Source organism: Sediminicola sp. 1XM1-17 (assembly GCF_037203765.1).
Taxonomy (GTDB): Bacteria; Bacteroidota; Bacteroidia; order Flavobacteriales; family Flavobacteriaceae; genus Sediminicola.
Map to the genome: position 1 here is coordinate 1 of NZ_JBBCAS010000006.1, position 57,671 is coordinate 57,671.

The following is a 57,671-nucleotide window of genomic DNA, read 5'->3' on the forward strand; positions in this document are numbered from 1 at the left end:
CGAATGAAAAGTAGGGAGTATTGCATAAATTTGACAAAATATCCAGAGATAAGTCAAAAACTTATCGAAAAGTATTCCTAAATTTGCAGCTCCAAAAACAGCCTCATAGTTCAACGGATAGAATAAGAGTTTCCTAAACTTTAGATCCAAGTTCGATTCTTGGTGAGGCTACAAAAAACGAAGAGGTCCTTAAAAATCATTAGATTTTAAGGGCCTTTGCTTTTTGGAATATCGTATTTTTAAAGAAGCATGTAACTTAAGCCCAAAGCATATGGCCGAATTATCAAGACTCTACAAGGCTTATGAGCTTTTTGACAAAGCGAACGGACAAGATCCAAATAAAGAAGTTTTCCAGGGAAATTTATATCCTAAAGAAGTGCTCTATGCCCATAGAATGACACAAAAGCTTCTTGAATTTGAGCCGGGTGCTTCGGAGGCCTTGAGGCTCGCGGCCCGTTGCCAACATATCTGTAGATGGGAAATACCAAGGGAAACCTACAGCATGGACAGGGTAGGATATTTGAAGTGGCGGCAAGATCTTAAAAAATTCCATGCCGATAAAGCCAGTAGCATTTTGAAAGCTGTTGGATATGATCAGGCAACTATAGAAAAAGTGGTCTTTCTTCTAGAGAAAAAACAACTAAAAAAAAATGAAGATACCCAGACCCTGGAGGACGTTATCTGTTTGGTGTTCCTAGAGTATTATTTCGAGCCATTTGTGGTAAAACATTCAGAAGAAAAACTAATAGATATTCTTCAAAAAACATGGCGTAAAATGTCCGGGAAAGGGCATGAGGCAGCATTGAAAATTGGTTTTTCTGAATCTTCCTTGAAATTGGTCCAAAAGGCTCTTAATAGTTAATTACATTATCTTTGTTTGAGCGTCATAATTGACCATGCTGATGGGCTTTATATATCGTGCCATTTGGCGGGCGTATGTATTGCCTTAATTTCAAGACAACCAAAGAAATGCCATATGGAGCGAAATGAGTTATACCCTGTATTTTTAAAAGTATCACAATTGAATGTGCTCATTGTGGGAGGGGGAAATGTAGGATTGGAGAAACTGACTTTTTTGTTGAAATCAAGTCCTAATGCACAGGTGGAAATGGTCTCAATTGCGTTTTTGGAGGATACTCTGGCCTTGGCAAAAAAACACCATGTCAAGATCACCTATGATGCCTACCATGAAAAATATTTGGAAGGCAGACATATGGTAGTGGCTACCACGGATAAAGTGGAGGTCAATGAACAGGTGTACCATGATTGTAGGGCGCGAACCATTCTAGTGAATGTTGCCGATAATCCGCCCTTCTGTGATTTTTATATGGGTGGTATCGTAACCAAAGGAAACGTTAAAGTGGCAATATCCACCAATGGAAAATCCCCTACAACGGCCAAAAGATTGCGTCAATTCTTTGAAGATGTTATCCCTGAAAATATAGACGATCTGGTTCAGAACCTGAATGAATATCGTAAGACCATCAAAGGGGATTTTGAGGAAAAAGTAGAAACCTTAAATGAATTTACCAAAGGGCTTGTAAGTAAAAAGGGCGATAACGAGCCCATTAAACATGAAACGATATGGTCTCGGTTGAAGAAGCGCTTCAGATAATTGCCAAAAACACGCCTATGCTGCAAAGTGTTACCCTTCCCTTGACTCAAACAAAGGGGATGGTCATGGAACAAGATGTTCATTCGCCTATAGATCTACCTCCTTTTGACCAATCGGCGATGGATGGTTATGCGATCAACATCCATCCCGAAAACAAATATGCCATCGTGGGAGAAATCGCAGCGGGGGACGGAAAGGAGGTTCTGCTAAAAGCTGGTGAAGCTGTACGAATCTTTACAGGGGCTATGGTTCCCAAGACGGCCACTGCAGTTGTTATGCAAGAAAAAGTGACAAGGCTTGGAGATAGTATAACGCTTATGGAGGAGGCTGTTGCAGGAGGCAATATAAGGCCATGTGGGGAGCAATTGACCAAAGGTTCAATGGCATTGCCAAAAGGAAGCAGGTTAGGTCCTTCCGCTATTGGTTTTTTGGCCGGAATGGGGATAAGGGAGGTTAATGTTTTTAATAAGCCTAGAGTTGGGATCGTAATTACCGGTAACGAATTGATTGAAGGCGGAACGGAATTGGGATCTGGTCAAATTTATGAGGGCAATTCCAAAATGCTTTTGGCAGCCGTAGAAGAAGTGGGTCTTGGTACTTGTACCATATACCAGGTTGCAGATAATTTTATGGCTACCTGTGAGATTCTTACCAAGGCATTTTTGGAAAATGATGTGGTTCTTGTGAACGGAGGGATCTCTGTGGGCGATCATGATTATGTATACAAGGCTCTCAAGGTATTGGACGTGGAACATTTGTTCTATAAAGTGCGGCAAAAACCTGGGAAACCGCTATTTTTTGGTAAACGGGGAAATAAGGTTGTCTTTGCCCTACCGGGTAATCCGGCATCTGCACTAACCTGTTTCTATCTTTATGTGTATCCTGCCCTTCAAAAAATTATGGGTCAATCGGGAAAAGGATTGGAGCGAAGAAAGCTGCCTATTGCCAAAAGTATTGAGAATACGCTGGGCCGGGCCTTGATTCTAAAAGCCACAGTGCTTAACAATGGGGAAGTGGAAGTTTTGGACGGACAGAGTTCAGCCATGTTATATTCATATTCTTTGGCCAATGCCCTGGTATTTATTCCAGAAATGGTGGCTGTAATTTCCAAGGGGGATACGGTGGAGGTTTTGATGCTTCCCAAATAAATCCACATTGCGGTTAAATTGTGTATTCTAGTTATCTTTAAGAACTTTTAGAATCAATAGAGCGAATGTCATGGAAGTTAAAAAAGTGAAAAATGTATTTGTAAAAGGAGCAATTTCGCCACATTTTATTGGTGAATCTATTGCCAAGCACCAAACTAAAACCAGTATCGGCGCCCATGATATTTTTTTGGGTCAGGTACGGGCCGATGTTATTGACGGAAAAACAGTGGCTGCCATAGAATATTCAGCCTATGAAGAAATGGCCAACAAGAAATTCCACGAGATACGGGAAGCTGCTTTTGAAAGGTTCAACCTTAACTGCATGCACATTTATCACAGTTTAGGGACTGTAAAGGCGGGTGAATTATGTCTTTTTGTATTTGTTTCCTCTCCCCACAGAAAGGAAGTTTTTGAAGCATTGCAACATATAGTGGAAGAAATAAAAGTACAGGTGCCTATTTTTGGGAAAGAACTTTTTGAAGATGAGAGTTACCAATGGAAAGTGAATAGTTAGATATGGTAGACATTACACACAAAAACCTTACTCTCCGAATAGCCACCGCCCAAGCGGTAGTCAAGGTGAGTTCGGAAGATACTATAAAGGCGATAAAAGAAAACAGAGTTCCTAAAGGCGATGTGTTCTCCGCTAGTAAGGCAGCAGGTCTTCTGGGAGTCAAAAAAACAGCGGACCTTTTGCCTGATTGTCATCCCATGCCCATCGAGTATACTGGGATCGACTATGAGATCAACGGCCTGGAAATTACGGTTTTGGTCACCGTGAAAACCATTTACAAAACAGGGGTGGAAGTCGAGGCCATGCACGGGGCCAGTATTGTAGCATTAAATATGTACGACATGCTAAAACCCATAGACAAGGGGGTAGAAATCCACCATATCAAATTACTTGAGAAAAAAGGAGGGAAGTCGGACTACAAGGACAATTTCAAAGAAGCATTGACCTTTGCAGTGGTGGTATGCTCGGATACCATAGCAAATGGGGAGAAGGAGGATAAGGCAGGGAAGGCCATTATTGAAAAACTACAAGCCCTGAACTATGCTGTTTCCAGTTATATGATCATTGCTGATGAAAAAGAGGAGATTCAGGAGAAGGCACGGGAATTTGTAGATGAGGGGGTGGATGTCATCATTTATTGTGGCGGTACCGGACTTTCAGAAAGGGATGTGACCCCAGAAGCCTTGGTTCCTTTACTGGACAGACGTATTCCGGGAATTGAGGAGGCTATCAGAAGTTATGGGCAGGACAGGATGCCCTACGCTATGTTGTCACGAAGCGTAGCTGGAACCATAGGAAGTACTTTAGTGCTTGCATTGCCAGGTTCTACCAATGGTGCCAAGGAATCCATGGATGCCATTTTTCCACATGTGCTGCACAGCTTTAGGGTACTAAAGGGCTGGAGGCACTAGACCCTAATTACGGGAAGACCATATTTCATGCAATGGATCTCCCTTGCTGCTTTTTCCCATATGGTACCAGTTTCCATTTTTTAAATTGTAGTTGAAATCCAATGATGCGCCAACACGGGAATTGTCCCTGGAAAAAAACTCGATATTCTCAATGTACTTGCCATCTGTGGAAGTGAAGGATCCGCCTCCCGTACCAAAGAATTCCATGGTTTCGGTATTAAAGGCAATCCACTGGAAATATCCGTTATGAAGGAATTTCATGGTCTTTCGGGGTCTTGTGGTGTCCCTTCTGTTTTCCCCTTCTTCCGTCACTCTTCCGGCCATAAGCCATTTACCATCGAGGTCTTGAGAGGTCAGCGGGCCTGTATTCATTTGATTCTTATTGCCTTCCAATTCAAGGAAAAGTTGGTTTCCCTTCAAGGTATAGGGAATGGAAATGGTAGTGATGCTGTCCATTGAAAAATTGGAGTTGAATTCCAAGTTTACAATGATGTGATCGTTTTTTAATTCGTAATAGCCGCCAACTGTTTTTTTGAAGTCGGCAGGTGACTTCGAGTACACGGTATGCACTAGGTAATTTTGGTCCACCAAAAGCAAATGGGAATTGGAATTACCTTCAAAATTGGACTCAAAGGTATAGGCATATGAAGGTAATTGCGCATGGGCAACCGAAACTGAACATAGCAGGACCAAAAACATGGGGTTTTTTATGAACTTTTCGAAAAGATTAGAGCAGATATACGTTTTCATACTTTTGTTTTAATTATTGAAAATCAAAATTTTATATAGAATTTACGACTTATAAATTATCTTTATGTAGTGTATTTTCAAAATTGAGGTAATTTTTTTTTATTCCCTTGTTTTTTCATTTTTTTTGTTTTCATTTGTCACAGCATTTTGCTGTATATTATGAGACGTTTTTATGTATTCGGACCGTTGGAAAAAAGGAATAACAATCCTGTGAATACTTATCATTTGGGCAGCCGAATTTTAAGTAAGGCTTCCGCAATTCCGTCGGTAGTTTTTGGTTGCTCCAACGGCCTCTATTCCATTAAGTTTTGATGGAAAACCTCCATTTGGAACTAAAATTAAAAAATAAGAATCTATCTTTTTTACCATAACACTTCATTTTTTTTTAAGTTTATAAAAAAACTATTTTAATGAACATTAAATACATTGATCTTATCCACCAAAGTTATTATTTCCCACAAGAGGAATTTAACCTAGATGGAGAGACACTTCAATTTCATGGAATTCCCTTATTGGAGCTGGTTGAGAAATACGGAAGCCCGTTAAAATTCACGTACCTTCCCAAAATTTCGGACAACATCAATAAGGCGAACAAATGGTTTGAAGCTGCTATAAAAAAGAACGATTATAAAGGTAACTACCATTATTGTTACTGCACCAAGAGTTCGCATTTTGAACCCGTTTTGAACGAGGCACTGAAGAATGATATCCATATTGAGACTTCTTCTGCCTTTGATATCAATATCGTTGAGAAATTAAAGAAGACGGGAAAAATCAAGGATGATACCTATGTAATCTGCAATGGTTTCAAAAGGGAACAATATATTACCAATATAGGTAGATTGATCAATGAGGGGCACCAGAACTGTATTCCCATTATTGACAACTATGAGGAAATAGAACTGTTGTCCGATGAAATTAAGGGAGATTTTAAGGTGGGTATCCGAATTGCTTCTGAAGAAGAGCCAAAGTTCGAGTTCTATACATCGCGACTTGGAATAGGATATAAGAATATAGTTCCTTTTTATGAGGACCAGATCAAGAACAATGACAAGGTAGAGCTGAAAATGCTTCATTTCTTTATCAATACCGGTATTCGTGACAATGCGTATTACTGGAACGAACTTGTCAAATGTTTGAAGGTCTACGTGCGACTGAAAAAAATCTGTCCCTCTTTGGACAGCTTGAATATTGGTGGTGGCTTCCCAATTAAGAACTCATTGGCTTTTGATTATGATTATGAATACATGATCGACGAGATCGTTAACCAGATCAACATTACTTGTCAGGAGGCTGAGGTTCCCGTACCGCATATTTTTACAGAATTTGGAAGTTTTACTGTTGGAGAAAGTGGTGGAGCCATTTATGAGGTATTGTACCAGAAGCAACAGAACGATCGTGAGAAATGGAACATGATCGATTCTTCATTTATCACCACATTGCCGGATACTTGGGCCATAAGTAAGCGTTTTATCATGTTGCCCATTAACCGATGGGAGGACGAATACGAGCGTGTGCTATTGGGCGGGCTAACCTGTGATAGTGATGATTATTACAATAGCGAACAGAACATGAACGCTATTTACCTGCCCAAATACAGAAGGGAAAAGCCCTTGTACATTGGCTTTTTCAATACTGGGGCCTATCAAGAGAGTATTGGCGGATACGGAGGCTTACAGCACTGTTTGATACCACACCCAAAACATGTATTAATAGACAGGGACGAAAAAGGTAACCTTGTCACAACTTTATTTAGTGAACAACAAAAAGCAGAGGACTTGCTTAAAATTTTAGGTTATGAGCACAACTAACAATTATGCTGGCATTCCAGATGAGTTTGCACAATTGGAAAAGGCAAAGGTAGTATTGATACCTGTGCCTTATGATGGAACAAGTACATGGGGCAAAGGAGCCGATAAGGGACCGGAAGCTTTTTTGGACGCATCCGAAAATATGGAACTGTACGACATAGAAACAGGAACCGAAGTCTATCAACAAGGAATTTATCTGGCCCCAACCATTACGGAGAATAGTTCTGCCGAGGCCGTGGTGAATGCAGTTCATAAAACAACCAAAGAGTATATAAAACGCAATAAGTTCGTAACACTTTTTGGAGGAGAGCATTCCATCTCCATAGGATCCATTCGTGCATTTAATGAATGTTTTGACAACCTTACCGTTTTGCAGATAGATGCACATGCCGATCTTAGGGAGTCTTACGGTGGCACCAAATACAATCACGCCTGTGCGGTACACGAAGCAAGTCAGACGACCAACCTTTTGCAAGTGGGGATACGCAGTATGGATATCATAGAAAAGACATTTATGGATGAAGAAAAGACCTTCTTCGCCCATGATATAGTGAACGATGAATATTGGATGGACAAGGTAATCGCGCAAATGACCGAGAACGTATTCATTACCTTCGATCTGGATGCCCTTGACCCTTCCATTATGCCCTCTACAGGTACCCCAGAGCCGGGAGGATTGTTTTGGTATGAGACCCTGGAGTTTTTAAAACAGGTTTTTGCCGAGAAAAATGTAGTAGGTTTTGATATCATGGAGCTTTGTCCAAATAAGGTGGATAAATCTTCTGATTTTGTGGCGGCAAAACTGTATTACAAAATGTTGAGCTATAAATTTTTGGAGGAAGCCATTGAGGATGTTTATGACAATACCTACGATGTGGATGCCAAAGCAGGAAATACTAATAATTCAAGATTCGAAGATGACGAAGACTAAGGGAGCGATCTCCAATTTTATCGAAAAATATTATTTACACTTTAACTCCGCCGCATTGGTAGATGCAGCCAAGGGGTATGAGGACCAATTGAACAATGGTGCCAAAATGTTGGTGTCATTGGCAGGGGCCATGAGTACCGCAGAACTTGGTAAGATCTTTGCCGAGATGATCCGTCAGGATAAGGTACAGATCATTTCTTGTACCGGGGCCAATCTGGAAGAGGATATCATGAACCTAGTGGCGCATTCCCACTACAAAAGGATTCCCAATTACCGCGACTTAACACCTCAGGAAGAATGGGATTTATTGGAAAAAGGCTTGAACAGGGTTACGGATACCTGTATCCCGGAGCACGAGGCTTTTAGACGTTTGCAAGAACATATTTATAAGATCTGGAAAGAAGCAGATGACGCCGGTGAGCGTTACCTGCCACATGAATTCATGTACAAGATGTTGCTTTCTGGAGTTTTGGAGGAGTATTATGAAATTGATTTGAAAGACTCATGGATGTATGCTGCCGCAGAGAAAAACCTTCCGATTGTTTGTCCAGGTTGGGAAGATAGTACCATGGGGAATATCTTTGCCTCTTATGTCCTGAAAGGAGATCTTAAATCTACGACCATGAAATCGGGGATTGAGTATATGACCTTCTTGGCAGATTGGTATACCGAAAATTCCAAAAACGGAATCGGATTTTTCCAAATTGGTGGTGGTATCGCAGGTGATTTCCCTATTTGTGTGGTGCCTATGCTATATCAGGATATGGAACGTACAGATACCCCATTTTGGAGTTACTTCTGTCAGATCAGTGATTCTACCACGAGTTACGGATCTTATTCAGGAGCAGTTCCCAATGAAAAGATCACTTGGGGGAAACTGGATATCAATACCCCTAAGTATATAATAGAGAGTGATGCAACCATTGTTGCCCCGTTAATTTTTGCTTACCTATTAGACATGTAATTATGGACAATTTGAAGAGAGTAATCGTAGATTTTAAAAAGCTTACCCCCGAAGTTTTGAAGTTGTTGGTTGACAAATATCCTGATGGATATGACGATCAGAATATCATCTCCTTTAAAAACGCCCAGGGCGAACGTATAGAGGCAGTTGAGGTTACCACGGAGGACACCAAGTATTTGGTGAAGATCAGTGCCAAACTGGAGAAGACCATGGCCAATTATGACGAAGATGATTATGAGGATTTCGACGACAACGATCCAGATGCTATCCCGGATATCGAAATAGCGGAAGAGGATGAAGATAACGATGACGATTAGACAATATGTTTGAAGTTGTTGCCTTTCAAATAGCAGCTTCCATTAATATCAGGCAGTGTAGAAATCTCCTGCCTTTGGAAACCCTATTCTCTGACAGTGCTGAACTATTCTTTAAAAATGGGGACAACCGGTTTGTCCACATTGTACAATATGGACTAGTGTCCTTTTTCAATCATACAGAAAAAGAAATTCAGGCCATATTAAAGCAATTGAGCTCATTGTCAAAGGATAGGGTTCCTTATCAATTATCTGAAAAAATTCAGGTAGAAGTAATTCCGGGCCAACAGAAAGTAACCTTTAACAAGGTTGTTCTGCCCAATTTTGATTCCGAATCCATCCGCCTGGTCATGATGAACACCTCCCAGTCCGTAGCCCTGGATCGGTATCTGGAGATCACCGAACAGTTGTTGGAGGAGACCAATGTGCATACCAAACTTTTGGAGAAGAAGGGCAAACTGGATATCTCTGGCAATAATCTCAAAAGGTTTATCGGAAAGGTACTCAACATCAAAAATGAAATTTCAGAAAATCTGTACATTTTTGATTCGCCGGACAGCACTTGGGAAAATGAAGACCTCAACCGGTTGGATATGGAACTCAAGCAGACCTTTGACCTCAAGGATAGGTACCGATACATCTCAGAGCGAATTGGCATCATTAAAGAGGATCTGGAGCTTTTCAAGGACATCATGGAACATAGGGAAAGTAGCAGGTTGGAATGGATCATTATTATCTTGATCCTGGTTGAAGTGCTCGATCTGTTTGTATTCAGAATTTTCGGATTGGCATAGGGCATGGTTGTATTCTCCTTATCCGAGACACTGTAAAGTACTTTGGAAAAATTACGATTGACTTGTAATTGGTATCGTTTAGAATTTGTAAATTAGAATGGATTTCAATTAAACTTCTAATTCATGGAACATGCACCTTTTCACATGTCGCTACCTTGTTATAGTATAACAAAGACCAAAGCTTTTTATGTAGACGTTATTGGCGCGAAGCTCGGTAGAAATTCTTCCCGTTGGATAGATATCAACTTATTCGGCAACCAGATCACATTTACAAAATCAGGTGAATTCAACTTTGTTTTTAGGGCCTATAAATTTGGGGATACTGTATTGCCATCCTTTCATTTTGGGGTCATCGTGGATCAAGAAACCTGGGATAACATGTATAAAAAGCTCAATAATTCCCAGTATGAACTGACCACAGAGGTTACTTTCTTAAAGGACAAAACCGGAGAGCACCGGTCGTTTTTTATTCAGGATCCCAATGGACATTCTTTGGAGTTCAAGACTTTTGCCAAGCCGAATGAAATGTTTGCCGAGTAACAATTTTTACCTTACTATTGCCCTTCCTTAAAAAACGGGGTCAACAATTATTATACTATGGAAGTGAAAGATTTGTCTATTATTGGAAGTGAGGAATGGTGTACGTTCAAAGAAATGGGTATTCCGGCCATTAAGGCAAGAGTAGACTCAGGAGCAAAGACCTCTTCCATCCAAGCGACAAACACCAAGGTCTTTACCAAAGGCGTACAGGAATGGGTGAAATTTGAGGTGAATCCGTTGCAGGACAACCGCAGTTTCAATATGCTCTGTGAAGCGCGACTCGTAGATAGAAGAACGGTAAAGAGCTCTTCTGGGATTGCCGAAGAGCGCTTGGTGATCAAAACCCCTGTGACCTTGGGATCAGACACATTTGATATAGAGCTTACCTTGGCAAATAGGGACACCATGGAGTTCCGTATGTTATTGGGTCGTGAGGCCCTTAACGATAGATATCTGGTAAACCCCGTAGAAAGCTACTGTAAGGGAGATATTACCGATGAGGAGATCACGGTAAAATATGCGCCTTATGTGAAGGAGAAATCCGGACTTAGAATTGCTCTTTTGGCGAGTAATCCCAATCTGTACAGTAACAAAAGAATTATGGAGGCCGCTGAGGCAAGGGGACATGAGATTGTTTTCTTGAATGTGGAGCACTCCTATATGAAATTGGATGCCAATTCCCCGGAGATCAGATATCGGGGAGGTAATATCCTAAAAGCCTATGATGCCATTATTCCGAGGATAAAACCAGCGGTTACCTTTTATGGTTGTGCCTTGATTCGTCAGTTCGATACCTTGGGTGTCTACTGCCAAAATTCAGCAGAGGCCATTACCCAATCCCGGGATAAATTGTTCGCATCCCAATTGTTTTCCAGGAACGATATCCACATCCCCATAACCGGATTTGCAAAATCACCCATGGATACCAAAGATTTGATCCGCATGGTCAATGGGGCGCCCCTGATCATAAAACTTTTGGAGAGCACCCAAGGAAAAGGGGTAGTATTGGCAGAAACCAACAAGGCTGCCGAAAGTGTGATCAACGCCTTTAAAAGTGTTCAGACCAATATCTTGGTGCAAGAATTTATCAAGGAAGCCAATGGACAGGATATCCGTTGTTTCGTAGTTGATGGTAAAGTGGTTGCCTCTATTCAAAGACAGGCAGAAAAAGGTGAGTTTAGGGCAAATATCCACCAAGGTGGGAAGGCCTCTGTCATCAAAATTACCCCTGAAGAGAAAAAATTGGCACTTAAAGCTGCAAAAGTACTCAACCTTGCCGTGGCAGGGGTAGATATTATTAGATCCAACAAAGGACCATTGCTATTGGAGGTAAACTCCTCTCCAGGCCTTGAAGGTATTGAAAATGCCACAGGAAAGGACATTGCCAATACCATGATCATGGCCATTGAAAAAAAGTTGAAGTTTAGAAATTGATTATTTGGAAAGGTTCTCCAGCATTTCCTGTGTGGTCCTTTCCAAATCAAACTCAGCCTTCCATCCCCAGTCTTTTTGGGCCACGGAATCATCAATACTACTGGGCCAGGAATCCGCAATCTGCTGTCTTGAATCCGGGGCATAGGACATCTCAAACTCTGGAATATGCTGTTTGATGTTTGCCGCCATTTCTGAGGGGGTAAAACTCATGGCCGCAAGATTGTAGGAAGAACGTACCTTTATTTTTTCAGGATCACTTTCCATAATGGTAATGGTTGCCCTAATGGCATCGTCCATAAACATCATCGGAAGTTTGCTGTCCGCTTTAAGGAAGCAGCTATACTTTTTGTCTGATAGGGCCTTGTGGTATATCTCTACGGCATAATCCGTAGTTCCTCCACCAGGCAATGTTTTATAACTTATTAGACCCGGATAACGTACGCTGCGCACATCTACGCCATACTTCTTGAAATAATATTCGCACCATCTCTCACCTGTTTGCTTGCTGATCCCATAAACCGTGCTCGGTTCCATGATCGTATTCTGTTCTGTTTGTTCTTTGGGAGTATTGGGTCCAAAGACGGCAATACTGGAGGGCCAGAAAACCTTGCTGATTTTTTGGTCCTTGGCTAGATTCAAAACGTTGAAAAGGGAATTCATGTTTAAGTTCCAGGCACGCATGGGGAATTTTTCTGCAGTGGCGCTCAACATGGCCGCCATCAGGTAGACCTCGTCAATTTCATAATGCATCACCACGTCTTCCAAGGCCCCATAATTGGTGGCGTCCAATAATTCAAAAGGGCCAGAGGCCATTAGATCTTGGTCTCCTTCCCTGATGTCACTGGCAATAACTTGGTTGTTGCCATATTTTTCACGTAAGGTGTAAGTGAGTTCTGTTCCTATTTGTCCGCATGCTCCTAAAATGAGTATGGATTTTGGCATAAAATTGTAGTTAAATGAATATGTCTTCAAAGATAGCTTTTATTAAAATTTGTACATTAGCCTCATGGGAAAAATATTGTTTTTTGGTGCCATGGCCCTGTTCTTGTTTTCATGTAAAGAGGGTAATACTGGAGCGGATAAGGTGGAAACACAGGAGGTAGTGTTCAACCTAAAAAGCCTTCCTAAAAAAGCAACAATCAATCCGGAGGCCAAGGTTGTGCTCAAGGATTGGGTGGAGTTCAACGCGTTGGAAAGTAGTTTTGACGCGCTTTATAAAGTTCAGGATAAAGAAGGTCTTACCTTGGTCGTTGAGGATTTGATAGAGAAACAAAAATTGTTGGAGACATCTTCATTCCCGGAAGAATTTGATGTCCCCCAAATAAAGAGTAGGCTCAAGGTGATCAAGACAACGATCTTAAAGACCAAATTTAGTCTGGAGTACGGCGTAGATACCAAGGAGCCGGCCACAGCCCTGGCAAAGGCATATAACGCATTTAGAAACCAGTTCACAGTGATTGTCAACAGTCGGTTGGACACAACATTGATTTTGAATGAATAAGATTGTACCTATTGTTTTAGTATTCTTCTTTTGCATCACATTGCAGGGACAACACGAGACAGAGAGGAATTCAGTTGCGACCCTTTTGGATTCTTGGCACCAGGCTGCCTCGGATGCCGATTTTGAATCTTATTTTTCAAAGATGACCCATGATGGAGTGTTTATAGGCACGGATGCCATGGAAAACTGGCAGAATGATGAATTCAAGGAGTTCTCCAAACCGTATTTTGATAAGGGCAAGGCGTGGAGCTTTACCGCCGTTCAGCGAAATATATATTTTAATGAGGCCATGGATATGGCTTGGTTTGATGAACTTTTGGATACCCAAATGAAGCTGTGTAGGGGATCGGGTGTTCTAATTAAAACCGATGGTGGGTGGAAGATTGCCCATTATGTGCTCTCCATAGCTGTTCCGAATGAAAATGTGGATGACGTAGTGTCCCTTAAAAAGGAAAAGGACAGTATTATTACCCAAAAATTAAAGTCGAACTAACAGTACAATAAGCACAAAAAAAGGGAGCCATTCAGCTCCCTTGATTATTGACATTAAACAATTTAATTATTGTTTTTTTGCTTTCGATTTGTCTTTGGTCGCTGCGGGTGTTTCTTTGGCGGCTTCCGGTTGTTCCTTTCTGGATTCCAAAGCTTGTTTGCTTAGGCTGGCCAGATTAAAGTTGGGTTCCAAGGCTAGGGCCTCATTGATGTGCGCCAGGGCACCATCAATATTGGTCTTGTCCACATTGTAGGCGATAAGGCCTTTTAAATGAAGAAAAGCGGCCTTTAATGGAACTTCGTAAGGTTGTTGCCTTTCGTAAAAAGCATATTTCATTTCATCCGTTGCATTGGCAATACCATATGCTATATTGGAAGATGCACCTGCACTATCACCAGTCTGTATTTTTAGATCCGCAAGCTCGTAGGCCAAAAAGGCATTGGGTGATCTTTTGAACAAAAGTTCAAATTGTTCCAAAGCACGTTTTGGCTGGTTCAAAGCCTTAAGGGATATGGCCTTCACTTGTAGGGCAAGATCAGAATCTGCTTCATTTCTATCGATACCGATAGTGTTTAGTGCCTGCATATGCTGATTGTCATTGGCATAAACATAGGCTAAGGTGTCCCTGCGATCCGTTGAGGGCGATATTACATTAAGGTGGGTCAGGGCATTGATAACACCATTGACATCACCCTGTAATTTCATTTCGTTGTAAAAAGCCTCGTAATGTTTCTGAAGCTCACTTTTTGTCTGTGCACTGGCCATTAAACCAGAGGCAAAGACTAGTACAAAAATTATTCTTTTCATTTTCCTAGATATTAAGTGGGCCAAAACTATTAAATTATTTCTTGTAATCTGTTAAGTAATTCTTTAAAGGTTTGTGGCACAGTAAAAAAGTAGTCATTCTGCCATAATGTTGGGTCAACTGACAATTGATTTTTTGAATGTAAACTTTTTGCGCTCCATTAGATTATAGGGAATGACCTTTTTTCCCTGACTGGACCTTGAATCTGTATATTGGGGGGCTTCAAGGCCCCTTTTGTCTGCTTCGTTGGCGTAGTAGTCTTTTTTTGGGGGATGCAAGGGATAAACTCCATTAAAGATTTCTCCCCAATATCCCTTTTCCAGTACTGTTGCAATAATGCGGATGCAGTCGTCCAGATGGATAAGATTAATGGGGTGGTTTCCGTTTGAGAGGCCTTTTTTGCCGGCTAGGAAGGTAATCGGGTGTCGGTTGGGGCCTATGAGCCCACCAAATCGGATTATGGTGGTCTCCAGATCAGGATCGTTCAAAAGTGTTTCTTCCGTTGCCAATAATTGTTTCCCAGAATCCGTTTCCGGATGCGGTACGCTGGTCTCTTTTACATCACCATCCAAATCTCCGTATACAGATGTACTACTGATAAATATTATGTTGGCAACGCTACTGTTTCTGATCGCTTCGTGCAAGTGCCCTATTTTTTGTTCATAGTTTTCCTTGTTCACACCTCTTAAATTGGGAGGGACGTTAATGATGATGACCTTTGCGTTTTCCAAGAAGGATGTAATGGGTCCCGCTATTCCATTTTCTGTGAGTGAGATTTGAAAAGGTACAATACCCAAATCTCGTAATGCGCCTACCTTGTCATGGGAGGTGGTGCTTCCGTGAACTGTAAAACCTTGCTGCAAGAGATCTTGGGCCAGGGGCGTACCCAGCCATCCGCATCCCATGATTGCTACAGTACTATTCAATTCGTATTGTTTTTGTGGTTAATATGGCATCGTTTAGTATGAAAGGCATGGGGATGCTTGTCTCCGGCCTTTGTGGGACACTGAACATAGGATGGGTCAAAAGGTCATTGGAAGCCTCATATACTTGGAGTTCCAAAATTTGATCCTTGGGATAAACAAGTTCCAAAACCGTGGCATCATTGTCGCTGATGTAATGGGTGAGCAACTTACTTCTTCTCCTATCTTGGAGGTAAAACTTGGATAGCTCAATATTATTGACCGTTGCTTTGGTCAGGGGAATATCATTGGTAAAAACTTCCAACCGGTTCACCGAACGTTGAGGGGTAATGGTCAGTTGCACAATTCGATGATCGGCCATGATGGTATCCTTGGTCTTGTCCACCTTTGGCGGCGCTATGTTTTTCATTGGGGCAGGGGTGCTATAGGTGAAACCTGTACTGTATTTACTGCTGATCACCTGGTATGTTTTTACGTTGGGCGAAGCATCCTCTAGGTATTGTTTGTTCCAGTCGATAAGTACGTGATCGTAGGACACCCATTGCGCACTTTGGGTATCCGTATTGAGGATATACAATAGGCTACTGGGCTTGGCATGATCCTTGGAAAAGCCCGAATTGAAATGTGCCAAGACCATGAATATGGCAAACAACAGCTGGAATAGGAAGGCCAATTTGCCTTTCGACTTATAAAACCCAAAAATGGGCAATAATAGAAAGAAGGTCAGGCTGGTCAGCACCGTTGAGGTTATCATCATTTTGAGACCTAGTCCCACTGGAAACATTTTAATGAAGGGGGCATAGATCCAAAGGGCCGGTAAGGCCAAAAATACCATAAGATAGGGGTTGGGTGCCTTTTGATTTATGAGGATGGGCAAAGAGGCCAAAAGGGCAACAAGGGGAACAATAAAAAAACCGGCCCCGGGTAAAAAGTTGGCCACGGCCCCGCAAATGATAAGCCATAAAACAATAGGGGCCACCAGTAGGTTGGGCACCGTTATATTTTGGAATTTATGATATGCCCAAAAACAAATAGCAATGCTCAAAACCACAAAACCAGCAATGTAGTAATAGCCATTGTAGGTAAATCCATGGAGCATATCTTGGTATTGGGGATATAGCCATTTTAAGAACCTCCAGCTGAAGAACCCAACAATTGCATTGATCAACAATGAAATACCCATGGGTAAAAATCCCTTGGAGATTTCCTTGAGGTGTAGTTGTTGTTTTTTGAATCCGTAGACCAGAATACAAACAAAGAAAAGGAAGGCAAGACCAAACATGGGCCAGATCCATTCAAAGGGATACGAGACAAGTTTAAAGAAGGGGACATTGAAATAGACGTTGTCATTCAAACTTTTTAGATTTCCCAGATCAGCATTGCTAAAATGGTTTAAAAGAGGCATAAGGTAACTGCCCTGATGTGCCAAAGTTTTTCTGTCCAAACGGTCATAATTGTCCCGTGCCGTATGGTAATCATAGTGGTCATCTATAAAGGCAAAATTTAAGCCTTCAATATCACGATCTTCCCTGAAAACCGTTAAATCGGTATCATTGGGAAGCATTTTGTAAATACTATAGACCAGGGAATTGGCGACAGGGAATTCGGGTCCTGCCGCGGTGAATTCCTCAATAAGTCTGCTATTGCCCCTATTGGTCTCAATAAGCATATAGCTTGGTCCGCCACTGCCACGGGCCTCAAAGTTCAATACCAGGCCCACATCATTGGCCCAGGGGTGTTGGTTGGCAAAAAGATCTGCCCCGTTCAGCCCCAGTTCCTCGGCATCGGAGATCAGGATTATGATATCGTTCTTTGGTGTCTTGTTTTTGGCCAGAAAAGCCCTTACCCCTTCCAGTATGGTGGCCACACCACTGCCCGCATCGCTGGCCCCTAAGGAAGAATGGGGGTTGCTATCATAATGGGACAATAACATAAGAGACTTTCCTTTTTCTGATCCAGGTATTCTGGCCAGAATATTGGTGGCTTTGCTCAGGTTGGCCCAGTCTCCGGCAGTATATCCCTCTTGGAGGGAGGGTTCCAATCCCATTTTTTGAAGCTCTGAAACAATATAGTCCCTCACTTTTTTATGGGCCGGAAATCCTACGGCATGGGGTTCCACCGAAATTTTTTCAACATGGCCCAAAGCACGATCTGTTGAAAATTTGTCTAGCGGTACTGTATTGTTTTGTTGATAGGAGGGAGTGGCCGAGTCAAAACTCCAGAATATAGCCAGTCCCAATAGAAATAGGGTAATGCCTGTGGTGTATTTTTTCATTAGGTCTTAGTGTTCCCTAAATGTATAAAAATCCATTGGGATATCCATTGATTCCGGTTGGGTCAGGAATTCTGGAATGCCATTATTACCACACATCAAGGTTGAAAATTGAAAAATATTCATCATTTTTAATTTATGGATGCATTTTATCTATTATATGTGTTAAAATATTGTATTGTATTTTTCATATTTCTATATTTAAGATTCACCTAAAAATCAACCATATGGGCATCAAAAGTTTTCAAGGCGCACGGGAGACCGTAAAAAAAGAATATTCCACCCCTATCATGGTAGAGGATTATATGACCAAAAAACTGGTCACCTTTAAACCGGAACAATCAATTCTAGAGGTAATGGAGCAGTTTACCAAATACAATATCTCAGGGGGGCCGGTTTTGGATGACAACAACTTTTTAGTGGGAATTATATCTGAGGCCGATTGTATGAAAACCATTTCCGAAAGTCGCTATTTCAATATGCCCATACTGGATAAAAACGTGGAGAAGTACATGACCAAGAATGTGGAGACCATCCCACATGATATTAGTATTTTTGATGCTGCCGGAATTTTCCACAAAAATAACCGTCGTAGATTGCCTGTTTTGAAGAATGGTATTCTCGTTGGGCAGATCAGTCGTAAGGATATAGTGATTGCAGCGCTGAAATTATCTGGCCAAAACTGGAAATAATTGTCTGCATACCCGATACGATTTTTTGTTCCCTATGGTGTCTTAGAGTTTTCTGAGGCTACATCAGTGGGAGACCTATTTATTATTCCCTTTTAACGATCATATAATAATCATTGTCCAAGGGTAAGTAGCCCAAATCGTACACAAAAAAGTAAACAGTACCTTTTTGTGTGGTATAAAGGTGTGTGAAATATTCAAAATCAAAACCTTTATCCAATAATTTGGTTTTGGTGGTCTTGGTCTTGCCATTCTGCAGGGTGAAGCTTTCCAGTATCCTGTAGTTTTTACGAAGTCGGTTGTTGATGTTGCGGATAAGATTCTTACTGTCCTTGTTCAACCGGTTGTTATAGGCATTGCGGCAGTAGTCCGAACAGAATTTCTTATCTACCCGCCCAATTATCTTTTCCCCACATTCGGGACATTTTTTCTCCATGGTCAGTGGTTGTTTCCGTATTTGGAATTAAGATACTGAAATTCTGTCGATTATCGTCTTAATACGTATTGGTCATATGGCTGTCTACACAAATAATGAAGTCGGCCAGTCCTTTGTGCTCCGGTGATAGTTTATCTATGAAGTCTTGGGACACCGTGGAAATGGTAGCATACGCATTTGCTGGGGCCAATTTTTTCAGATACCATAAAATGCCCTCATAATTATTGGAATGGTAGGCACCATTGAAGTGAAGAAACTGTTGCCCGGGCGTGTAATTCTCCAGAATAAAATGGGCCATGGTTGCATCCTTTATGGCTTGGGCCTTGACCAATTCTGGTGTTCCATGATCTCCCATCATACGTAGTATATTTTGATAACCTGGTAACTCCGGATCAAAAATTATGGGCAAGGGAGCAATCCAAGCTTTTTCATTTGTGGTAAGACTATCCAAAGCTTCAAAACCTTTTTTGTATACCATGGATGCATATCGTCTTGGAATATTGGTAGCAATAAATGGTATTTTCTTGTCCTTGGCAAAATTGACCAAGGGAGCATAATCGGTGGTATAATTGGGCCATAGTCGGACCAATGTATCCAACCCTTTTCGATCAATACTACCCTTCAAATAATCGTCCAGCGGTTTTTGGTTATCGGCTTCAAACATCTCAGCTCCTAAGGTCAAAGGCTTTTTAAGGGCCAGATCTGCTGTTACCTCATATTGGAGCCAATGTGCAATGGCATTGTTGTGCTGTTCACCAAATAGAATGATATCCTTGGTAGAAAGCACCTTGACCATTTTGGTATAGGATATTTTTTTTCCCTTACTGTTGAATATGGTATAGGCGGGCTTGTCTTGTGCTTGGGCTATGTTGAACACAAACAAAAAAAGGAAGGCTAAGAAAATTTTTCTCATACAGAGCTAAACAGATTTGTTCTGGGAATCAGAAGATTTTGCGGTCCTTACATTCAAGATCAACCTTTAAAATTTATTTCGTTGTGGGTGCCGTCACAATAGGGTTTGTTGCTGGAGGCGCCACACCTACAAAAAGCGGTAGTCCTTTTTTTTATTTCCTCATTTCCGGATTGGTCTATGACCTTTAATGTTCCATGGACCAATAGCGGGCCATTTTCCTTAACTTCTACTTTGGTTTCCATACTTTCTTCTTTGGCTGTGTCCGTTTCCTTTTTTCCATCCTCGTTCATATAATAACTCAATGCCCCAGATGGACACTTGGATATCTGATCTTTCAATTCTTGGGTAGTTGCATTATGCGGTATGATCCATGGCTTTTCCTTTGGTTTGTAAACCTCAGGCAGGGAATGAATACATTCCTCGGAGTGGATACACGCTTTAGGCTTCCATACCACGGTAAGCTCTCCATTGGTATACTCTTTTGTGATTTCCTTTTCCATGTACGCAGCTTTTTCCCTTTTAAATTTAGTAAAATTTATTCGTAATCTGGCGGATAGGTGGGGATTGGTTTATTGGATTCATATAAAATAGGGCACCCTTCTCTCGAAAGATATTCTAGTTTAAACAAATACATTTGAGAGCTCGTCATTTAAGGATATACCAAAACAGGTCTATCGTTTTCACAGATGACCCCACTGGGCTCGGCAGGAATGGAACAATCAGATTGTAGGCCCCATTTCTCATTATATACTTTTTCTGCCGATTCATGTTCTGTTACGAGTGCCAGAAAATGGGTGGTATCAATAGCTGTGGAATAGGCGATATAACCATATGGTCCTCCACAAGGCTTGCTGCCGTAGGAAGTAAATCGCCATTCATCGGCATTGACGCATTTGGCGCTGTTAGCAATTTCATTGATTCGGGAAAGCATTTTTATCAGCTCCTGGTTTTCCTCTTCTTGGGAATTGGTGTCCTGGCTTACCGAGCAGGAAAGCAGGGAAATGGCAAGGCCCAAAAGGAAGGTAACGAACATATTTCTGTCCATAATTTAGTTTTATAGGATAGGTGCTACAATATGGAGAAGGTTGCGTTTAGATCTATATTTTCTAATATGAAAGTGCATTTCTGGAATAATTTAAATTGGGCAGATTGGTTGGAAACGCTGACGGTATGAGTCAATAATTTATCCGATTGAAATTTTAATCTTTTTTACCTTAGCGGTACAACCATAAATGAAATTATTATGAGAAGTCTTCTTTGGCTAGTAGCCGTTATTTGTATCGTTATTTGGCTTTTGGGTTTATTAGGTGTAATCCCAGGGTTAGCAACCGGTAGTTTAGTTCATATTCTTCTGGTAATCGCCGTTGTTGTGATATTATACAATATTATTTCGGGACGCAAACCCCTATAAATACTTGGGGTCATGTGGTTGGTCAAGATTCGGATTGATGGAATGACGAGAATGCTTGGCTTATCTGAAGTATGTTTAAAAAAGGGTGACCATGGACTTTTTGGCCATAGTCACCCTTCATGGTTTTATACCCTACTATGTAGTTGTTATTGGGCCAGTAATTCCATTAAAACTTGCTTGTAAACAGCAACAGGTTGCGCTCCCGTCAAGGCGCTGGTGTTGTTGAATACCATGGTTGGTACCGATGATACTCCTACACTTTGCCAATAAGCCTCCTTACTCTGTACTTCATAGCGGGCTTCGTCATTATCCAATTTTGCCATAGCCTGTTCGGCATCCAGGCCTATGCTTTTTAATTCTTCCAGTAGTACCTTCCTGTCCGATACATCCTTTCGTTCACTGAAGTAAGCGGTTACCAAGCGCATTTTAAGATCTGTTTGCTTCCCCCGCTCTTTGGCGAAATCCAATAAAACGTGGGCGTCTCTGGTATTGACAATTTTCATGTACTCAAAATAATCAAAAGTGAAACCCAACTGGGCACCTACTTCGGCCATATGATCTTGAGAGCGTTTCCAATCTTCTGGGGTGGATCCATATTTATTGGCAATATGTTCCTGGACATTTTCGCCTTCTGGCGGCATGTGTGGATTCAGTTCAAAGGGTTGCCATTCCAATTCAATCTGATCTTGGATACCCATTTCTTGGATAGCCTGCTCCAAACGTTTGTAACCAATGGCGCACCATGGGCAAACAACATCCGAAACAATATCAATTTTTATTTTAACTGCCATAACTGTATTTCACTATTTCGCTGATTTGTATTTCACCCTGAACATTGGTATAGTTGGGTACATCTGCAGCAAATTTCTTTGCATAGGGTCCAAATGAAGCCTGAAAAGACTCCAAAGATTCAAAACTCAGATGTGCCATGGCGATGTATGGAGCAGCCTCGGAAGGAGTTTTTCCTGCCAATCCAAGATTAAATTCCAATCCTTTCAGAGCATCTCCCAAAGATTGTGCAATCATGGGTAGATGGGTGTTCTTATAATAGTCTGTGTCGAATTTTGCTTCTACACTATTCGGATACATAACAGATACTTTTATCATACTATTAATTTTATGCCTGTTCAACAAGGCTGGTGAATAGATTAAAATTAAAATACGCTTTCCATAGGAACTATACAAAGCGCATTTAATATTAACCGAAATGAGGGATTGGAAATATTATTTTTTCCAAGCAAATTTTTCAAATGGTTTGTCCACCGGAGTTTGTGCAATATGGTTTACATAGTTGCTCATTACCTTTTGGGATACACCCAAGATAATTTCCAATAGCTGTCTCTGCTCATATCCGGCAGCATAGAAGGCTTTTATGTCTTTTTCAGAAATATTTCCACGATCACGTACAATGGACAATGTGGTTTCGTGCAGGGTTTGAAGTTTTTCGCTAGGCATTTTCGTCTTGTTTCTCAGAGCATCTGTAATGGCCTCATCAACTTTCATCATATGTGCTATTCCTGTATGTGCAGGAACACAATAATGACATGCGTGTTCTACATTGATGGTCTGCCATACCACAGTGAGCTCGTCATTGTCAAAAGATGAATTTTGAAACAAATCATGTAGTTTTTGATAAGCTTCCAGCATTCCAGGAGCTTCTGCCATTACACCGTGCAGGTTTGGGATCATTCCGAATGATTTCATGGAATTTTCCAATAAAGGCTTGCTATTTGCTGGTGCGGATTCAATGTCATGAATTTTAAATGTGCTCATAGTTATCATAAATTTTAAATGTTAATATGTGCCTAAGCGTATGCTTAGGTTTTGAGTAATTTTTTTTAAATGTTTAGAAAAACAGTCTCAATAGAGTCTTCTAGCTGTTTATCATTGAACATTTTTGAGGCTACGGATAGGCCCAAGATGGAGTTCATCAAAAAGTTGGCCTGTCTTTCAATGGTCTCAGCGTTCTTGTTTCTATCCTGTTTTAGGTTATTGACAAATAGGCTTTTGATATTGTCAGCGAATTTTTTTAATTCACTCATTACAAGGGGATCTGCATCTTTTCCCAGCTCATTTACCGTATTGGTCACCATGCAACCTTTACTGAGATCATCTTCTTTGGCAAATTCCAAGAAGTCTTTGAAGTATTGTTTGATACCCTCAACCCCATTTTGGGATTTTTCCAATTTGTCGGTGATGCCCTGTATTTTTTTGTTGTAAGCTTTTATACTTTGAAGAAAAACACCTTGTTTGCTTCCAAAACTGGCATAGATAGAAAATTGGTTAATGCCCATTTCCTTTTCCAACATACGTATGGAAGTGTTTTCATACCCATTTCGCCAGAAGAGGTGCATGGCCTTTTCTAAAACTTCCTGTTCTATATATTGCTTTTTTCTGGCCATGATTTCTTAACTACACCACAAAACTAAGCAAATGCTTAGAAACAAAAGAACAATTAAGAATACTTTAATAGTTGGACTCACGGATCGTTATGCTTTTTAGGAATTCATAGTCCTTCTTTAGCGGTCAGAATTTCTTTTGGACCATCCTATGCGGTTGCAGGGACGAACTGATAATAATTTCAAAATCGATTACCCCCAATACCAATTCTTCATCCGTGATAACTTCAACCTTCCAGAGCCCTGGCTTTACATTGTTCTTATAGGTATAGCCGCGATAACCACCATCTCTACCGCCGGTAATATCATAACCTATATCCTCTACAATTTCCCATGTTTCTGTATTGGGGTTGTACCACTGCCATCGGTGTATGATAGATTTTTCCAAGGCTGTTGGTGCAAAGATGGAAGAAAACACGTAGACATTATCCTGTGGGTCGTGAATGTATTTGAGCCTGTGTTTTCTCCAAAACACATACCATTCGTCCGTTTCGTAACTGACAATATATTTGTTGTTCCTTAATTTTATATCGTGCGCAACAACGCCCGCATCCATGGCCAGTGGTACGGGCGGGATGAGCCTCAGAAAGTAAAATGCATTGATCAGCAAATAAATAGATAATATAACGCCAACAAGTTTTACAATCCTTATTTCTGCCCGCGTACTGGGACTTGCACCGTATATGAAAATAATTAGCGCCAAGGTGCACCCAAGACTCACCAGACCTGAAATAATAAAGATCCTAGTGTTCATTTCACTGATGAAGACAGGAATGATAAAACTGAAAAAGGTAAAGCTTATAAAAAAGTATACACTAAACTGTAAGTACTTGTTCGAAATTCTTTTTTTAAGTAATTCATTCGCAAAGAATATAACGAGGAGAATGATAAAAAAGGAGATGGTCTTGGAGAGAGAAACACTTCTGGAAAAGTAGATGACATAGGCGCTGGAGAGTCCACCAAAGAAAAACTGTATGGCCAATGGGAGGTACATTTCATACCGGCCCAATTTGGTGTTTTTCCACCTGCCATCGTCCACCAAATTATAGAGGTATAGGGAAACGGTCAGTGCTGTCATATATAGACAGAGCACAATGAGGTCGTACAAGCGATCTATGCGCCCAAGGGTCAGGGAATCAAAAATAAACCCTGCGATAAAAAAGATGACGGGAGCATATTTCTCATGCCTCCCAAGAAATCTTCGGAACGCACTATTCTTAAACCTGTCCAATGCTCTTTTCATATGCTATTTTACAACAATGCCATTAGTAGTACGTCCCTAGGGGGGAGGTACCATTAAATTCCCTTTTAGCCCAAGGAAAATTACGCTTTGCTGTAGATTGGATTGATCCTAAACGTTTTAATTATGCTTGTATGCAATCCTTGATATAAGGATTGGTTCATTACCAATCACATTATGAATCCCCACATGTAACGGGATGGATTTTTTACTCCACTTGCAAGGGAGTGTCATAGTGTTGGGACTTTCCGAAAAACCCTTCCTTATTGATGGAAATCTTCTCTTCCCGGTTTATTTCATACCCCTCAATAGTTGTACTTTTCCCATTATCAATGACCTCCTTTACCGAAAACTGATAAGCCTTTCGAATCACATGGGTAGGATAGAATTGGGATTCAATATACGTGTAACTCTCAATAAAATCACCTCGCGTTATTTCAAGAAAATCAATCAGCTCCCCTTTTTTGGTATAGTTCACAAGATAAGAGTCATACCAGCTACTTGTATTCGTAAAGCCAATAATTAAGGTATGGAAGTTGGGCGATAGCGCCACAGTTCCTACCACCGTAGTGGTAATGTCTTTGTTATTCGCATAAAAATTTTTCACATTGTCCAGTGCTAGGATATGGAAAAACGCTTTGGTAATGTTGAAGGTATAATTTAGTTCAGGGTCGGGCGCTGCTATATTCTTGGCGAATTTGCGAATTCCCAGGTCTAAAAGGAACTTTTCAGCATCGTTGGGATTTTTAACTTGGAGAGCGAATTTTTTTGGGGCTATCTGATTTTTTTGATTTTTTGGTGCCAGGATTGCCCTTTCAGATAAGATTTCTTTGTCTCCCTTAAAAATGCTCAGTGTAGCAGGAGGGGAATCTGAGGTTCCCAAAGTTATTATGGAACATACATAGGTGTATGGGCCGTTGGAAAACTCATATCGGTGATTGCCACCACTTCCATCATGGATTACTTTTCCATTGGAAAGTATTAGATCTGGTGCCACATTCATGTTTTTTTCTATGGGCCAAGAAGCATATCTGAATTTATGATTGCCTAAATCATCAATCCGTATTCTGAATTTTTTAGTTTCCAATACAACAATTGGCTGCTTAAATTCTTTTAGACTGGGATGTACATAGGCTTTTGTTATTGCAACTAGCCTTGCCTTTTTTTGTTGTTCTGATTGGGACTGGTAATTCACGGCAATTAATGTCCCGTCATAATCCAACCAAAGCATCCCATTTTTTAACATGATGCCTCTCCAACCCATAGCTGACCAATCTGTAGCTGGGTTCGACCCAGAAATTAATTCAATAAGGTTGTCATCAAAAATTTCACGGTACCGCTCCAGAAATTCCCTTTCATTTCTTATGTCAGGAATTGGGGAGTCTCTTTTAAGTGGGAAGGAAACTTGGGTGGACAATTTTTCCTTCTTTTGGTTTTTAATATTATCTATGAATGTTTGTACGATCTCCTGATAATCTTCTCTTAAATGTTGCTCCCCTTTTTCAATTGATTTATCGTCCAGTTCAATTATTTCCTCACCGGTTTCCTGCAATGTGGAACTTGTATTGTCTCCAGAGCCTTTTTTGTTGCCAGAACATGCTATAAGGAACGAAGCTATGAAAACCATTAATAATGATGTGCGCGTGCAGTTTCGAATTAGGTTGAAGGCTCTTGGTTCCCTTTTAAAAGTTGGGCCGTAATTCATTTCCAATGCGGATACAGGATTGCATCTTAGATAATTTTTCATAAAAAAAGAACGAAGATCCCGCTCGGCTATTGTTTAAAAATTTTTTGATTTGAAGTGAATCTGCTGAATAGGTGGTTTTAGATACTGTTGGGAGAACAACTATTCTTTGGAAGGTCTACCCAAATAATAATACCTCACCCCTTCGGAGTTGGGACTTAAAAACTGGAACAGTTTGAGCCTTACCAATGGTCTATTGTAATCCTTTTTGCCATAATACTCCAAGAACCTTTTAGCGATCAGGGCATCATTGAGTTTCCCATGATTGACTTCCAGGTCTTGATCGGATAAAAAGGGTTCGGGAAAACCTTTACGATGATGCTGTTTTTGTAGCTTGGCCCTTCCTTGCATAGAAATTCCATTTTTATTTTTTAGAGTGCTTATATTTTTCAAAGCGCCATGGAGGTCGTAACTGATATTGAATTCCTTCCTGTTCTCTTGCTGTATTTTCCTTAGAAGCCTTCTATAGGATTTATGATCAGCATGTGCTATGATGCCTTTTTCAATAAGGTGATCTTGAAACTCGTAAAGGACCCGTTCCAGTTCTTGAAAATAATCGGGATTTTCTTTTGCCAACTCTTTTTCATATAAGGTCTCATAACTATGGTTGCTCACTTTACAGGATATGTTGAGGGAGATTAAGGTAAAGCATATTCCGAAAAGAATGTATTGTTTTTTCATCGTGCAGCAATGAGTTGTTGAAGTTCCCACTAGTTGTTTAGGACCCCAAGAAATTAATTAGTTCCAAGTTCGTTTTTGAACCGTCAATATTGATATACTCTAAACGCACAAATCCATATGTCTCATTGAAGTATGCCCTTAGCTGGGTTTCTCCAATACTACTGGTTGCAATGGCTTCAATTACGTAACAATCCAATGGTCCCAATTTAACATTCAGGGTTTTGTAATCAACGATCTCATATTGATATTCATTTTGAATCGTGCCCTTCCATAGTTTCCACCTTCCATCTGCCCAATAATCTCCGATTTTCAATGACCATGTCCATTTTGTGCCTATCTGATAAGGTGCTTTAATATAGGGAAAGGGATTAAGTTCCAATATTTCGAAATAATTGTCACGAGGGGGGTGCATCCAAATGTTGCCTTCATTTTCAATTACCCCGGAGGAACTTCGTATAGAACCAACATAATCGCCTTGTGTGGGATATGTATATGCTATGATGGTTTGATTGTAATCAGGAAAGCGTTTGCCGAAGCCTTGTAGTCCTTTTTCTACCGTAATATTTACTTGCTTTATGGTGTTTTTGTTAAAATCCCTTACCGGAATAAAATTCCAATGGGCCAGACTATCGATATATTCTATATAGCGTTGCTCATTGTTTTTGTCGATATGTTCAAATTTATAATGGAACGAAACTCCCTCTCTAAAAATGACATTGTTCTTGTTGTATCGACTGTCATCAATATTTGTTGAATCAAATACTTCTACGACTATACCATCCTCCTCTAATTCCAATTTGTAATCTTGAGCGATCTCCATATTCCTTTGAGCAAAAGAATGTGAAGTGATTGCAACCATTATGATGAGAGTTATTCTTTTCACGGATAGTTAAATTATTTAATTTCAATTGGTTGTCAGGTGTGGATTATGGTAAAACCACTTGTTCAATAACTCAGGATGTTGGTGTCAAAACATAAGTTGCAACTTGCAATTCTGTAGTGATTTTCTTTACGTTTTAGTTACAATATGAAACTGGTAATAATTAGTAAAGTTTAAGGAATTTATAAATAGTTGAATTATGAATAGTTATGTGCCAACACTCCTATTAGGGCAATTAACCCAAAGACAACATAAACGCCAACCATGATTATGGTCAGGATTCCCCAAAATTTATAGAGGGACTTTAGGTTGCCAAGGGCCCCATTCAAATCCTCATTATTTTTTGTGGTGATGGCCAATTTTAACTTTTGAGAAAATTTGAATAAATATAAAGTCGGGAAAAAATAAAGAAGTCCCAATACTCCATAGATTAATCCAACCATGATTCCCATCCCCGAGGATATGGGGTTTATTTGTTCCCCTGGCATGATAGACAACATGGAGCCAGCGAAAAATGCCATAATAAATATGAGGCCTGTGAAAATAAAACCAATGACTGATAGGAACTTGGCCCACTTACCGGTTTCTGTTAAGTAGTTGATTGCAGTCCCTGTTATGCTTAGATGGGTTTTTAGGTTAGCTGGGTTTGTTGATTGATTGTTTTGTTCTTCCATAATTTAGTTTATATTCTTTAAATATAGAAAATAATACCAAAAGTGTATGGTGTGGTAGGTAAAAAGTGTTAAATGAATACAACCGACTACAAACGTTTGTAAACGAAAGTAACTATTTCCAAACCGAGTGCAGGGGAATAAGGGTGGTAGGTTTGTGGTGTCGAAACATAGGAACTCGATAGTATGAACTGTTAAACCATTAAAATTAGTATTATGAACGCACTTAGAAACAGAGTACAGTTGATTGGAAACTTGGGGAACGACCCAGAAATTGTGAACATGGAGAGCGGGACCAAACTCGCAAAATTTTCCATCGCCACCAACGAAATCTATAAGAACACCAAAGGGGAAAAGGTTACCGATACCCAATGGCATAATGTGGTCGCCTGGGGCAAAACCGCAGAAATAATAGAAAAATACCTCGTAAAGGGCAATGAAGTGGCCATTGAAGGGAAACTGACGTCCCGCACCTATGAGACCAAGGAAGGGGAGAAGCGGTATGTTACCGAAATCAAATGCAACGAGCTTCTGATGTTGGGCAAATAGAACCCCAATAAAACGAAAAGCCCCACTGGCAACTACTGCTTGTGGGGCTTTTTCTTTGGTAAAGGTCGGTCAATTATTCGTCTTTGCCTCCATCTCGGTTCGGAGATCGCGGTTCGGGCCATGTTCTTTGTTCCCCGGTTCTCGGATTCGTATGCAGCACCGCCTTTTCACGGGAAGTTTTCTCTGGGTCCTCGCTGGCCATATAAGCAAGTATAGCGGTAAGGATAGCGTTGTTCCTAACATCATCGAACACGATCTTATCGTAGGTATCCAAATTGGTATGCCAGGTATAATCAAAATAGCTCCAGTTCAAAGAACTCAAAGAAAACGCCGGTGCTCCTGCCGCTACAAAAGAAGCGTAATCAGACCCTCCGCCCCCAGGGGTACCCGGGAAGGTGGTTTCAATATGTTTGGTGATAGATTCCGGGGCGGCCTCCAGCCAACGGCCCATATAGTCATAGGCGTTCAAAAATCCCTGTCCGGAAATACGAACAACCCTTCCCGTTCCATTGTCCTGGTTGAACAACGCCTGTAATCCTTCTACTACTTCGGGACGGTCTTCTACAAAGGCTCGGGACCCGTTCAGTCCCTGTTCCTCACTGCCCCAATGCCCCACAATAATGGTGCGTTTAGGGTTGGGATAAATCTTTTTTAAGATTCTTGCCGCTTCCATCATGGTAATGGTACCTGTTCCATTGTCTGTAGCTCCAGTTGCCCCGTCCCATGAATCAAAATGGGCAGAAAGAACGATATACTCATTGGGCAATTCTGTACCAGGGATGGTTGCGATGGTATTAAAGGTGGGTACGGTGCCCAATTCCTCTGATTCTGCCACGACCTTAATAATCGGCTGTTCCCCATGCTCTACCATGCGGTACAATAGGCCATAGTCTTCCAACGTTAGATCTACTACCGGGATGTTTTTGGTGTTGGCGCCAAATATTTTATTGGCCCCAAATCCTTCTGACCAGCGTGATTGGATTATGCCCAATGCCCCAGCAGCCTCCAAGGCCTTGTTGATGTTTCTGGTGGTGTATCCTGTTTTTTTGATACGCTCCCTCCATGCTTCGGTTTGGGCTGCCCGGTCCTTTTTCATTTTTTCAAAGGATTCTTCCGTGGCATATTCCTTCCAATTATAATCGGGTCTTCCGGTTGGTTCCATCATGGACACCATTACAAATTTGCCCTTAACATTGGGCAACCATTTTTGGAACGCCAAGGAGTCGGCCACATCCGGGATGATGACCATGCCGGCAGTGATCCCTTTTTTTGATGTGCCTGGGCTCCAGGCCAATTGCATCCCGCTAAGGCTAACAACCCTTGGAGATACCAAATCTACATGGGTAATACCACGTTCCCATCCACGCCATTGTCCCCATTTCTCATTGGTGGCGGTGATACCCCATTTCGCATAGGTGTCCACAGCCCAATCGTGGGCTTTTTTCATTTGTGGGGTACCTACAAGTCGAGGTCCTATAACATCCATCAGCTCGTGGGCCAATGGCTCCAATTGAGAATTTTCATGGGCCTCTTTAACTATTTTATCTACTATTTCTTGGGTGGTCTGTGCAAAGGCAATGATGCCATGTAGCATAAAGAGTGCTACGAGGAATGGTAAACTTTTTTTCATGGATATGGTTTCGTTATATGTTCAATTCACTAAGATAGTAATTTAGTTTTCTAGATGTAACCAATAAATTTCTATGGGGCTATATGGAAGTGTATGGTAGGGTTTTGAGCCGTTCGGTTGTTACATGATTAGAAGCACGATCTAGATAGGTCTATAGAATTAAATTAATTTTTTGATATGAAACAGATTCAGACATGTATTGCCATAGGATTGTTTATAGGATCTTTTACCGCCTATGCACAAAATGAAGAGGTTAGTGAAGAAAAGAAACTATCCTATTATGAGCAAAGGGCACAGGAGGATGCCAAATACGAACAAGAATTGAGAACAGATAATGAAGAAGAAGCCGAGGAATTTTGGGAAGACCAACAAGCCTATGAGAAGGACCTTAAAAAAAGGGACAAAAAAGCTTATAAAGCCTATATGAAGGGTAAAAGGGATGCCTATGAGGAGCATGCGGAGCATTGCCATCACCATCATCATAGTACTCACTTCTACTATTATGCCGACCATTATTACAGTTCTCCAAGGTATTATAGGAGTTCCCCTAGAAGGAGTACTATTAGCACCGGCGTCCGCGTAGGTACCCCAAGAGTGCGATTGGGAATTGGATTGTAACGAAAAAGGAAAGAAATAAAAACACCGCCAATCGGCGGTGTTTTTTGCATTTATGCGGCCCGATCTTTGGATAGATCAAAACAAGGACAGCGTTTGCACCTTTTATCCTCGGACTTTTTGTATTTATCACAACATTTGGACTTGCAACCTTTTGGTGCTAAGGCTTTAAGTAGCGCTTTCTGCTCCTTTTTAAGCGCTTTTTTGCGTTTTTTCTCTTCCTTTTCGGCCTTACTTTTTCCCAACCTATCTTTGTTTGAAGATGAGCGGCAAAATTAGTTATTTTGAATCAATCCAAATAAGCCCCCGTGTTAAAGTTTTGCCTTTTAAAAGCGAAGGGTAACCCCCATGGTTCCGGGGCCAAAATTTAGATCCCAGCTGACGTCCTTGGTTTGGTCATTGTATTTCTCATCGTACTTGGCATCTAAATAACGATCTATGGATTCTACAGTAAAAATACTGATGGCCACACTGATGGCTACATCACTAAGCCAGTGCTGTCCATCCCATATCCTGGAAATTCCGGGGATAAGTCCCACTGAATAGATTCCGGCCTTGATCCAAGGGCTCTTAAATTGTTTGGCTATGGCATAGGCATTTGTAAATGCCAAGGTGGTATGGCCCGAGGGAAAAGAATGAAAATTTCTACTTGGATTGAAGGGGTCAAAAGTATCCTTCCCCAGATCGGCGACCGGCCTAGCCCTACCTACTGCCGATTTAAGCACTTGCTGAAGGAGTCCGGACGAGGAAGCCGAAGCGATCAATAACACTCCGGTCCTTCTCAGTTTCTCGTTTTTAAGTGCCAAGCCAGTAAGGTAAACCCCTGCGGTGGCCATATAGTTGTTTTCTGGGTTGCCATAGAATTCCCCATATTCCCTTATTAGCTTGGGAACACCCTCCTGTTGGTTTCTAATAAATCTGGAAGTATTGTCATCAATGGCATAGAGCGCACCTGTTCCGGCGATAACAGCACCAAAAGTAAGGAACTGTTGGCCTTGCCAATGTAGTGGCCTTGTATAGGAATGCCCCATACTTTTAAATACATTACCTAGGTCATAGGTGAACATGTTCCACCTTTTGTCATGGGAAATGGTATCCTTTTCTTGACCAATGGTGTGGAGAGAAGAAAGGAATAGGAGTAGCATTAAAATTTGCTTCATAGCTTCGAACAATTTTTTATTTCAAAAATACAGTTCTTTTGCTACACGAAAGGTATTGGCATGAGCTTCAATTATGGTTTTGAGGTCCGGGGAGTATCCACCTCCCATGGAACACTGTATTGGAATATGGTATTTTTTGCATGTTTCCAGAACAAACCGGTCCCTTTTTTTACAACCCTCAACAGTTACGGCCAAGGTGCCCAATTTGTCGGTTGCAAGGATGTCAACGCCGCAGAGGTAAAAGACAAATTCGGGTTTAACCTCGTTGATCAATTTCGGGAGGGTGTCTTTCAAAATGGAAAGGTATTCCGTATCCGTTGTTCCCTTATTCAGGGCAATGTCCAGGTCCGATTTTTCTTTCCGGAAAGGATAGTTCCCTGATCCATGCATGGAAAATGTAAATACTGAGGGGTCGTCCTGAAAAATTTCCGCTGTGCCATTGCCCTGGTGCACGTCCAAATCTACAATCAGTATTTTTTTTGCCAATCCTTTTGCCTGAAGATAACGGGCCCCTATGGCCTGATCATTGAGCATACAAAATGCTTCACCACGATCCGTATAGGCATGATGTGTTCCCCCGGCAATATTCATCGCAATTCCGTGGTCCATGGCAAACTCGCACCCTTTCATAGTACCGTCGGCAATGATCCGTTCCCGTAAGACCAGATCTTCGTTCAGGGGAAATCCTATTTTCCGTGCCTCCCTGGGTGGGATCTTCATATTGAGGAGGTCATAGAAGTAATCGGGTTCGTGAACCGCCACAATATATTTGTCATTGGGGATATCGGGCTCAAAAAAATCTGTAGCATCACAAGTGCCCTCCATGATTAGCTGTTGTGGCAAAAGCTCATACTTCTCCATAGGAAACCTATGACCTTTGGGAAGTGGATGGGTATAAATGGGATGATGGGCTATTTTGAACATCGACTAGGATTGGGATCTCATGATATTATTATTTGTGAAGGGCCAATTGTATTCGTTTTCTGGGTACATCCACTTCCAATACCTTTACGATCACCTGTTGATGAAGGCTTACATGTTCGTTGACATCCTTCACAAAAGTATCCGACAGGTTGGAGATATGGATCAGGCCACTTTCTTTGATACCTACATCTACGAAGCAACCAAAATTGGTGATATTGTTGACGATTCCAGGCAACAATTGTCCTTCCCTTAAATCGGTTATGGTTTTGATATTCTGGTTGAAGGTGAATACTTTGGCCTTTTCACGTAGATCGAGCCCTGGTTTTTCCAACTCCTGAATGATATCCTCAAGGGTCGGAAGCCCTATGGTATCCGTGGTATATGCGTTGAGATCTATGGTCTGTAATTCCTTTTTATTGCCTATTAGGTCCGATATGGCAATCCCCTTGTCCTTGGTCATTTGCTGTACAATACCATAGCTTTCAGGGTGAACCGCTGAATCGTCCAAGGGGTTTTTGGCGTTCTTGATACGGAGGAAGGCAGCTCCCTGTTCAAAGGCTTTTTCTCCCAATCGGGGTACTTTTTTTATGGCCGCCCTACTGGCAAATGGGCCATTTTCATTTCTATAGGCAACAATGTTTTCGGCCAATTTTGGCCCAATCCCGGATACGTAGCTCAAAAGGGAGGTACTGGCGGTATTGATATTTACGCCCACAAAATTCACGCAACTTTCCACCACGGTATCCAAGGAGTTTTTAAGCTTGGTCTGGTCCACATCGTGTTGGTACTGTCCAACTCCAATAGATTTGGCATCTATCTTTACCAATTCTGCCAAGGGATCTGCCAATCGTCTGCCAATGGAAACCGCCCCACGGACGGTAACATCGTAATTGGGAAATTCATCCCTGGCAATTTTAGAGGCAGAATAAATGGACGCCCCCGCTTCACTGACCACAAAAACCTCTATTGGGTTTTTGAACTGGATACGTTTGATCAGTTGCTCTGTTTCCCTGGAAGCAGTACCGTTACCAATGGCGATGGCCTCAATCTTATAGGCGTCTGTTAGGGAGCTGATTTTTTTTATGGCCCCAGAGGTGTCATTCTGCGGTGCGTGAGGGTAGATAGTCTCATTGTGTTCCAGATCGCCCTGGGCACTAAGGCAAACCACCTTACAACCCGTTCTAAAGCCTGGGTCAATGGCAAGAATCCGTTTCTCTCCAAGTGGGGAGCCCAATAATAGTTGTTTTAAATTTTTGGAGAACACGCTGATGGCCGCCTCATCTGCTTTTTCCTTGGCAGCTTTTAGGGTCTCATTGGAAAGTGATGGCAACAATAGTCTTTTATAGGCATCTTGGACGGCCACTTTAATTTGTTCCGAACATGAATTGTCCGATTTGATAATGCGGTCCTCAATCTTGGAGATGGCCTTTTCGTCATCAATTTCAATTTTGACACGGATGAACCCTTCGTTTTCAGCCCTAAGAATGGCGAGAAGGCGGTGGGAGGGACACCTGCCGAGGGATTCGCTCCAATCAAAATAGTCCCTGAATTTTTGTGCCTTTTCGTCGTCTTTCTTGGTGCCGATCACCTTAGTGGTAATCTGGGCAAATTTTTCCAATTGATGGCGGATCTGGTTCCTGATGTCCATACGCTCGTTGATCCATTCGGAAATAATATGTCGGGCACCTTCCAGGGCATCATCTTCATTGGGAACATCATCGGATACGTATTGGGAGGCGATGTGATCTATTTCATCCGAATTTTGGGCCATGATTATTTTGGCCAAAGGCTCCAGGCCATTTTTTCTAGCTGTTTCAGCTTTGGTCTTACGACTTTTTTTGAAAGGAAGGTACATGTCCTCCAACGTAACAAGATCTTCTGAGGACGCTATGGATTTTTTTAGTTCGGGGGTTAAAACCTCCTGTTCCTCCAAGGCTTTCAAAATGGCGACCTTGCGCTTTTCCAGGGCCTCAAATTGGGCCTTAAAGGTGACAATTTCCCCTATCTGCACCTCGTCCAGATTTCCGGTTCTTTCCTTTCGGTAGCGGGAGATAAAGGGTACCGTACAATCCTCATTCAGGAGTGCAACTGTATTTTCAATGCTTTTTGTAGGTAGTTGGGTGTGTTTGGCGATATAGGGTATCAGTAGCATAGTAGTTTACTTAATTATGTAGGTCCATATACTCTTTGCTGAGCAAGCGGATTGATGTTATTAAATGATGCGGCAATATAATAAGCGATGGTTAAAAAACGGGAATGTTAGCAAAAATTTAGGATGATTTCTTATTGATGCTTTTATAAGCGGAAAGACCTCTCGACTCCGCTCGAGGGGACATCCTCAACGTTTATGCTTTAAAGTTTATCAATTCAAGCCATTCGACCATAACAAACCTGAACTTCAATTAGTTTTGTCAGGTCGAGCGGAGTCGAGACCTCTTTAATGGTTGTTAATTACGAAGGAAGGGATAAAAATTAATTTATCGTTTCCCCATTACCAACCCCATCCGTGTCCGGATTGACGAAAACGAGCTTCCCATCAGTATCCTCGGTCATCAGGATCATACCTTCACTGTCCACACCCCTTAAAGCCCTTGGAGCCAAATTGACCAAAACAGTTACTTTTTTACCAATAATCTGCTCGGGGGAAAAGCTTTCTGCTATCCCAGAAACAATGGTGCGGACATCCAATCCGGTATCAACTTTCAAGACCAACAATTTTTTGGCCTTGGGCATTTTTTCTGCTTCTATGATGGTCCCCACACGCATATCCAATTTTGTGAAATCGTCAAAAGTGATTATATCTTTTTGTGGTGTTACTGCTTTGTTCATCTGCTCGTTCGCTTTTTTGGTAGCTTCCAATTTATCCAATTGCTTTTGTATGGTATCGTCTTCTATCTTACTAAATAATAATGCTGCTTGGTTGATTTGGTGTCCGGCTGGCAACAGATCCCTTTTTGATGCCACATCATTCCATTTTAAACCGCCGTCCAGGGCCAGCATATCTTTTAGTTTGGATGCTGTAAATGGCAAGAATGGCTCGCTTAAAATTGAAAGTGCAGAAGCAATCTGAAGGGCAACGTACATAATTGTTTTAACCCTTTCCTCATCTTGTTTGACTACTTTCCATGGTTCCTCATCTGCCAAATATTTGTTCCCCAAACGTGCTAGGTTCATCAATTCCTGACTGGCCTCGCGGAAGCGGTAGCGTTCAATGGAATTGGATAGGATGGTAGGGTATTTTTGAAGTTCGGCCAAGGTTTCCTTGTCCACTTCCGAATAGGTAGATGGACTTGGTACTGCGCCGTGGTAATATTTATTGGTCAAGACCACAACGCGATTGATGAAATTTCCTAAAATGGCCACCAACTCGTTATTGTTTTTCGCTTGAAGATCTTTCCAGGTAAAATCGTTGTCCTTGGTTTCAGGTGCATTGGCAGTAAGCGTATATCTCAATACGTCCTGCATATCCGGAAAGTCCACCAGATATTCATGCAACCATACGGCCCAATTTTTGGAAGTGGAAAGTTTGTTGCCCTCCAAATTCAAAAATTCGTTCGCCGGAACATTTTCTGGTAGGATATAATCCCCATGTGCCTTTAGCATGGATGGGAAAATAATGCAATGGAAAACAATGTTGTCCTTTCCAATAAAATGGACCATTTTGGTATCCTTTGCTTTCCAATAAGGTTCCCAATCCTTGCCTTCTTTAGCGGCCCATTCCTTGGTAGACGAAATATAACCTATAGGGGCATCAAACCAAACATAGAGTACCTTGCCTTCCCCACCTTCAACAGGAACTGGGATACCCCAATCCAAATCACGGGTGACGGCCCTAGGTTTCAATCCGTCATCGATCCAAGATTTGCACTGCCCATAAACATTGGGCTTCCAATCGCCCTTATGGCCTTCCAAAATCCATTGTTTAAGGAAATCCTCATATCTGTCCAAAGGTAAAAACCAGTGTTTGGTCTCCTTTAAGGTGGGGACTCCACCCGATATCGTGGATTTGGGATTGATGAGGTCTGTGGCGTTCAAGGTAGAGCCGCAATTCTCACATTGGTCGCCGTAAGCCTCTTCATGGCCGCATTTGGGACATGTTCCCGTGACAAACCGGTCTGCCAAAAACTGTTTGGCCTCTGCATCGTATAATTGTTCCGTGACCTCTTCTATAAAGTCACCTTTTTTGTATAATGTCTTAAAGAATTCGGATGCCGTTTCATGATGGACTTTTGCCGATGTTCTGGAGTAATTGTCAAAAGAGATCCCAAAATCTTCAAAGGATTGCTTGATGATCCCGTGATATTTATCGATGACCTGTTGAGGGGAGACCCCTTCTTTTTTGGCCTTCATGGAAATGGCAACCCCGTGCTCGTCACTGCCACAAACAAAGGCAACGTCTTTTCCGGTTAAACGAAGGTAACGGGAATAAATATCCGCAGGTACGTAAACTCCTGCCAAATGGCCAATATGGATGGGCCCGTTGGTATAGGGAAGAGCTGCGGTAATGGTATATCTAGCTGGACTTTCTTGATTCTGAGACATCAAATATGAATTTGGGCACAAAAATAAAGATTTTTGTGAGGGTGCAACCTACAATGACCCAAAAAAGAAAGGCCTCCGACCAGCTATTGTTACCTTGGACAGAACACTAGATGGCAGAAGGCCTTCACCATAAGTAGGTTGTTTATACGACCACGACAGATTTACTCATTTTTTGGTCTTGTACCTGTATTCTATAAATGTACTTTCCAGTGGCCAACGGAAGGGTCATCCGTTCACGAATGTTTATTTCGGTAGATCCTTCCATCATCATTTCATTGAATACCGTACCAAGGTTTTGACCTAGTATGTTATATAACTGTATATCCACATGGGCACTGAAAGGCATTTCAAGATAAATATGCGGTGCTTCCTTTGTTGGATAAAAAGGTTTGTGCACAATAGCATTCATCAATGCCGGGGGTGGGTTTTCGCCTATTGGTGTTGGTGGGGTTGGGTCCCCATCGCTATAGGTGATATCCGGAAAATCTACACCGCTACAATTAAATCCAAGGTTTACCGGGGCATAGGGGTGGTCCAATAAATGTTGTTCCACCAAGGGGATAGGTACGCACAACCATTCGGCCAAAACGGTGGCATAAAGGTCCCTAAAGTCCATGGTATATTCCAAATTCCCTCTTCCATCAGGGTTGTTCAAGGTAGGGTGGTCCCCTACAAAGGCACTGCCATTAAGGCCAGATCCAAAAAATAGGGTAGGGGCTGCTTTTCCGTGATCCGTACCGTTGGACCCATTTTCGAATATTCTTCTTCCGAACTCGGAGAAGGTCATGCTCAATACTTTATTATCTTGTTGTGTAAAGCCCAGATCGTCGTAGAAATTGTCGATGGCAACGGATAGGTTGGTCATCAGACGTTCATGTGCCAAAGGTTGGTTCCCGTGGGTATCAAACCCCCCCATGGAGATCATATATACCTTGGTGCCCAGATTTCCTTTGATCAAACGGGCCAAAAGGGCCATCTGTCTTGCAAAGCCGTTGTTCTGGTATTCTACCTGATTCTGTCCCCTTTCGTATGCTGCATGGATCTTACCTGAATATTCATAGGTGGTATTGGCAACTCCCCTAAGGAATTTCAATTGGTCCCCGTACATGCAATTGTTAAAAAGTGCACTGTCCAAACTATATTGCTGTCCTGTTTCCGCAATTTGTTCCAATTGATCGATGTTGTTAGTAACAAAAGCATAATTGGTCTCTTCCCCTTGGAATACCAAGCTTCCGAACTGTCCAATTTGAATGGCAGCCGGAGCTTCCGGCGGGTTTACCAGATAATCAGGATATATGTTTTCGAAATGTCTTCCCATCCAACCGGTATTCAGCCCACTAAAACCAGTAGTCGTCAAATCGGTATTGGCAAAAATATCGGAGCCCGTAAAATGGGAGAGGCTTTGCCCCTCATAGCCTACACCGTGAACGGCCTTGAACTGCCCGTCTCCCCACATAGGCTCCAGCGACTTCATATAGGAGGGTACTCCAAATTCATCGGTAAGTTTTAGGATCTTGCTTTCGGGGATATAGATATTGGGCCTAGCGTTGGCATAGGCGTCGTATTGCTCAATGGGGATCACCGTACTTAGCCCATCGTTACCTCCGGACAACCTGATAAGGATCAGAATATTGTCCGTTTCCGCCATATTGATGGCAGCGGTCAAGGGTGAAGGGGCCGAAGCGGTCAAGAAATTACTTCCCAACATCATGGATCCGGATCCTGCAATTCCCAGGGCCTGTAAAAAGGAACGTCTGCTCCAGAATTTGTGTTCCTGGTCGTGACCGTCTTTGTCATTATGGTGGTTGATGGGGATATGGATATTATTGCACATGGTCGTAGGTGTTATTTTAGTTGGAATTCAGGTTGTCTAGCAAGATGCTGTAAAAGGAGGTATACTTGAAAGGGCACTTCCGGACTTATGTCCAACATCCAAAGCCCCAACCCTCCATCTATATAATCCGAACCATAGTATTCTTGGGGAACATCCTCTATGGTAAAGGATGATAATGCATTATTGAAATCGGCTTCGGTCAATAAACCTTTTGGTGTCAATTTGTTCACTATGGCCTCTACCACAATCCTAGGGTTGCTCGTCCCCCTATTGCCTGGACCAACAGCATCCATGGCAAAAGTTCTAAACTGTTCGGCATTATAGCCATAGAAACCGTCTAGCATAAACTCCAATGAAAGCCATCTGCCAATCATAAAATTGGTATTGATCCAAGTTCTGTTCCGTTGCCAACCTGCAACGTCCACAGGATCAAAAAGTTCTTGGCTCAGCATCCTGGTGGTGTCAATAATTTGGCTCATCACGCTATCGTCATAGAAGAAACCTGTCTCCTTCAACAAATTCAGGAAGAGGTCATAGGGACTCTTTATGATAACACCAATAGCTTCATTGTCAAAAAAATGCTGACTTTTGAACAATTGTGACAATACGGGCGCAATCTCAAAATTATTGGAGATCATGGTTGCGGCCAAACCGTCTATAATAGTCTGTGCATTGCCCTCATCATCCTTGGAATCTGGGTGCACAAAGAATTCATACAATTTTCTGCAGATAAATTCCGCTATTTCGTTCGGCCTTTGCTGGAACAGGATATCGATGACGTCGTCATATCCCCAATTTCCCGTTTGGCCCAATATAGTTTTGCTACCGGTATCGTGTTTGGTGGGGTCAAAGGTAACCTGGGTACAACCAATTTCTCCCCTTTCCACATAACCTGTTAATGCCCTCGCTGTTTCTATGATATCCTGTTCCGTATAGCCATTGCCCTCGCCGAGGGAAAAAAGTTCGTATAGTTCACGGGCATAATTTTCATTGGGACGGTTGTTATTGTTGTAAACACCATCCAAATAGTAAAGCATGGCACCGGTAAGTCCAATCTCATGAACAAAGGTTTTAAAGTTGCCTATAGCGTTGCGCTGTAGGCAGTCCGTATAGTAATACAGGAAAGAATTACATTCGTACACATCCAATTCCGTCACAAAATGGTTGCTCCAAAAAAAGCTGAGACGGTCCCTAAGGTTATTGTTGATCAAGCCATTGGAATATGCCAATTTCCATTCCCCTGTTTGAGAATTTTGTAGTGCCCTCCTGGCATCGTCATCCTCCGGATAGTTGCTGTTGTTCCAATCTGCCCAAGTAGGTGCTGCCAAAGGAGGCATGCCAAGGGCCTCATTGATCAAATTGTCAACTAGGGCCGTTGCGGATTGGCCTACCGCCTGATCTATGGTCTGAACGGACGCACTAAAACCCAGTCTACGGTACAGGTGGGCAGCCTTTGTTTTATCCAAAGGGGTAGTGTAAGTCGCTAAACTAGAGGTGTTGCAATTAATAAAGAATTCCATGGTGGTTGGGGCGTTGTTATCTAAGTTCATAGTTTTGGGGATACTAATAAACGTAAAAATATCAGTGTATCGTATTAATAGTCAGCTAAATTCGATGATTTTCTAACTAAATTACGATCTTGATAACAGATTGGCCGACCAGATACCTGTTTTTTCGACCAACTGCGTTTAATTTTAGGATATATAGAATATAATATGGGGAATCACAATGAGTTTGGCAGGTTGGGAGAGCAAATTGCAGCCGATTATCTTGCGAAACAGGGTTATCATATCAAAGAGAGGAATTATAGATATTTGAAAGCAGAAATAGATATTGTTGCCTTAAAAGGGGACGACTTGGCCATTATTGAGGTAAAATCAAGGAGCACCAACTTCATTGCCCATATTGCTGATACGGTTACGGAAAAAAAGAAAAAGCTATTGGTAATGGCCGCGGATCATTATGTGGTACATCATAATTTGGACGTTTCGGTACGCTTCGATATCATAACTATCTTTAAGGAACAAGGGAAATTCAAATTGGAGCATCTTGAAGATGCCTTTTATCATTTTTAAAGGGTAATGAAGATACCCAAATGACTCATATTGAGAATATCACAAAATACATGACTATATTTTGCTATAATCTCCTTTTGATGCGAAATTTAAGCCAAAATGCTTAAAACAATGATATTAAGGTTGTTGCAATTGTTTTATTTGTAACAAATTGTTATATTTGCAAACGCAACCAAACTTTTGTCAACAAATGAAAACAATTTCATCCGTCGTAGAAGAGTATATCAAAAAGAAACCCTTCCTTCAAAGTGCCCTGGCCCAGGGTATTATCAATCTCACATCCCTTTCTAGGTTGGTAAGACCAGAAATAGAGGAAGAATTGGGAAAGGATATCCGAAATGGTGCTATTGTAATGGCCTTGAAAAGGCTATCCGATGATTTGGAATTTAGGGCGACCCATAAAATAATAAAGGTGCTCAAGAATATAGGGGAAATCACGGTGCGATCTTCCTTGACGGATTTTACTTTTTTGGTTTCAGAATCGATCCTCGACAACCAGACCCAGTTGATCAAAGAGGTCAATAAGAACAAGGATGTGTTTTATACTTCTTCCCGTGGTGTCAATGAAATGAACATTGTGGTGAGTGATCTATTGGACGCTACCGTGGAGGAACTTTTTAAAAATGAAAAATGCACCCAGAAGGCAACAAATTTATCTTCCATTACGGTTAAATTACCGGCCGAGAACGTTTCCGTACCTGGTATCTATTACTTTATTTTCCAGCGTTTGGCATGGGAGGGCATTGTACTGTTCGAGGTCATTTCCACAACCAATGAGTTTACCATTATAGTAAACGACGAACAGGTAGACACTGCTTTTAGAACCATCAAGGATCTAAAGGCGCTCTAAACTTTGGACTCGGAGTTATTTGTTTAAAAAGGTAAGCAACTCTTCCAAGCCAGCGGGTTTGGCGCTGATTCTCTTTTGGGCATCCAGAACAAAATAAGTGGGGGTCTGATGAACATCATATAGGGTAACATATTCATTATCCCATTTTCCAAGTCCAAGGACATGGTGGAATCCTATTAATTTTGACGATTCTTCTTTCCAGGTGGCATCGTTATCTTCCAAGCCTACCGCTAAGACTTGGACTGTATTATTGTCCTTCAATGCCGTGTACAATTCAGGTACTTCCTTTAAACAGTGGGAACAGGTGCTGCTCCAAAATAAAAGCACATAGTTTTGCGCTCCGCTAAGGTCACTCAGTTTTTTATCTTCGCCTTTTTCGGTCCAAAGGATTTCCGGAGCTTTGGCTCCAATTCGCAAGCGATGGTCCAGTTCAATCTTATCCGTGATCTCCTGTATTTCTTTAAGTCCGCTTGATTTGGATAAAGGAAGTAAGTAATTGTTGAATATTAGATCGGAACTGGGGCCCATTCCCTTTTTGGTAGTCTCTTTCCATAATTTTTCGAAGAGCTTTGCCTTAAAAAGAGGATCAACATCGGTTAGTTCGGTATTCAAAGTGGCTAAATTGGCCTCCATGTCGTGGTCGGTCTCAAAATTTGTTGCGCTTTGGGCCAGTGGTGTGAAGACGAAAGCCATTGCCTTATCCGTTAAAAACCCTGAGCTTTGAAGGATGGGATTATGGAAATCCAGGTGGTCAAAAAAGTGTTCTTTTTTGGATTGGATATAGCGTTCCTGAGTCTCTTGTTCCTTGGGGATGTAGGGTCTGTTGGCCTTGATGAAATGCTGTGCGATCATCCCTTCAGATTTGGTTTCAAAGGAATTCTGTGTCTCCTCCAAATCCTTCACCACGGTATTCAATACGGTCTTGTTTTTTTGCCCAGAGGTGTAATATTCATCTAATTTTTTTGCTGCGATTTTTATCTGATCAAGGTACGACAGATAGGTTCCATTTTCCTCTGAGGCCGTAAATGACACCCCATTGGATACATTGAAGGTGAGCTGGATATCCTCTTTTCCATTGTAGATCACATCAAAATAAAACTCATCCGTAGGGATGGCATAGACCATTCTGTACAAACCCGCCTCCGCAGTTTTTGGCATGACCAATTCCAAATCTCCATTTTTTACGGGACCAGCGGTAACATACTCCTGACTGCTTGGTTTTAATTGGTAGGCCATGACCCATTTAAAATCCTCAGAAGGTGAAAACGGTCCGGAAATGGTGTGTTGGGCACCTAAGTTGGTACTCAATATCAAAAAGAAAAAAAGCAGTGATCTAAACATATATTACGTAATTCAAAAACTGTTCCAAGAACTAGGGTTATCCACAATTGTCTTAAGAAACAGGTTCCGGTGTTTTTGCAAAAGGTTGAAAGGCCTTCAAAGCCTTGTCCACAGATTTTATATTTTCAAATACCAACAATAATCGTAGTCCACTACGGGTCTGTTTTTCCTTGATCTTGCAAAGGTTGGAGTGGGTCTGTACAAATTGCAGCACCCGGGTAAAGGAGGTACTCTGGTAAAAGGCCGACTGTTGGTCGGAAATGAAATACCCGATCATTTTACCTTGTTTTAATACCACTTTTTCCAGACCAATGCTATTGGCAATCCATTTGATCCTCACAGAGTTCAAAAGATCTTCCGCCTCTGTGGGAAGCTCCCCGAAACGGTCTACAAGTTCTGTTTCAAATTTTTGTAAGCCGGCTTCGTCCTTTATTTCGTTCAATTGGGTATAGAGATTCAATCGCTCCGTGACATTATTGATATAATCATCGGGGAATAGCAGTTCAAAATCGGCATCGATCTGGGTGTCCTTCACATACACTTTTTCTTTCTCACTGCCACCGATCTCCTCATACAGATCTTTAAATTCATTTTCCTTGAGCTCTTCAATGGCCTCGTTCAAAATCTTTTGATAGGCATCGAAACCAATATCATTGATAAATCCACTCTGTTCCCCGCCCAAAAGATCTCCGGCACCGCGGATCTCAAGATCTTTCATCGCTATATTGAAACCACTGCCCAGATCAGTGAACTGTTCCAAGGCCTGGATACGCTTACGGGCATCATTGGTCATCACATCATAAGGAGGGGTAATGAAATAACAAAAGGCCTTTTTATTGCTTCGTCCAACCCTACCGCGCATTTGGTGCAGGTCGCTCAAACCAAAATTATTGGCATTGTTGATAAAAATGGTATTGGCATTGGAGACATCCAGGCCACTTTCCACAATGGTCGTGGAAACAAGGACATCAAATTCGTTGTTCATAAAGCCCAACATCAAGGCTTCCAATTTTTTGCCGTCCAATTGTCCATGGCCAACCCCAATTTTGGCATCGGGCACCAGCCTTTGGATCATTCCTGCTACTTCCTTGATATTTTCAATGCGGTTATGGATAAAGAATACCTGTCCCCCTCTTTGAATCTCATAGGTAATGGCATCCCTAATGGTTTCCTCGTTAAAACGGATGACCTCACTTTCAATGGGGTATCTGTTGGGTGGTGCCGTGTTGATGACCGAAAGATCCCTGGCAGCCATCAAACTGAACTGCAAAGTCCTCGGGATGGGCGTTGCGGTAAGCGTTAGCACATCCACATTTTCTTTGATCGACTTCAGTTTGTCCTTTACGGCTACCCCAAATTTTTGCTCCTCATCCACGATCAAAAGTCCCAAATCTTTGAACTGTACCTTTTTGTTCACCAATTGATGGGTCCCAATGATAATATCTACTTTGCCCTGCTCTAACCGTTCCAAGGTGTCCTTCTTCTCCTTGGCGGTACGGAACCTGTTCAGGTATTCCACAGTAACCGGCATGTCTTTTAATCGTTCGTTGAAGGTCTTAAAATGTTGAAACGCCAAAATGGTGGTGGGTACCAAAACGGCCACCTGTTTTCCATTGTCCACGGCCTTGAATGCGGCGCGGATGGCAACTTCTGTCTTTCCAAAACCTACATCCCCACATACCAAACGATCCATAGGGCGTTCACTTTCCATGTCCTTTTTGATATCTTCGGTGGACTTGCTTTGGTCCGGGGTGTCCTCGTAAATAAAAGAGGCTTCCAGTTCATGTTGTAGGTAGCTGTCCGGAGCGTACTGGAACCCTTTTTCCAGCCTTCGTTTTGCATATATTTTAATCAGGTTGAAGGCGATCTGTTTTACCCGTGATTTCGCTTTTTCCTTGACCTTCTTCCAAGCTCCAGATCCCAATTTGTAAATCTTGGGTTCTTTGCCGTCTTTTCCATTGAACTTGGATATTTTATGTAGGGAATGGATGCTTACATACAGGATATCCCTTTCCCCATAGACCAGTTTTATGGCCTCTTGTTTTTTTCCTTCAACATCAATTTTTTGAAGTCCCCCGAACTTGCCGATACCATGGTCTATGTGGGTCACATAATCCCCAATTTCCAATTTGTTGAGGTCCTTTAGGGTGATGGCCTGTTTCTTGGCATAACCATTTTTCAGGTGGAACTTGAGGTAACGCTCAAAAATTTGATGGTCCGTATAGACCACTATTTTTAAATCGTCATCAATAAACCCTTGGTACAACGGAAATACTACGGTCTGGTAATGCACTTGTTGCCCTACCTCATCAAAGATGTCGTGGAATCGCTTGGCCTGTTGTTCCGTGGCACAAAAAATATAATTGTTGTACCCCTTGGCATTGTTATCGTTGAGGTTTTCAATCAACAGATCAAATTTCTTGTTGAAAGAGGGTTGAGGTTTGGTATTGAATACAATGACTTCGGGCTCGGTATTCCTGAGTTGTTTGTTGAATTGGGTACCAACCTCTATCAGACTATAATCTTGTAATTGTTCCTTAAGAAAGGAGGAGCTTACAAACAGTTCCGCAGGTTTTGCATGCTTGATGTCTTCGGACAGGGTTTTAAACGCCTCTTCCGCTTTTGCAAAAAGGGAGTCCATACGGTCGAAGAGCAGGTCCAGATTTTTTGCAAAGACCACCGTATTGCCTGAAATGTACTTCAGGAAACTTTCCCTGGTCTCATCCAAAAATTTATTTTCAACGTTAGGAATAATGGTGATCTTTTTCACCTTGTCCGTGGACAACTGCGTTTCCACATCAAAGGTTCGGATACTGTCCACCTCATCGCCAAAAAATTCTATTCGATAGGGTTCGTCATGGGAAAAAGAGAAGACATCCACAATACCTCCACGGACGGAAAACTCTCCGGGTTCTGTTACAAAATCGACCCTTTTAAACTTGTATTCGAAGAGTACCTCGTTCAGGAAATCCAATGATAGGGTGTCCTCCAGTTTTATTTTTAGGGTGTTCTTGTCCAGTTCCTTTCGGGTAACCACCTTTTCAAAAAGGGCATCGGGATAGGTCACAATAATTGCCGGCTTTTTCCTTGAATTGATACGGTTGAGCACCTCGGCACGCAACAGTACATTGGCATTGTCCGTTTCCTCAATTTGATAGGGCCTTCTATAACTTCCTGGATAGAACAGCACATCTGATTCGCCCACCATTTGCTCGAGGTCATTGAGATGGTAAGCTGCTTCCTCCTTATCGTTGAGGATCAATAAAAATGGGGCTCCTGCCTCTTGGAAGGCTTCCTTGACCGCAAAGGAAAGGGAAGATCCGGTAAGTCCTTTTAACCTGACATGTATTTGGGGAGCGGCAATAGTTTTTCTCAGTTTCTGCAGTTGCAGGGACTGTGAAAAAAGCTGGGGTACAATAGTTTTACTCAAGAGTAAAATTTTTTATGCAAATATAGGCACTCTTGATCTATCATAAAAAGTTTATGTTTTTTGGTGACATTAAAAACAAGAAATGAATCTGTCAAAATCTTCCTTCTGATTGTAAACATTGGGTGACACCCGAATTGCCTTTCCTCGGTACGATACAAATATGTGATGCTCCTGCAGGCGCTGTTTTATTTTTTGCATCTCCCTTTCTTTGGGAAGGTAAACCCCGAATAGATGTTGTCCCCTATAATTATTATCCTCTATAAAGCAACCGATCTCCCTTAATTGTTCAACGGCATGTTCCGATATGCTCTGGCAATAGGCCTGAATTTGTTTTGGTTGCCATTGTATCAGTTGTTCCATTGCATTGATCAGCATGGGCACCAAGACAAAATTGCTAGACTCCCCTACGGAATACCGTCCCGCATGCGGCTGGAATTCGTCATGGTATTGTGTCAGTTGGGTAAAATCCTCACTGTGCAGTTTGTTCATCCAATTGTCTTCCAATGGCCTGCCATCATTAAAAACATCACTATAGTAGGCAACACCCAAGGAATAGGGTCCCATAAGCCATTTGTATCCCCCGCAGATCAAGGCATCGGGCTGCAGTTCCGCTACTGTAAACGGGAGGGCGCCTATGCTTTGGGTACCGTCGATAATCAAGAGTGCACCAACAGCCCGCGTTTTTTCACGGATTGCTCGTAAATCAAATTTTGTGCCGTCAGCCCAATGCACATGGGCCATGGCCACAAGGGATGTCTTACTGGTAATGGCATTTAAGATAGCCTCGTTCCAAATTCTGCCCCTATCCTTAAAATCTCTGGGTGGTTCAACAATTTTCACATGTGCACCGTAATTTTCGGCAAGGCGGCTCCAAGTATATACATTGCTCGGGAATTCCTCCTCTACCAGGATGATTTCATCTCCAGCTTGCAATTGGACATTGTTGGCCACGGTAGCCGTACCATAGGAAACAGAGGGGATAATGGCAATATTTTGATAATTGGGGGCCGCAATAAGTTCTGCGAAACGTTTTTTAAGGACCAATCTTTGGGTGAAAAAATCTTCTGGGGTTATGGAGTAGGGCCGACTCTTGCGTTTTAGATTGGCAATCCCGATTTCCTCCGTGCTTTTTAGTTGGGGCGACATATAGGCACCATTCAGATAGGTGATGCCATCTTCCAGACTAAAAAGGTGTTTTTGGCTTGTGAGCATGTTTATTTCTTTGCCACTAAAATAACCTCATTTTTTGTAATGGCATACACTTCATCTTCCTTGGTAGGTGTTAAAATATGGGTGCCCGTAAATTCCCCAAATGCCGGGAGTACCATTTGCTGTTGCTTTTTAAAAAAACAAGGTAGTTTAAGCAGTTGGCGACCCATTCCTTTCAATTTTATTGCAGGATGGATATGGCCCGAAAAATTAAAATAACCATTTCGTTCCTCAGGATGATGTGTCATTAAAAAAGGAGGAAGGACCAACTCTTGGATGACCAATATTCCTATGTCCTCATATTTTAGGGGAGAAATAATATCATGGTTTCCGGCCACCAAAATAATTTTTGAGGTCTGTTCCGAAATCCAAGATTCGAAGCGGTGCCATTCACTGTTTAGGGAGGAATGGAACAGATCGCCCAGGAAACAGATCGTCCTAGGTTCAAAAACGGAGACGATTTCGGTGAGCAGCTCAAAGTTCTTTTCTATGGCCTGTTGGGGAACGGCGGCTCCGTATTTTCTAAAATGGGAGACCTTTCCCAAATGCACATCACTGATCAATAGCATGCGCTCTTCCTTCCAAAACAGGGCACCTGTACTATGGAGCACAAAATTCTGATCGTTAATTTGTATGGGGTGTGTCATGGATTCAATGGTGGGAGTAAAATTAAGGTTTAATAGTAAAAAAACCACCTCTTTCTTACGATTCCATCTGAATTCATTCTCCTCCTTAGATAGGAGGAGAGCTTCTTCATTTATATTTTTTCCTATTTGTTGCCCTCCTTTAAAGGTGGGGTGCCCGAAGGGCGGGGCGGTCATTTCTTCATGAGCTTTGCCGTCATTTTCTTGATCCGGTCCGCCAATTTTTCACTGGAGAGTTTCTCCCTGAGGCGGTCCGTAATAATAGGGAAGCTGAAGGGGGTAGGTTTTTTGCAGTCTTTCCAAACCACTTGTTGGGTCCCTATGCGTTCCAGTGCCAAGCGCAGTCGGCCTTCCTCCAATTGGTGCTCAAAGGTCTCGGTAAAGGCCTGTTGGAACAGGAGGTTATCGGCCTCATAATCACGGAAAACATCAAACAAAAGTTGGGAGCTGCTCTGCAAATGCTTCATTTTAATTCCCTTATCAGGATATCCGGTGAATACCATCCCACTGATAACGGCTATATCCCTAAATTTTCTACGTGCCATTTCTGTGGCGTTTAAACTTTTTTGAAGATCGTCCAATAGAAATTCGGGACTGAAAAGGTTATTGTCCAGCACCTGCTGCATATCGATCTTTTGATCTGACAATAGTTCAAACCCATAATCATTAAAGGCAATGGAAAAGGTAACCGGAGACAATAGACTGATGCGGTAGGCCAGCAGGCTGCCCATGGCCTCATGGACAAACCTGCCTTCAAAGGGATAGAAAATATGATGGTATCCCTCCCTCGTCTTGAAAGTTTCTATGAGGAACTCATCTGGTTTGGGTACGATGCTCTCCATCCTTTGGCGCTCAAAGATGGACTCCATGGCCCTCATTTCTTTGGAGGTTTCAGAAGGTGGTAAATCGGCAGTGTATAGTTCTTCCCGAAGCAATTCGGACATTTGGGCAGAAAAACTCATCCTGCCGCCCATCCAACTGGGTACCTTGTTGGTTTTTTTGGAGGAATTGCGAACATGAACCTGCATATCCTTGATCCGAATAAACTCCAGGTTCCTACCGGCAAAGGTAAACACGTCGCCTTGGGTGAGTTTGGAGATAAAAAATTCCTCTATGGAACCAATGTAACCTCCTTTTTGATATCGTACCGTTAAATTGGCGTCACCAACGATGGTCCCAATTTGAAAGCGATGACGCATGGCGATCCCCCTGCTGTTCACCTTAAATCTACCATCGTCCTCTATCTCCACCTTCTTGTATTCATCATAGGTTTGCAGGCTCTGACTCCCCAGAACAATAAAGTTCAGCAGCCATTGCCATTGTTCTTTGTTGATGGCCTGAAAACAAAAAGTCTGGCATATTTCCCCATAAATCTGGTCAGGAAAGAAACCATCGGAAACGGCCAAGGTAGTCAGGTATTGCACCAAGACGTCATAACTGTTGAGATAGGGCAATCGATCTTCCACCACTTGGTCCTTGACCGCTCGCTGGAGGGCAGAAGCTTCGATGAGTTCCATGGCGTGGGTTGGGAGGAAATAAATAACGCTTTCCTCGCCCGGTCTGTGGCCGCTGCGCCCGGCACGTTGTAAAAAACGGGCCACACCTTTGGGTCCCCCAATTTGGATCACGGTCTCCACGGGGGCAAAATCTACACCCAGGTCCAGACTGGAAGTGCATACAACGGCCTTAAGACTTTCGTTCCGGATGGCCTGCTCCACCCAGAGTCGGGTTTCTTTATTGATACTGCCATGGTGCATGGCTATTTCCCCGGCATATTCTGGGTGCAATTCCAGAATTTTTTGAAACCAAATTTCACATTGGCTCCTAGTATTGGTGAATAGCAGGGTAGTCTTGCTGGCATTGATAATGGGAACGACTTCCTCCAATAAATGTAGGCCTAAATGGCCCCGCCAAGGAAATGTTTCCATGGTTTTTGGGATGATACTCTTTACCGTTATTTTTTTGTTCAGCTTTGCTTTGATCAAGACCGAGTTTCCCTGAATTGCTTCGTTTGTGCCCAATAGCACTTCTTTGGCCTGTTCCAAATTCCCAATGGTTGCCGAAATGCCCCAAATACGAATGTTTTTGGAGACGGTTCTCAATCGTGAAAGGGCAAGCTCCATTTGAACACCGCGTTTGGTGCCTAAAAGTTCGTGCCATTCATCCACTACGATTGCGGAGCAATTTTTGAACATTTTATCGTAACCTTTTGAGGCCAATAGGAGTTGTAGGCTTTCCGGGGTGGTGATCAGCAGGTCCGGCATGTTTTTTTTCTGTTGGACACGCTCCTTATTTGACGTATCCCCAGAACGGATACCGACAGTAAAATTGGTGCCAAGGTCCTGTGATACCCGTTCGGCAGATTGGAGGATCTCTTGGGAGAGTGCCCTTAATGGGGTAATCCAGATAGCCTTGAGGCCTTTTTTGTGATTTGATCTATAGTCCGGGTTGTTTTTAATGTAGTTCAGGACAATAGGGAACCATAGGGCGTAGGTTTTTCCGCTGCCCGTGGGAGCATTCAGTAGGCCGTGTTTTCCCTGTAGAAAGGCTTTCCAGGTATCCTTTTGAAATTTAAAGGGGGTCCAGCCTTGCTGTGAAAACCATTCTTCGGCGATATGGTAAAGCTCATTTCTGTTCATTCTCCTGTATTGGGCCTGGAATTAATGCCTTTAGATCTTCGAGGGTATTGGCCTCTTCTATTTTTTTATCGGTGCGCCATCGCAAAATACGGGGGAATCTGGTGGCGACTCCACTCTTGTGTCTTTTGGAGGCGGCAATTCCTTCAAATGCAATTTCAAAAACGTGATGTGGGGTAACGCTGCGCACGGGTCCAAAACGCTCCAATGTATTTTTTTTGATCCATGCATCCACCTTTCTAAATTCGGCATCGGTGAGTCCGGAGTAGGCCTTGGCAAAAGTGACCAGTTCCATTTCGTTATTTTCGTTTTCGTCCCAAAGGGCAAAGGTATAATCGGTAAAAAGGTTGCTGCGCCTTCCATGGCCGCGCATCGCATAGGTAAGTACGGCATCAATGGTGAGTGGATCCACTTTCCATTTCCACCAATCGCCTTTTTTCCTTCCCACCAGATAGGGCGAACCTTTCTTTTTGAGCATTAACCCTTCACTTCTTACCTCCCTGGAGCGTTCCCGCTCTTGGCCCACTTCTGCCCAATGGGAGAATTGCATGGTCTCTGATAAATGTAAGGGTAGGTCTTGGTTTGTATCAAAGGCGCCTACCAAGGATTCCAAAACTTCCCTTCTTTCCTCAAAAGGCCGTTTCCTGATATCTTTTCCCTTCCATTCCAAGATATCGTACACTTTTAGAATGACAGGTGTTTTTTTTAACAAGGCCTTGGATACCGACTTTCTGCCTATTCTGGTCTGTAGGTCGTTAAAAGTTCCAATTTCCCCTTTCGGGAAAGGGAGTATTTCCCCGTCCAAAACAGTGCCATTGGGAATTTCCCCAATAAAGGAACGGAACTCTGGATATTTATCGGTCACCAGTTCTTCCCCTCGGCTCCACACGAACAATTCATCATTTCTAAGGATGACTTGTGATCGGATCCCGTCCCATTTATGTTCCATGAGCCAATCGTTAACATCGCCCAAGTTTTCAACGGCATCCTCCAGGGCATACGCCAAATAAAAGGGGAAGGGTTTGGATAGGTAATCACTCTTGTTCTCTTCCAGAACCAGTTTTTGAAAGGTTATGGTATTGGGGTCCCAATTGCCCATCAGTTTGTAGGCCAGGATGTCCTCGTCCAATTCCGTGGCTTTGGCCAGGGCCTTGGTCATCAACTTTTGACTCACCCCAATCCGGAAACCACCGGTGATCAATTTGGTGAAGACAAAACGTTCATAATAGTCCATCGTCCGCCAATTCTGGAAGAGGTAGGACTTTTTTTCTTCTTCGGATTTCGGTTTTAGGGCGATCATTTCCTCCAGAAACTGGGTCAGACTCTTGTCTGTTTGGGCCGTTGCGGATGGAATGACCAAGGCGATGGTTTCTGCCAGGTCCCCCACGATATGGTAACTTTCTTCGAACAACCATAAGGGGATATTGGACAGTTCAGAGGCCCATTGACGCAGTAAGGTGGTATTCACTGGCCTTGGGGGACGACGGTGGGAGAGTATGGCTATGGTCCAGACCTTGTCCTTATCATCAGCTTCCTTAAAATACGTTGTCAATGCCGCTACCTTGAGGGTGGTCTTATTGGTGCTGTCCAATGTTTTTATGAGTTGGGCGAATTTTTTCATACGTAAATTACTGGTCTATACGTTGGATTTTCTCCTTGGGTCCTTTCGCATTTTCTTGCTCTGTCTCCTGGGAATTTAATTCTGATAGCTCGCCCTCATACTGTGTTTCCTCCGTGCGTGCATCATAGCCCAACTCCCTTAGGTATCTTGAAAACAGATCGGTATACCCATGGGTGCATATGATTTTTTCTGCCCCGGTGGCCTTTATGCTGTCCAATAACTGTTGAAAATCGCAATGGTCGCTCAGTACAAATCCCTTATCTATGGCCCTTCTTCTTCGGGCACCCCTAAATGCCATCCATCCACTGGCAGAACCCGTTACAAAAGGAACCATTTTTCTGATCCAGGGGCTACCATGTGCACTGGGCGGGGCCAAGACTATATTTCCAAGAAGGTCCTCTTTTTTGGTCTCTCTGGTGATCAGGGTGGTCGGAGGGAACTGTACCAGAGGCCTAAGTACTTCCGTCATGTTTTCGATCGCGGCATGGGTGTATATCTTTCCAATATCCGTGTCCAAATACTTCAGCAATCGCTGTGCCTTACCAAGGCTGTACCCAAATAAAACGGACGTTTTTCCTTCATTTTTGTTGGTTTCCCACCAATTGTTGATCTCATGGAATACTTCCTGTTGGGGGGTCCATTTAAAAGCGGGGAGGCCAAAAGTGCATTCTGTTATGAATGTGTGGCATTTTACGGGCTCAAAAGGGGTAGAGATACCATCGTCCTCAGTTTTATAGTCACCGGTAAAAACCCATATTTCCCCTTGGTGTTCCACGCGGATTTGGGAAGATCCTATAATATGACCAGCCGGATGCAGACTGAACTTTACATTGTTGATGGTGAATGTTTCTCCCCAAGCCTTGCCGGTTACGGTAATATCTCCCAATCGGTGCTTTATTATGGGCACATTATGGTGGTGTGTGATGTATTTTTTATGGCCATATCGGCTGTGATCCGCATGTCCATGGGATATAATGGCATGGTCCACGGGTTTCCAAGGATCAAGGTAAACTTTGGCTACACTGCAATAAATGCCCTTACCCGTAAATTGAAGAAGCGGTTTTTTCATAGCATGGGAAAGTTACGAATTTCTTTTCTTTTCACAGATGGAAATATGTGTGCCCTTCTGCCATTATTAGGGCCCTATATTCAGGATTATACTGTGGAAATGTTAAAATAATTGTCCTTTTTTAAACCAATGATTTTTAAAAAAATATATCTTTGTTCCTACTAAAATAAGTGAAGTATGTCTTTTGTAGATTTGTATGATAATAGTGAACACCGGAAGAATGTGGCCCATTTTGCAGCACTCGCCTCTTTGGCGGCTGTGGACGGGGAGGTAAATCCTGAAGAGGTTGAACTATTGAACCGTTTTGCCCAGAAATTGGACATTACTGAAATGGAATATAAGGAGGTGATGATGAAGCCTACCAAATACCCTATCGATCCACCAACTTCATCCGAAAGACGATTGGAGCGCTTGTTCGATCTTTTTAGAATAATTTTTGTGGATCATATGATCGATGAAGATGAGCGGGCCTTGATCAAGAAATATGCCATAGGCCTTGGATATTCTAACGATGCAGCCAATAAGATTATCAGCAGATCTATAGATATCTTCGGAGGTAATATTGCTTTTGAGGATTATGTATATCTAGTAAAGAAGTAGCAAAAATCATGTATATAAAAAAGGGGGCTGTGGCCCCCTTTTTTTATTGCTTTTGTGCCATGAATTCTTCGGCTTTTTCCACCATTTTACGGCTTCCACAGAAAAAGGGCACCCTTTCGTGCAGTTCCTTGGGCTGTATGTCCATGATGCGCCTATATCCATCACTGGCCTTGCCATTGGCCTGCTCCGCCAAATAGGCCATTGGATTGCACTCATAAAGCAAACGAAGTTTCCCGTTCTGTGCCACACTACTCTTGGGATACATATAGATGCCACCTTTGATCATGTTTCTGTGAAAATCAGATACCAAGGAGCCAATATATCTTGAGGTATAAGGTCTGTCCTCTTCTTCTTTCTGACAGTATTTGATATAGTCTTTTACCCCTTGTGGGAAATGGATATAATTCCCTTCATTGACGGAATAGATTTTTCCTGTTTCAGGGAACTCCATGTTGGGATGCGACAAGTAGAAAGTTCCAATAGCCGGGTTTAAGGTAAAGCCGTTTACGCCATTGCCCGTGGTATATACAAGCATGGTAGAGGTCCCGTATACAATATATCCTGCGGCCACTTGGTTTCTCCCCGGCTGCAGGAAATCATCTAGGGTCACGGGGGTCCCCACGGGTGTAATCCTGCGGTAGATGGAAAAAATGGTCCCTACAGATACGTTTACATCAATATTGGAGGAGCCGTCCAAAGGGTCAATAAGGACAACATATTTATTTTGGTTTTGTTTGTCGTTGCTGTTAACACTGATAAAGTCATCTTCTTCCTCGGAGGCAATCCCGCAGACAATCTCCCTGTTTTTTAAGGCCTGTATAAACTTTTCGTTGGCCAGGACATCCAGTTTCTGCTGGTCTTCACCTTGGATATTGGTGTCCCCCGCAGCACCCAAAATATCAATAAGTCCCGCTTTGTTAACCTCGTGGTTTACTACTTTAGCGGCTAGGCGGATGGCATTTATGAGTTTGGAAAGTTCGCCTGAGGAGTATTGAAAGGCTGATTGATGTTCTATTATAAATTCCCCAAGGGTCTTATTCTTTTTATCCATGTATAAACGTTGTGTTATTTGAGCACAAATATCGAACATTTTGTGAAACTACAACGATTTCGCTAATGTTTAGTTTTTTAAATTTATAACTTTGTGTTTTATTTGTAACAATTATGGGAGACTTCACAATTAGGGACGCACAGGCAAAGGATATGGACCAGGTTTGGCAACTGATCCATGAGCTGGCCGTATTTGAAAAAGAAGACAATGCCGTTGAGGTCACTGTGGAAGACTTGGTCAGGGACGGTTTTGGTGAAAAAAGGTTGTTCCATTGTTTTGTGGCGGAGTCCAACGGAAAAATTGAGGGAATGGCACTTGTATATCCAAGGTATTCCACTTGGAAAGGACCAACCGTACATTTGGAGGATCTTATTGTGACGGAAAAAATGAGAGGTAGTGGATTAGGGACAGCTCTTTTGGACAGGGTAGTTACCTATGGTGCACAATTAGGTGTAAAGCGGATCAACTGGGAAGTCCTGGATTGGAATGAGCCGGCCATCAACTTTTACGAAGCCAAGGGTGCCAATGTGATGAGGGATTGGGATGTAGTGCACTTAAACGAACAAGGAATACAGAATTACCTAAATAATATTAAGTAGTACAATTACGGGGTATTAAAATTGAAAAAGTAGATTATGAGAATTTTCAAATTTGGAGGAGCATCGGTAAAGGATGCAGATGGTGTAAAAAATGTTGTTAATGTACTGAAAGAGGTGGGTCATGAAAACACCTTGTTGGTCGTGTCGGCAATGGGCAAGACCACTAATGCCATGGAAGATGTGGTCAATGCCTATTTTAAGGACAAGGCTTCTTTGTCCGCTGCAGTCCACGAAGTGGTGAAGTACCATAACGATATATTGATGGATTTGTTTGAAAATGAAAAGCATCCTATCTATGGAAGGGTGAAGGCGCTCTTTGAAGAGGTGCAGGGTTTTCTGGCCTGGAACAAATCCCCTAAATACAGTTTTGTTTACGATCAGGTTGTTGGCTATGGCGAATTGGTTTCCAGTGTCATATTGAGTGCCTATTTCAATGAGGTGGGTATTACCAATAATTGGCTGGACGTAAGGGAGTTTATTAAGACCGATGACAATTACAGGGATGCCA

Annotated in this window: 56 protein-coding genes and 1 tRNA gene (1 of these 57 running past the window's edge); 24 read left to right on the forward strand and 33 right to left on the reverse strand. The window is 42.2% G+C overall.

Annotated features, from left to right (window positions below; genetic code table 11):
* Positions 1 to 99 precede the first annotated feature (99 nt).
* The 6 genes from WAA86_RS09920 to moaCB all read left to right on the forward strand — a co-directional run bounded on the left by WAA86_RS09920 (position 100) and on the right by moaCB (position 4,188).
* Positions 100 to 171: transfer RNA gene (locus tag WAA86_RS09920), tRNA-Arg, on the forward strand.
* A 100-nt stretch (positions 172 to 271) separates the two neighbouring features.
* Positions 272 to 862 carry a DUF4202 domain-containing protein gene (locus WAA86_RS09925; RefSeq protein WP_337300848.1) on the forward strand — a complete coding sequence of 197 codons (591 nt, stop codon included), beginning with the start codon at positions 272 to 274 and terminating at the stop codon, positions 860 to 862.
* Positions 863 to 976: 114 nt separating this feature from the next.
* Positions 977 to 1,615, forward strand: a complete 639-nt coding sequence (locus WAA86_RS09930; RefSeq protein ID WP_337300849.1) for a precorrin-2 dehydrogenase/sirohydrochlorin ferrochelatase family protein — start codon at positions 977 to 979, stop codon at positions 1,613 to 1,615.
* Positions 1,585 to 2,763, forward strand: coding sequence for a molybdopterin molybdotransferase MoeA (locus WAA86_RS09935; protein WP_337300850.1), 1,179 nt, complete (start codon positions 1,585 to 1,587; stop codon positions 2,761 to 2,763). Before WAA86_RS09930 ends, WAA86_RS09935 begins: the two co-directional genes overlap by 31 nt.
* Before the next feature lie 70 nt (positions 2,764 to 2,833).
* Positions 2,834 to 3,277, forward strand: coding sequence for a molybdenum cofactor biosynthesis protein MoaE (locus WAA86_RS09940; RefSeq protein WP_337300851.1), 444 nt, complete (start codon positions 2,834 to 2,836; stop codon positions 3,275 to 3,277).
* A 2-nt stretch (positions 3,278 to 3,279) separates the two neighbouring features.
* A complete protein-coding gene (gene moaCB / locus WAA86_RS09945) occupies positions 3,280 to 4,188 on the forward strand; it encodes a bifunctional molybdenum cofactor biosynthesis protein MoaC/MoaB (RefSeq protein ID WP_337300852.1) in 909 nt (302 codons plus the stop codon).
* Positions 4,189 to 4,191: 3 nt separating this feature from the next.
* On the opposite strand, the gene WAA86_RS09950 is transcribed toward moaCB, so the two are convergent.
* Positions 4,192 to 4,938: a hypothetical protein gene (locus WAA86_RS09950; protein WP_337300853.1), complete on the reverse strand. Its 747-nt coding sequence runs from the start codon at positions 4,936 to 4,938 to the stop codon at positions 4,192 to 4,194.
* A 410-nt stretch (positions 4,939 to 5,348) separates the two neighbouring features.
* On the opposite strand from WAA86_RS09950, the gene WAA86_RS09955 reads away from it, so the two are divergent.
* The 7 genes from WAA86_RS09955 (at position 5,349) to rimK (ending at position 11,726) form a co-directional block, all read left to right on the forward strand.
* Entirely contained in the window at positions 5,349 to 6,749 is a 1,401-nt protein-coding gene (locus tag WAA86_RS09955) for an arginine decarboxylase (RefSeq protein ID WP_337300854.1), read from the forward strand.
* The gene (gene speB, locus WAA86_RS09960) at positions 6,736 to 7,680 is read left to right on the forward strand and encodes an agmatinase (protein ID WP_337300855.1); all 945 of its coding nucleotides are present in this window, start codon (positions 6,736 to 6,738) and stop codon (positions 7,678 to 7,680) included. The genes WAA86_RS09955 and speB overlap by 14 nt, the downstream gene beginning before the upstream one ends.
* Positions 7,667 to 8,644 carry a deoxyhypusine synthase family protein gene (locus WAA86_RS09965; protein ID WP_337300856.1) on the forward strand — a complete coding sequence of 326 codons (978 nt, stop codon included), beginning with the start codon at positions 7,667 to 7,669 and terminating at the stop codon, positions 8,642 to 8,644. Before speB ends, WAA86_RS09965 begins: the two co-directional genes overlap by 14 nt.
* Before the next feature lie 2 nt (positions 8,645 to 8,646).
* A complete protein-coding gene (locus WAA86_RS09970; protein WP_337300857.1) occupies positions 8,647 to 8,961 on the forward strand; it encodes a hypothetical protein in 315 nt (104 codons plus the stop codon).
* A 5-nt stretch (positions 8,962 to 8,966) separates the two neighbouring features.
* Positions 8,967 to 9,752, forward strand: coding sequence for an RMD1 family protein (locus WAA86_RS09975; RefSeq protein ID WP_337300858.1), 786 nt, complete (start codon positions 8,967 to 8,969; stop codon positions 9,750 to 9,752).
* A gap of 123 nt (positions 9,753 to 9,875) precedes the next feature.
* Complete coding sequence (locus tag WAA86_RS09980) at positions 9,876 to 10,292, forward strand: VOC family protein (RefSeq protein ID WP_337300859.1); 417 nt, start codon at positions 9,876 to 9,878, stop codon at positions 10,290 to 10,292.
* 57 nt (positions 10,293 to 10,349) lie between these two features.
* On the forward strand, positions 10,350 to 11,726 hold the full coding sequence (gene rimK / locus WAA86_RS09985; RefSeq protein ID WP_443217580.1) for a 30S ribosomal protein S6--L-glutamate ligase: 1,377 nt from the start codon (positions 10,350 to 10,352) through the stop codon (positions 11,724 to 11,726).
* Here rimK and WAA86_RS09990 read toward each other — a convergent pair whose 3' ends face one another.
* The gene (locus WAA86_RS09990; protein WP_337300860.1) at positions 11,727 to 12,668 is read right to left on the reverse strand and encodes an NAD-dependent epimerase/dehydratase family protein; all 942 of its coding nucleotides are present in this window, start codon (positions 12,666 to 12,668) and stop codon (positions 11,727 to 11,729) included.
* A 64-nt stretch (positions 12,669 to 12,732) separates the two neighbouring features.
* Here WAA86_RS09990 and WAA86_RS09995 point away from each other — a divergent pair, with 64 nt between their 5' ends.
* Both WAA86_RS09995 and WAA86_RS10000 read left to right on the forward strand, forming a co-directional pair.
* Positions 12,733 to 13,227: a hypothetical protein gene (locus tag WAA86_RS09995; RefSeq protein ID WP_337300861.1), complete on the forward strand. Its 495-nt coding sequence runs from the start codon at positions 12,733 to 12,735 to the stop codon at positions 13,225 to 13,227.
* Entirely contained in the window at positions 13,220 to 13,720 is a 501-nt protein-coding gene (locus WAA86_RS10000) for a nuclear transport factor 2 family protein (protein WP_337300862.1), read from the forward strand. The genes WAA86_RS09995 and WAA86_RS10000 overlap by 8 nt, the downstream gene beginning before the upstream one ends.
* 66 nt (positions 13,721 to 13,786) lie before the next feature.
* On the opposite strand, the gene WAA86_RS10005 is transcribed toward WAA86_RS10000, so the two are convergent.
* From WAA86_RS10005 to WAA86_RS10015, 3 genes are all read right to left on the reverse strand, one after another.
* Positions 13,787 to 14,527 (reverse strand): hypothetical protein, encoded by a 741-nt coding sequence (locus WAA86_RS10005; protein WP_337300863.1) that lies wholly within the window; start codon positions 14,525 to 14,527, stop codon positions 13,787 to 13,789.
* Positions 14,528 to 14,641: 114 nt separating this feature from the next.
* Positions 14,642 to 15,451: an SDR family oxidoreductase gene (locus WAA86_RS10010; RefSeq protein WP_337300864.1), complete on the reverse strand. Its 810-nt coding sequence runs from the start codon at positions 15,449 to 15,451 to the stop codon at positions 14,642 to 14,644.
* Complete coding sequence (locus tag WAA86_RS10015) at positions 15,444 to 17,723, reverse strand: M28 family peptidase (protein ID WP_337300865.1); 2,280 nt, start codon at positions 17,721 to 17,723, stop codon at positions 15,444 to 15,446. Before WAA86_RS10015 ends, WAA86_RS10010 begins: the two co-directional genes overlap by 8 nt.
* 224 nt (positions 17,724 to 17,947) lie before the next feature.
* Here WAA86_RS10015 and WAA86_RS10020 point away from each other — a divergent pair, with 224 nt between their 5' ends.
* The gene (locus WAA86_RS10020) at positions 17,948 to 18,412 is read left to right on the forward strand and encodes a CBS domain-containing protein (RefSeq protein WP_337300866.1); all 465 of its coding nucleotides are present in this window, start codon (positions 17,948 to 17,950) and stop codon (positions 18,410 to 18,412) included.
* 82 nt (positions 18,413 to 18,494) lie between these two features.
* On the opposite strand, the gene WAA86_RS10025 is transcribed toward WAA86_RS10020, so the two are convergent.
* From WAA86_RS10025 to WAA86_RS10040, 4 genes are all read right to left on the reverse strand, one after another.
* Positions 18,495 to 18,845 (reverse strand): hypothetical protein, encoded by a 351-nt coding sequence (locus WAA86_RS10025; protein ID WP_337300867.1) that lies wholly within the window; start codon positions 18,843 to 18,845, stop codon positions 18,495 to 18,497.
* Between the two features lie 58 nt (positions 18,846 to 18,903).
* Positions 18,904 to 19,758, reverse strand: coding sequence for a ChaN family lipoprotein (locus WAA86_RS10030; protein ID WP_337300868.1), 855 nt, complete (start codon positions 19,756 to 19,758; stop codon positions 18,904 to 18,906).
* Positions 19,759 to 19,817: 59 nt separating this feature from the next.
* Entirely contained in the window at positions 19,818 to 20,258 is a 441-nt protein-coding gene (locus WAA86_RS10035; protein ID WP_337300869.1) for a (4Fe-4S)-binding protein, read from the reverse strand.
* A 149-nt stretch (positions 20,259 to 20,407) separates the two neighbouring features.
* On the reverse strand, positions 20,408 to 20,803 hold the full coding sequence (locus WAA86_RS10040; protein WP_337300870.1) for a hypothetical protein: 396 nt from the start codon (positions 20,801 to 20,803) through the stop codon (positions 20,408 to 20,410).
* A gap of 198 nt (positions 20,804 to 21,001) precedes the next feature.
* On the opposite strand from WAA86_RS10040, the gene WAA86_RS10045 reads away from it, so the two are divergent.
* Entirely contained in the window at positions 21,002 to 21,169 is a 168-nt protein-coding gene (locus WAA86_RS10045; RefSeq protein WP_337300871.1) for a lmo0937 family membrane protein, read from the forward strand.
* Positions 21,170 to 21,315: 146 nt separating this feature from the next.
* Here the strand turns inward: WAA86_RS10045 and WAA86_RS10050 are convergent, their stop codons facing one another.
* From WAA86_RS10050 to WAA86_RS10090, 9 genes are all read right to left on the reverse strand, one after another.
* On the reverse strand, positions 21,316 to 21,960 hold the full coding sequence (locus tag WAA86_RS10050; RefSeq protein ID WP_337300872.1) for a DsbA family oxidoreductase: 645 nt from the start codon (positions 21,958 to 21,960) through the stop codon (positions 21,316 to 21,318).
* Positions 21,950 to 22,276: an EthD family reductase gene (locus WAA86_RS10055; protein WP_337300873.1), complete on the reverse strand. Its 327-nt coding sequence runs from the start codon at positions 22,274 to 22,276 to the stop codon at positions 21,950 to 21,952. Before WAA86_RS10055 ends, WAA86_RS10050 begins: the two co-directional genes overlap by 11 nt.
* Before the next feature lie 117 nt (positions 22,277 to 22,393).
* Complete coding sequence (locus tag WAA86_RS10060) at positions 22,394 to 22,942, reverse strand: carboxymuconolactone decarboxylase family protein (protein WP_337300874.1); 549 nt, start codon at positions 22,940 to 22,942, stop codon at positions 22,394 to 22,396.
* 65 nt (positions 22,943 to 23,007) lie between these two features.
* The gene (locus tag WAA86_RS10065; protein WP_337300875.1) at positions 23,008 to 23,571 is read right to left on the reverse strand and encodes a TetR/AcrR family transcriptional regulator; all 564 of its coding nucleotides are present in this window, start codon (positions 23,569 to 23,571) and stop codon (positions 23,008 to 23,010) included.
* 124 nt (positions 23,572 to 23,695) lie between these two features.
* Complete coding sequence (locus WAA86_RS10070) at positions 23,696 to 24,811, reverse strand: DUF2914 domain-containing protein (protein ID WP_337300876.1); 1,116 nt, start codon at positions 24,809 to 24,811, stop codon at positions 23,696 to 23,698.
* Between the two features lie 205 nt (positions 24,812 to 25,016).
* Positions 25,017 to 26,435, reverse strand: coding sequence for a hypothetical protein (locus WAA86_RS10075; protein WP_337300877.1), 1,419 nt, complete (start codon positions 26,433 to 26,435; stop codon positions 25,017 to 25,019).
* 219 nt (positions 26,436 to 26,654) lie between these two features.
* Complete coding sequence (locus WAA86_RS10080; RefSeq protein WP_337300878.1) at positions 26,655 to 27,233, reverse strand: hypothetical protein; 579 nt, start codon at positions 27,231 to 27,233, stop codon at positions 26,655 to 26,657.
* 37 nt (positions 27,234 to 27,270) lie between these two features.
* Positions 27,271 to 28,116 (reverse strand): hypothetical protein, encoded by an 846-nt coding sequence (locus WAA86_RS10085; RefSeq protein WP_337300879.1) that lies wholly within the window; start codon positions 28,114 to 28,116, stop codon positions 27,271 to 27,273.
* Positions 28,117 to 28,310: 194 nt separating this feature from the next.
* Complete coding sequence (locus WAA86_RS10090) at positions 28,311 to 28,787, reverse strand: DUF5362 family protein (protein ID WP_337300880.1); 477 nt, start codon at positions 28,785 to 28,787, stop codon at positions 28,311 to 28,313.
* 213 nt (positions 28,788 to 29,000) lie between these two features.
* On the opposite strand from WAA86_RS10090, the gene WAA86_RS10095 reads away from it, so the two are divergent.
* Positions 29,001 to 29,333 carry a single-stranded DNA-binding protein gene (locus WAA86_RS10095; RefSeq protein ID WP_337300881.1) on the forward strand — a complete coding sequence of 111 codons (333 nt, stop codon included), beginning with the start codon at positions 29,001 to 29,003 and terminating at the stop codon, positions 29,331 to 29,333.
* 73 nt (positions 29,334 to 29,406) lie between these two features.
* Here WAA86_RS10095 and WAA86_RS10100 read toward each other — a convergent pair whose 3' ends face one another.
* A complete protein-coding gene (locus WAA86_RS10100; RefSeq protein WP_443217581.1) occupies positions 29,407 to 30,963 on the reverse strand; it encodes a M20/M25/M40 family metallo-hydrolase in 1,557 nt (518 codons plus the stop codon).
* A 177-nt stretch (positions 30,964 to 31,140) separates the two neighbouring features.
* Here WAA86_RS10100 and WAA86_RS10105 point away from each other — a divergent pair, with 177 nt between their 5' ends.
* Positions 31,141 to 31,581, forward strand: a complete 441-nt coding sequence (locus tag WAA86_RS10105; protein WP_337300882.1) for a hypothetical protein — start codon at positions 31,141 to 31,143, stop codon at positions 31,579 to 31,581.
* Positions 31,582 to 31,904: 323 nt separating this feature from the next.
* On the opposite strand, the gene WAA86_RS10110 is transcribed toward WAA86_RS10105, so the two are convergent.
* The 6 genes from WAA86_RS10110 to WAA86_RS10135 form a co-directional block, all read right to left on the reverse strand.
* Complete coding sequence (locus WAA86_RS10110; RefSeq protein ID WP_337300883.1) at positions 31,905 to 32,738, reverse strand: phosphatase PAP2 family protein; 834 nt, start codon at positions 32,736 to 32,738, stop codon at positions 31,905 to 31,907.
* Positions 32,739 to 32,759: 21 nt separating this feature from the next.
* Positions 32,760 to 33,662: a histone deacetylase family protein gene (locus WAA86_RS10115; protein WP_337300884.1), complete on the reverse strand. Its 903-nt coding sequence runs from the start codon at positions 33,660 to 33,662 to the stop codon at positions 32,760 to 32,762.
* Positions 33,663 to 33,690: 28 nt separating this feature from the next.
* Positions 33,691 to 35,814: a Tex family protein gene (locus tag WAA86_RS10120; protein WP_337300885.1), complete on the reverse strand. Its 2,124-nt coding sequence runs from the start codon at positions 35,812 to 35,814 to the stop codon at positions 33,691 to 33,693.
* Between the two features lie 320 nt (positions 35,815 to 36,134).
* Positions 36,135 to 38,204 carry a methionine--tRNA ligase gene (metG, locus tag WAA86_RS10125; RefSeq protein WP_337300886.1) on the reverse strand — a complete coding sequence of 690 codons (2,070 nt, stop codon included), beginning with the start codon at positions 38,202 to 38,204 and terminating at the stop codon, positions 36,135 to 36,137.
* A 142-nt stretch (positions 38,205 to 38,346) separates the two neighbouring features.
* Positions 38,347 to 40,038, reverse strand: a complete 1,692-nt coding sequence (locus WAA86_RS10130) for a DUF1501 domain-containing protein (protein ID WP_337300887.1) — start codon at positions 40,036 to 40,038, stop codon at positions 38,347 to 38,349.
* 11 nt (positions 40,039 to 40,049) lie between these two features.
* The gene (locus WAA86_RS10135) at positions 40,050 to 41,558 is read right to left on the reverse strand and encodes a DUF1800 domain-containing protein (RefSeq protein ID WP_443217584.1); all 1,509 of its coding nucleotides are present in this window, start codon (positions 41,556 to 41,558) and stop codon (positions 40,050 to 40,052) included.
* A 195-nt stretch (positions 41,559 to 41,753) separates the two neighbouring features.
* On the opposite strand from WAA86_RS10135, the gene WAA86_RS10140 reads away from it, so the two are divergent.
* A complete protein-coding gene (locus WAA86_RS10140; RefSeq protein WP_337300889.1) occupies positions 41,754 to 42,113 on the forward strand; it encodes a YraN family protein in 360 nt (119 codons plus the stop codon).
* A 190-nt stretch (positions 42,114 to 42,303) separates the two neighbouring features.
* Positions 42,304 to 42,963, forward strand: a complete 660-nt coding sequence (locus WAA86_RS10145; RefSeq protein WP_337300890.1) for an aspartate kinase — start codon at positions 42,304 to 42,306, stop codon at positions 42,961 to 42,963.
* Positions 42,964 to 42,978: 15 nt separating this feature from the next.
* Here the strand turns inward: WAA86_RS10145 and WAA86_RS10150 are convergent, their stop codons facing one another.
* The 7 genes from WAA86_RS10150 to WAA86_RS10180 form a co-directional block, all read right to left on the reverse strand.
* Complete coding sequence (locus tag WAA86_RS10150; protein WP_337300891.1) at positions 42,979 to 44,304, reverse strand: TlpA family protein disulfide reductase; 1,326 nt, start codon at positions 44,302 to 44,304, stop codon at positions 42,979 to 42,981.
* 52 nt (positions 44,305 to 44,356) lie between these two features.
* Positions 44,357 to 47,734: a transcription-repair coupling factor gene (mfd, locus tag WAA86_RS10155; RefSeq protein WP_337300892.1), complete on the reverse strand. Its 3,378-nt coding sequence runs from the start codon at positions 47,732 to 47,734 to the stop codon at positions 44,357 to 44,359.
* A 69-nt stretch (positions 47,735 to 47,803) separates the two neighbouring features.
* The gene (locus WAA86_RS10160; RefSeq protein ID WP_337300893.1) at positions 47,804 to 48,946 is read right to left on the reverse strand and encodes an aminotransferase class V-fold PLP-dependent enzyme; all 1,143 of its coding nucleotides are present in this window, start codon (positions 48,944 to 48,946) and stop codon (positions 47,804 to 47,806) included.
* Between the two features lie 2 nt (positions 48,947 to 48,948).
* Complete coding sequence (pdeM, locus tag WAA86_RS10165) at positions 48,949 to 49,764, reverse strand: ligase-associated DNA damage response endonuclease PdeM (RefSeq protein ID WP_337300894.1); 816 nt, start codon at positions 49,762 to 49,764, stop codon at positions 48,949 to 48,951.
* Positions 49,761 to 52,226, reverse strand: a complete 2,466-nt coding sequence (locus WAA86_RS10170) for a ligase-associated DNA damage response DEXH box helicase (RefSeq protein WP_337300895.1) — start codon at positions 52,224 to 52,226, stop codon at positions 49,761 to 49,763. Before WAA86_RS10170 ends, pdeM begins: the two co-directional genes overlap by 4 nt.
* Complete coding sequence (locus WAA86_RS10175) at positions 52,213 to 53,844, reverse strand: ATP-dependent DNA ligase (RefSeq protein WP_337300896.1); 1,632 nt, start codon at positions 53,842 to 53,844, stop codon at positions 52,213 to 52,215. The genes WAA86_RS10170 and WAA86_RS10175 overlap by 14 nt, the downstream gene beginning before the upstream one ends.
* A 7-nt stretch (positions 53,845 to 53,851) precedes the next feature.
* A complete protein-coding gene (locus WAA86_RS10180) occupies positions 53,852 to 54,913 on the reverse strand; it encodes a ligase-associated DNA damage response exonuclease (protein ID WP_337300897.1) in 1,062 nt (353 codons plus the stop codon).
* A 177-nt stretch (positions 54,914 to 55,090) separates the two neighbouring features.
* Between WAA86_RS10180 and WAA86_RS10185 the strand changes: the two genes are divergently transcribed.
* Positions 55,091 to 55,513 (forward strand): tellurite resistance TerB family protein, encoded by a 423-nt coding sequence (locus tag WAA86_RS10185; RefSeq protein WP_337300898.1) that lies wholly within the window; start codon positions 55,091 to 55,093, stop codon positions 55,511 to 55,513.
* 43 nt (positions 55,514 to 55,556) lie between these two features.
* On the opposite strand, the gene fbp is transcribed toward WAA86_RS10185, so the two are convergent.
* A complete protein-coding gene (gene fbp, locus WAA86_RS10190) occupies positions 55,557 to 56,564 on the reverse strand; it encodes a class 1 fructose-bisphosphatase (RefSeq protein ID WP_337300899.1) in 1,008 nt (335 codons plus the stop codon).
* Between the two features lie 113 nt (positions 56,565 to 56,677).
* On the opposite strand from fbp, the gene WAA86_RS10195 reads away from it, so the two are divergent.
* Positions 56,678 to 57,163 (forward strand): GNAT family N-acetyltransferase, encoded by a 486-nt coding sequence (locus WAA86_RS10195; protein ID WP_337300900.1) that lies wholly within the window; start codon positions 56,678 to 56,680, stop codon positions 57,161 to 57,163.
* Positions 57,164 to 57,199: 36 nt separating this feature from the next.
* Positions 57,200 to 57,671, forward strand: the 5' end (the start) of a protein-coding gene (locus WAA86_RS10200) for an aspartate kinase (protein WP_337300901.1). The gene runs 779 nt beyond the window's last position; 472 of the gene's 1,251 nt are visible here — the first part of the coding sequence; its start codon is at positions 57,200 to 57,202; its stop codon lies off the right edge, out of view.

Excerpts from the sequence above, each read along its gene's own strand:
- WAA86_RS09925 (WP_337300848.1), top strand. The coding sequence starts at position 272 with ATGGCCGAATTATCAAGACTCTACAAGGCTTATGAGCTTTTTGACAAA.
- WAA86_RS09930 (WP_337300849.1), top strand. The coding sequence starts at position 977 with ATGGAGCGAAATGAGTTATACCCTGTATTTTTAAAAGTATCACAATTG.
- WAA86_RS09935 (WP_337300850.1), top strand. The coding sequence starts at position 1,585 with ATGGTCTCGGTTGAAGAAGCGCTTCAGATAATTGCCAAAAACACGCCT.
- WAA86_RS09940 (WP_337300851.1), top strand. The coding sequence starts at position 2,834 with ATGGAAGTTAAAAAAGTGAAAAATGTATTTGTAAAAGGAGCAATTTCG.
- moaCB (WP_337300852.1), top strand. The coding sequence starts at position 3,280 with ATGGTAGACATTACACACAAAAACCTTACTCTCCGAATAGCCACCGCC.
- WAA86_RS09950 (WP_337300853.1), bottom strand. The coding sequence starts at position 4,938 with ATGAAAACGTATATCTGCTCTAATCTTTTCGAAAAGTTCATAAAAAAC.
- WAA86_RS09955 (WP_337300854.1), top strand. The coding sequence starts at position 5,349 with ATGAACATTAAATACATTGATCTTATCCACCAAAGTTATTATTTCCCA.
- speB (WP_337300855.1), top strand. The coding sequence starts at position 6,736 with ATGAGCACAACTAACAATTATGCTGGCATTCCAGATGAGTTTGCACAA.
- WAA86_RS09965 (WP_337300856.1), top strand. The coding sequence starts at position 7,667 with ATGACGAAGACTAAGGGAGCGATCTCCAATTTTATCGAAAAATATTAT.
- WAA86_RS09970 (WP_337300857.1), top strand. The coding sequence starts at position 8,647 with ATGGACAATTTGAAGAGAGTAATCGTAGATTTTAAAAAGCTTACCCCC.
- WAA86_RS09975 (WP_337300858.1), top strand. The coding sequence starts at position 8,967 with ATGTTTGAAGTTGTTGCCTTTCAAATAGCAGCTTCCATTAATATCAGG.
- WAA86_RS09980 (WP_337300859.1), top strand. The coding sequence starts at position 9,876 with ATGGAACATGCACCTTTTCACATGTCGCTACCTTGTTATAGTATAACA.
- rimK (WP_443217580.1), top strand. The coding sequence starts at position 10,350 with ATGGAAGTGAAAGATTTGTCTATTATTGGAAGTGAGGAATGGTGTACG.
- WAA86_RS09990 (WP_337300860.1), bottom strand. The coding sequence starts at position 12,668 with ATGCCAAAATCCATACTCATTTTAGGAGCATGCGGACAAATAGGAACA.
- WAA86_RS09995 (WP_337300861.1), top strand. The coding sequence starts at position 12,733 with ATGGGAAAAATATTGTTTTTTGGTGCCATGGCCCTGTTCTTGTTTTCA.
- WAA86_RS10000 (WP_337300862.1), top strand. The coding sequence starts at position 13,220 with ATGAATAAGATTGTACCTATTGTTTTAGTATTCTTCTTTTGCATCACA.
- WAA86_RS10005 (WP_337300863.1), bottom strand. The coding sequence starts at position 14,527 with ATGAAAAGAATAATTTTTGTACTAGTCTTTGCCTCTGGTTTAATGGCC.
- WAA86_RS10015 (WP_337300865.1), bottom strand. The coding sequence starts at position 17,723 with ATGAAAAAATACACCACAGGCATTACCCTATTTCTATTGGGACTGGCT.
- WAA86_RS10020 (WP_337300866.1), top strand. The coding sequence starts at position 17,948 with ATGGGCATCAAAAGTTTTCAAGGCGCACGGGAGACCGTAAAAAAAGAA.
- WAA86_RS10025 (WP_337300867.1), bottom strand. The coding sequence starts at position 18,845 with ATGGAGAAAAAATGTCCCGAATGTGGGGAAAAGATAATTGGGCGGGTA.
- WAA86_RS10030 (WP_337300868.1), bottom strand. The coding sequence starts at position 19,758 with ATGAGAAAAATTTTCTTAGCCTTCCTTTTTTTGTTTGTGTTCAACATA.
- WAA86_RS10035 (WP_337300869.1), bottom strand. The coding sequence starts at position 20,258 with ATGGAAAAGGAAATCACAAAAGAGTATACCAATGGAGAGCTTACCGTG.
- WAA86_RS10040 (WP_337300870.1), bottom strand. The coding sequence starts at position 20,803 with ATGGACAGAAATATGTTCGTTACCTTCCTTTTGGGCCTTGCCATTTCC.
- WAA86_RS10045 (WP_337300871.1), top strand. The coding sequence starts at position 21,002 with ATGAGAAGTCTTCTTTGGCTAGTAGCCGTTATTTGTATCGTTATTTGG.
- WAA86_RS10050 (WP_337300872.1), bottom strand. The coding sequence starts at position 21,960 with ATGGCAGTTAAAATAAAAATTGATATTGTTTCGGATGTTGTTTGCCCA.
- WAA86_RS10055 (WP_337300873.1), bottom strand. The coding sequence starts at position 22,276 with ATGATAAAAGTATCTGTTATGTATCCGAATAGTGTAGAAGCAAAATTC.
- WAA86_RS10060 (WP_337300874.1), bottom strand. The coding sequence starts at position 22,942 with ATGAGCACATTTAAAATTCATGACATTGAATCCGCACCAGCAAATAGC.
- WAA86_RS10065 (WP_337300875.1), bottom strand. The coding sequence starts at position 23,571 with ATGGCCAGAAAAAAGCAATATATAGAACAGGAAGTTTTAGAAAAGGCC.
- WAA86_RS10070 (WP_337300876.1), bottom strand. The coding sequence starts at position 24,811 with ATGAAAAGAGCATTGGACAGGTTTAAGAATAGTGCGTTCCGAAGATTT.
- WAA86_RS10075 (WP_337300877.1), bottom strand. The coding sequence starts at position 26,435 with ATGGTTTTCATAGCTTCGTTCCTTATAGCATGTTCTGGCAACAAAAAA.
- WAA86_RS10080 (WP_337300878.1), bottom strand. The coding sequence starts at position 27,233 with ATGAAAAAACAATACATTCTTTTCGGAATATGCTTTACCTTAATCTCC.
- WAA86_RS10090 (WP_337300880.1), bottom strand. The coding sequence starts at position 28,787 with ATGGAAGAACAAAACAATCAATCAACAAACCCAGCTAACCTAAAAACC.
- WAA86_RS10095 (WP_337300881.1), top strand. The coding sequence starts at position 29,001 with ATGAACGCACTTAGAAACAGAGTACAGTTGATTGGAAACTTGGGGAAC.
- WAA86_RS10100 (WP_443217581.1), bottom strand. The coding sequence starts at position 30,963 with ATGAAAAAAAGTTTACCATTCCTCGTAGCACTCTTTATGCTACATGGC.
- WAA86_RS10105 (WP_337300882.1), top strand. The coding sequence starts at position 31,141 with ATGAAACAGATTCAGACATGTATTGCCATAGGATTGTTTATAGGATCT.
- WAA86_RS10110 (WP_337300883.1), bottom strand. The coding sequence starts at position 32,738 with ATGAAGCAAATTTTAATGCTACTCCTATTCCTTTCTTCTCTCCACACC.
- WAA86_RS10115 (WP_337300884.1), bottom strand. The coding sequence starts at position 33,662 with ATGTTCAAAATAGCCCATCATCCCATTTATACCCATCCACTTCCCAAA.
- WAA86_RS10120 (WP_337300885.1), bottom strand. The coding sequence starts at position 35,814 with ATGCTACTGATACCCTATATCGCCAAACACACCCAACTACCTACAAAA.
- metG (WP_337300886.1), bottom strand. The coding sequence starts at position 38,204 with ATGTCTCAGAATCAAGAAAGTCCAGCTAGATATACCATTACCGCAGCT.
- WAA86_RS10130 (WP_337300887.1), bottom strand. The coding sequence starts at position 40,038 with ATGTGCAATAATATCCATATCCCCATCAACCACCATAATGACAAAGAC.
- WAA86_RS10135 (WP_443217584.1), bottom strand. The coding sequence starts at position 41,558 with ATGGAATTCTTTATTAATTGCAACACCTCTAGTTTAGCGACTTACACT.
- WAA86_RS10140 (WP_337300889.1), top strand. The coding sequence starts at position 41,754 with ATGGGGAATCACAATGAGTTTGGCAGGTTGGGAGAGCAAATTGCAGCC.
- WAA86_RS10145 (WP_337300890.1), top strand. The coding sequence starts at position 42,304 with ATGAAAACAATTTCATCCGTCGTAGAAGAGTATATCAAAAAGAAACCC.
- WAA86_RS10150 (WP_337300891.1), bottom strand. The coding sequence starts at position 44,304 with ATGTTTAGATCACTGCTTTTTTTCTTTTTGATATTGAGTACCAACTTA.
- WAA86_RS10160 (WP_337300893.1), bottom strand. The coding sequence starts at position 48,946 with ATGCTCACAAGCCAAAAACACCTTTTTAGTCTGGAAGATGGCATCACC.
- pdeM (WP_337300894.1), bottom strand. The coding sequence starts at position 49,764 with ATGACCGCCCCGCCCTTCGGGCACCCCACCTTTAAAGGAGGGCAACAA.
- WAA86_RS10170 (WP_337300895.1), bottom strand. The coding sequence starts at position 52,226 with ATGAACAGAAATGAGCTTTACCATATCGCCGAAGAATGGTTTTCACAG.
- WAA86_RS10175 (WP_337300896.1), bottom strand. The coding sequence starts at position 53,844 with ATGAAAAAATTCGCCCAACTCATAAAAACATTGGACAGCACCAATAAG.
- WAA86_RS10180 (WP_337300897.1), bottom strand. The coding sequence starts at position 54,913 with ATGAAAAAACCGCTTCTTCAATTTACGGGTAAGGGCATTTATTGCAGT.
- WAA86_RS10185 (WP_337300898.1), top strand. The coding sequence starts at position 55,091 with ATGTCTTTTGTAGATTTGTATGATAATAGTGAACACCGGAAGAATGTG.
- fbp (WP_337300899.1), bottom strand. The coding sequence starts at position 56,564 with ATGGATAAAAAGAATAAGACCCTTGGGGAATTTATAATAGAACATCAA.
- WAA86_RS10195 (WP_337300900.1), top strand. The coding sequence starts at position 56,678 with ATGGGAGACTTCACAATTAGGGACGCACAGGCAAAGGATATGGACCAG.